This window comes from Marinisporobacter balticus, from assembly GCF_004345705.1.
Classification (GTDB): Bacteria; Bacillota; Clostridia; order Peptostreptococcales; family Thermotaleaceae; genus Marinisporobacter; species Marinisporobacter balticus.
On record NZ_SLWV01000006.1, the window covers coordinates 1 to 57,671 of the forward strand.

General features: G+C 34.8%; 58 protein-coding genes and 1 riboswitch (1 of these 59 running past the window's edge). Of the genes, 49 read left to right on the plus strand and 9 right to left on the minus strand.

Annotated elements, in window-relative coordinates; genetic code table 11:
- A partial coding sequence (locus tag EV214_RS06190; protein ID WP_330571270.1) for a hypothetical protein occupies nucleotides 1-241 on the minus strand: 241 nt, incomplete at its 3' end.
- Nucleotides 242-420: 179 nt separating this feature from the next.
- On the opposite strand from EV214_RS06190, the gene EV214_RS06195 reads away from it, so the two are divergent.
- The 21 genes from EV214_RS06195 (at nucleotide 421) to EV214_RS06295 (ending at nucleotide 17,378) form a co-directional block, all read left to right on the plus strand.
- Nucleotides 421-744 (plus strand): gas vesicle protein, encoded by a 324-nt coding sequence (locus EV214_RS06195; RefSeq protein WP_132243820.1) that lies wholly within the window; start codon nucleotides 421-423, stop codon nucleotides 742-744.
- 127 nt (nucleotides 745-871) lie between these two features.
- A complete protein-coding gene (locus EV214_RS06200; protein ID WP_132243822.1) occupies nucleotides 872-1,369 on the plus strand; it encodes a hypothetical protein in 498 nt (165 codons plus the stop codon).
- Between the two features lie 203 nt (nucleotides 1,370-1,572).
- On the plus strand, nucleotides 1,573-1,734 hold the full coding sequence (gene gvpJ / locus EV214_RS06205) for a gas vesicle protein GvpJ (protein ID WP_132243824.1): 162 nt from the start codon (nucleotides 1,573-1,575) through the stop codon (nucleotides 1,732-1,734).
- A gap of 269 nt (nucleotides 1,735-2,003) precedes the next feature.
- Nucleotides 2,004-2,822 (plus strand): GvpL/GvpF family gas vesicle protein, encoded by an 819-nt coding sequence (locus tag EV214_RS06210; protein ID WP_165916267.1) that lies wholly within the window; start codon nucleotides 2,004-2,006, stop codon nucleotides 2,820-2,822.
- A 92-nt stretch (nucleotides 2,823-2,914) separates the two neighbouring features.
- Nucleotides 2,915-3,316: a gas vesicle protein gene (locus tag EV214_RS06215; RefSeq protein ID WP_132243828.1), complete on the plus strand. Its 402-nt coding sequence runs from the start codon at nucleotides 2,915-2,917 to the stop codon at nucleotides 3,314-3,316.
- Between the two features lie 55 nt (nucleotides 3,317-3,371).
- Nucleotides 3,372-3,833: a hypothetical protein gene (locus tag EV214_RS06220; RefSeq protein WP_132243830.1), complete on the plus strand. Its 462-nt coding sequence runs from the start codon at nucleotides 3,372-3,374 to the stop codon at nucleotides 3,831-3,833.
- Nucleotides 3,834-3,946: 113 nt separating this feature from the next.
- Nucleotides 3,947-4,258, plus strand: a complete 312-nt coding sequence (locus EV214_RS06225; protein ID WP_132243832.1) for a gas vesicle protein K — start codon at nucleotides 3,947-3,949, stop codon at nucleotides 4,256-4,258.
- Nucleotides 4,259-4,288: 30 nt separating this feature from the next.
- Nucleotides 4,289-5,452, plus strand: coding sequence for a GvpL/GvpF family gas vesicle protein (locus EV214_RS06230; protein ID WP_165916268.1), 1,164 nt, complete (start codon nucleotides 4,289-4,291; stop codon nucleotides 5,450-5,452).
- Nucleotides 5,453-5,457: 5 nt separating this feature from the next.
- Complete coding sequence (locus tag EV214_RS06235) at nucleotides 5,458-5,841, plus strand: hypothetical protein (RefSeq protein ID WP_165916269.1); 384 nt, start codon at nucleotides 5,458-5,460, stop codon at nucleotides 5,839-5,841.
- Nucleotides 5,804-6,883, plus strand: coding sequence for a gas vesicle protein (locus EV214_RS06240; RefSeq protein ID WP_132243838.1), 1,080 nt, complete (start codon nucleotides 5,804-5,806; stop codon nucleotides 6,881-6,883). Before EV214_RS06235 ends, EV214_RS06240 begins: the two co-directional genes overlap by 38 nt.
- 54 nt (nucleotides 6,884-6,937) lie before the next feature.
- Entirely contained in the window at nucleotides 6,938-9,097 is a 2,160-nt protein-coding gene (locus EV214_RS06245; RefSeq protein WP_132243840.1) for a CDC48 family AAA ATPase, read from the plus strand.
- A gap of 196 nt (nucleotides 9,098-9,293) precedes the next feature.
- Complete coding sequence (gene gvpA / locus EV214_RS06250; protein ID WP_132243842.1) at nucleotides 9,294-9,512, plus strand: gas vesicle structural protein GvpA; 219 nt, start codon at nucleotides 9,294-9,296, stop codon at nucleotides 9,510-9,512.
- A gap of 185 nt (nucleotides 9,513-9,697) precedes the next feature.
- Nucleotides 9,698-9,913, plus strand: coding sequence for a gas vesicle structural protein GvpA (gvpA, locus tag EV214_RS06255; RefSeq protein ID WP_132243844.1), 216 nt, complete (start codon nucleotides 9,698-9,700; stop codon nucleotides 9,911-9,913).
- 148 nt (nucleotides 9,914-10,061) lie between these two features.
- Nucleotides 10,062-10,277, plus strand: coding sequence for a gas vesicle structural protein GvpA (gvpA, locus tag EV214_RS06260; protein ID WP_132243846.1), 216 nt, complete (start codon nucleotides 10,062-10,064; stop codon nucleotides 10,275-10,277).
- A 154-nt stretch (nucleotides 10,278-10,431) separates the two neighbouring features.
- Complete coding sequence (locus EV214_RS06265; RefSeq protein WP_165916270.1) at nucleotides 10,432-11,151, plus strand: C40 family peptidase; 720 nt, start codon at nucleotides 10,432-10,434, stop codon at nucleotides 11,149-11,151.
- A 204-nt stretch (nucleotides 11,152-11,355) separates the two neighbouring features.
- The gene (locus EV214_RS06270; protein WP_132243850.1) at nucleotides 11,356-13,296 is read left to right on the plus strand and encodes an ArsA family ATPase; all 1,941 of its coding nucleotides are present in this window, start codon (nucleotides 11,356-11,358) and stop codon (nucleotides 13,294-13,296) included.
- 195 nt (nucleotides 13,297-13,491) lie between these two features.
- Nucleotides 13,492-13,806 (plus strand): hypothetical protein, encoded by a 315-nt coding sequence (locus EV214_RS06275; RefSeq protein WP_132243852.1) that lies wholly within the window; start codon nucleotides 13,492-13,494, stop codon nucleotides 13,804-13,806.
- A gap of 70 nt (nucleotides 13,807-13,876) precedes the next feature.
- Nucleotides 13,877-14,818: a helix-turn-helix transcriptional regulator gene (locus tag EV214_RS06280; protein WP_132243854.1), complete on the plus strand. Its 942-nt coding sequence runs from the start codon at nucleotides 13,877-13,879 to the stop codon at nucleotides 14,816-14,818.
- 58 nt (nucleotides 14,819-14,876) lie between these two features.
- Entirely contained in the window at nucleotides 14,877-15,335 is a 459-nt protein-coding gene (locus EV214_RS06285; protein ID WP_132243856.1) for a GyrI-like domain-containing protein, read from the plus strand.
- A gap of 164 nt (nucleotides 15,336-15,499) precedes the next feature.
- Nucleotides 15,500-16,045, plus strand: a complete 546-nt coding sequence (locus tag EV214_RS06290; RefSeq protein ID WP_132243858.1) for a sigma-70 family RNA polymerase sigma factor — start codon at nucleotides 15,500-15,502, stop codon at nucleotides 16,043-16,045.
- The gene (locus EV214_RS06295) at nucleotides 16,038-17,378 is read left to right on the plus strand and encodes a hypothetical protein (RefSeq protein WP_132243860.1); all 1,341 of its coding nucleotides are present in this window, start codon (nucleotides 16,038-16,040) and stop codon (nucleotides 17,376-17,378) included. Before EV214_RS06290 ends, EV214_RS06295 begins: the two co-directional genes overlap by 8 nt.
- Before the next feature lie 102 nt (nucleotides 17,379-17,480).
- On the opposite strand, the gene EV214_RS06300 is transcribed toward EV214_RS06295, so the two are convergent.
- Nucleotides 17,481-19,124, minus strand: coding sequence for a sigma-54 interaction domain-containing protein (locus tag EV214_RS06300; protein ID WP_132243862.1), 1,644 nt, complete (start codon nucleotides 19,122-19,124; stop codon nucleotides 17,481-17,483).
- A 410-nt stretch (nucleotides 19,125-19,534) separates the two neighbouring features.
- Here EV214_RS06300 and EV214_RS06305 point away from each other — a divergent pair, with 410 nt between their 5' ends.
- The 14 genes from EV214_RS06305 to EV214_RS06365 all read left to right on the plus strand — a co-directional run bounded on the left by EV214_RS06305 (nucleotide 19,535) and on the right by EV214_RS06365 (nucleotide 37,558).
- Nucleotides 19,535-21,019, plus strand: coding sequence for an L-lactate permease (locus EV214_RS06305; RefSeq protein ID WP_132243864.1), 1,485 nt, complete (start codon nucleotides 19,535-19,537; stop codon nucleotides 21,017-21,019).
- 47 nt (nucleotides 21,020-21,066) lie between these two features.
- Entirely contained in the window at nucleotides 21,067-21,192 is a 126-nt protein-coding gene (locus EV214_RS19345; RefSeq protein WP_279233107.1) for a hypothetical protein, read from the plus strand.
- Nucleotides 21,193-21,218: 26 nt separating this feature from the next.
- Nucleotides 21,219-22,427 (plus strand): CaiB/BaiF CoA transferase family protein, encoded by a 1,209-nt coding sequence (locus EV214_RS06310; RefSeq protein WP_132243866.1) that lies wholly within the window; start codon nucleotides 21,219-21,221, stop codon nucleotides 22,425-22,427.
- A 75-nt stretch (nucleotides 22,428-22,502) separates the two neighbouring features.
- Nucleotides 22,503-23,279: an acyl-CoA dehydratase activase gene (locus EV214_RS06315; RefSeq protein ID WP_132243868.1), complete on the plus strand. Its 777-nt coding sequence runs from the start codon at nucleotides 22,503-22,505 to the stop codon at nucleotides 23,277-23,279.
- A 23-nt stretch (nucleotides 23,280-23,302) separates the two neighbouring features.
- Nucleotides 23,303-24,523, plus strand: coding sequence for a (R)-2-hydroxyisocaproyl-CoA dehydratase subunit alpha (hadB, locus tag EV214_RS06320; RefSeq protein WP_132243870.1), 1,221 nt, complete (start codon nucleotides 23,303-23,305; stop codon nucleotides 24,521-24,523).
- Entirely contained in the window at nucleotides 24,523-25,656 is a 1,134-nt protein-coding gene (gene hadC / locus EV214_RS06325) for a (R)-2-hydroxyisocaproyl-CoA dehydratase subunit beta (protein ID WP_132243872.1), read from the plus strand. The genes hadB and hadC overlap by 1 nt, the downstream gene beginning before the upstream one ends.
- Before the next feature lie 105 nt (nucleotides 25,657-25,761).
- Complete coding sequence (gene acdB, locus EV214_RS06330; RefSeq protein WP_132244071.1) at nucleotides 25,762-26,895, plus strand: putative isocaproyl-CoA dehydrogenase AcdB; 1,134 nt, start codon at nucleotides 25,762-25,764, stop codon at nucleotides 26,893-26,895.
- 88 nt (nucleotides 26,896-26,983) lie between these two features.
- On the plus strand, nucleotides 26,984-27,769 hold the full coding sequence (gene etfB, locus EV214_RS06335) for an electron transfer flavoprotein subunit beta (RefSeq protein WP_132243874.1): 786 nt from the start codon (nucleotides 26,984-26,986) through the stop codon (nucleotides 27,767-27,769).
- 13 nt (nucleotides 27,770-27,782) lie between these two features.
- Nucleotides 27,783-28,814, plus strand: coding sequence for an electron transfer flavoprotein subunit alpha/FixB family protein (locus EV214_RS06340; protein ID WP_132243876.1), 1,032 nt, complete (start codon nucleotides 27,783-27,785; stop codon nucleotides 28,812-28,814).
- Between the two features lie 129 nt (nucleotides 28,815-28,943).
- A complete protein-coding gene (locus EV214_RS06345) occupies nucleotides 28,944-29,372 on the plus strand; it encodes a VOC family protein (protein WP_132244073.1) in 429 nt (142 codons plus the stop codon).
- Between the two features lie 224 nt (nucleotides 29,373-29,596).
- Nucleotides 29,597-31,084, plus strand: a complete 1,488-nt coding sequence (locus tag EV214_RS06350) for a TIGR02677 family protein (protein ID WP_132243878.1) — start codon at nucleotides 29,597-29,599, stop codon at nucleotides 31,082-31,084.
- Between the two features lie 2 nt (nucleotides 31,085-31,086).
- Complete coding sequence (locus EV214_RS06355; RefSeq protein ID WP_132243880.1) at nucleotides 31,087-32,226, plus strand: TIGR02678 family protein; 1,140 nt, start codon at nucleotides 31,087-31,089, stop codon at nucleotides 32,224-32,226.
- Nucleotides 32,216-36,268 (plus strand): TIGR02680 family protein, encoded by a 4,053-nt coding sequence (locus EV214_RS06360; RefSeq protein WP_165916271.1) that lies wholly within the window; start codon nucleotides 32,216-32,218, stop codon nucleotides 36,266-36,268. The genes EV214_RS06355 and EV214_RS06360 overlap by 11 nt, the downstream gene beginning before the upstream one ends.
- A gap of 9 nt (nucleotides 36,269-36,277) precedes the next feature.
- The gene (locus EV214_RS06365) at nucleotides 36,278-37,558 is read left to right on the plus strand and encodes a TIGR02679 domain-containing protein (RefSeq protein WP_165916272.1); all 1,281 of its coding nucleotides are present in this window, start codon (nucleotides 36,278-36,280) and stop codon (nucleotides 37,556-37,558) included.
- Between the two features lie 222 nt (nucleotides 37,559-37,780).
- Here EV214_RS06365 and EV214_RS06370 read toward each other — a convergent pair whose 3' ends face one another.
- From EV214_RS06370 to EV214_RS06390, 5 genes are all read right to left on the minus strand, one after another.
- Nucleotides 37,781-38,467 (minus strand): HesA/MoeB/ThiF family protein, encoded by a 687-nt coding sequence (locus EV214_RS06370; RefSeq protein WP_334295678.1) that lies wholly within the window; start codon nucleotides 38,465-38,467, stop codon nucleotides 37,781-37,783.
- Nucleotides 38,460-38,684 (minus strand): MoaD/ThiS family protein, encoded by a 225-nt coding sequence (locus tag EV214_RS06375; protein ID WP_132243888.1) that lies wholly within the window; start codon nucleotides 38,682-38,684, stop codon nucleotides 38,460-38,462. The genes EV214_RS06370 and EV214_RS06375 overlap by 8 nt, the downstream gene beginning before the upstream one ends.
- Before the next feature lie 57 nt (nucleotides 38,685-38,741).
- Nucleotides 38,742-38,972, minus strand: coding sequence for a ubiquitin family protein (locus EV214_RS06380; protein ID WP_132243890.1), 231 nt, complete (start codon nucleotides 38,970-38,972; stop codon nucleotides 38,742-38,744).
- A gap of 167 nt (nucleotides 38,973-39,139) precedes the next feature.
- Nucleotides 39,140-40,879, minus strand: coding sequence for an aldehyde ferredoxin oxidoreductase family protein (locus tag EV214_RS06385; RefSeq protein ID WP_132243892.1), 1,740 nt, complete (start codon nucleotides 40,877-40,879; stop codon nucleotides 39,140-39,142).
- A gap of 68 nt (nucleotides 40,880-40,947) precedes the next feature.
- Nucleotides 40,948-41,067, minus strand: a riboswitch (molybdenum cofactor riboswitch).
- Between the two features lie 108 nt (nucleotides 41,068-41,175).
- Nucleotides 41,176-42,039 (minus strand): helix-turn-helix domain-containing protein, encoded by an 864-nt coding sequence (locus EV214_RS06390; protein WP_165916273.1) that lies wholly within the window; start codon nucleotides 42,037-42,039, stop codon nucleotides 41,176-41,178.
- A gap of 383 nt (nucleotides 42,040-42,422) precedes the next feature.
- On the opposite strand from EV214_RS06390, the gene EV214_RS06395 reads away from it, so the two are divergent.
- The 11 genes from EV214_RS06395 to EV214_RS06440 all read left to right on the plus strand — a co-directional run bounded on the left by EV214_RS06395 (nucleotide 42,423) and on the right by EV214_RS06440 (nucleotide 51,098).
- Complete coding sequence (locus EV214_RS06395) at nucleotides 42,423-43,253, plus strand: substrate-binding domain-containing protein (RefSeq protein WP_132243896.1); 831 nt, start codon at nucleotides 42,423-42,425, stop codon at nucleotides 43,251-43,253.
- A 9-nt stretch (nucleotides 43,254-43,262) separates the two neighbouring features.
- Nucleotides 43,263-43,958: an ABC transporter permease gene (locus EV214_RS06400; protein WP_132243898.1), complete on the plus strand. Its 696-nt coding sequence runs from the start codon at nucleotides 43,263-43,265 to the stop codon at nucleotides 43,956-43,958.
- Nucleotides 43,959-43,963: 5 nt separating this feature from the next.
- Nucleotides 43,964-44,590, plus strand: a complete 627-nt coding sequence (locus EV214_RS06405) for an ABC transporter ATP-binding protein (protein ID WP_165916274.1) — start codon at nucleotides 43,964-43,966, stop codon at nucleotides 44,588-44,590.
- A gap of 16 nt (nucleotides 44,591-44,606) precedes the next feature.
- Nucleotides 44,607-45,098: a MogA/MoaB family molybdenum cofactor biosynthesis protein gene (locus tag EV214_RS06410; protein ID WP_132243902.1), complete on the plus strand. Its 492-nt coding sequence runs from the start codon at nucleotides 44,607-44,609 to the stop codon at nucleotides 45,096-45,098.
- Between the two features lie 24 nt (nucleotides 45,099-45,122).
- The gene (locus EV214_RS06415) at nucleotides 45,123-46,379 is read left to right on the plus strand and encodes a molybdopterin molybdotransferase MoeA (RefSeq protein ID WP_132243904.1); all 1,257 of its coding nucleotides are present in this window, start codon (nucleotides 45,123-45,125) and stop codon (nucleotides 46,377-46,379) included.
- Nucleotides 46,379-48,289: a molybdopterin biosynthesis protein gene (locus EV214_RS06420; RefSeq protein WP_132243906.1), complete on the plus strand. Its 1,911-nt coding sequence runs from the start codon at nucleotides 46,379-46,381 to the stop codon at nucleotides 48,287-48,289. The genes EV214_RS06415 and EV214_RS06420 overlap by 1 nt, the downstream gene beginning before the upstream one ends.
- Complete coding sequence (moaA, locus tag EV214_RS06425; protein ID WP_330571271.1) at nucleotides 48,290-49,255, plus strand: GTP 3',8-cyclase MoaA; 966 nt, start codon at nucleotides 48,290-48,292, stop codon at nucleotides 49,253-49,255. It abuts the gene before it with no gap.
- An 18-nt stretch (nucleotides 49,256-49,273) separates the two neighbouring features.
- On the plus strand, nucleotides 49,274-49,756 hold the full coding sequence (moaC, locus tag EV214_RS06430) for a cyclic pyranopterin monophosphate synthase MoaC (protein WP_132243908.1): 483 nt from the start codon (nucleotides 49,274-49,276) through the stop codon (nucleotides 49,754-49,756).
- A gap of 21 nt (nucleotides 49,757-49,777) precedes the next feature.
- Entirely contained in the window at nucleotides 49,778-50,221 is a 444-nt protein-coding gene (locus tag EV214_RS06435) for an MOSC domain-containing protein (RefSeq protein ID WP_132244077.1), read from the plus strand.
- Between the two features lie 141 nt (nucleotides 50,222-50,362).
- On the plus strand, nucleotides 50,363-50,521 hold the full coding sequence (locus tag EV214_RS18695) for a hypothetical protein (protein ID WP_165916275.1): 159 nt from the start codon (nucleotides 50,363-50,365) through the stop codon (nucleotides 50,519-50,521).
- 7 nt (nucleotides 50,522-50,528) lie between these two features.
- Nucleotides 50,529-51,098: a hypothetical protein gene (locus tag EV214_RS06440; protein WP_132243910.1), complete on the plus strand. Its 570-nt coding sequence runs from the start codon at nucleotides 50,529-50,531 to the stop codon at nucleotides 51,096-51,098.
- A 57-nt stretch (nucleotides 51,099-51,155) separates the two neighbouring features.
- Here the strand turns inward: EV214_RS06440 and EV214_RS06445 are convergent, their stop codons facing one another.
- Both EV214_RS06445 and EV214_RS06450 read right to left on the minus strand, forming a co-directional pair.
- Nucleotides 51,156-52,748 carry a response regulator gene (locus tag EV214_RS06445; protein WP_132243912.1) on the minus strand — a complete coding sequence of 531 codons (1,593 nt, stop codon included), beginning with the start codon at nucleotides 52,746-52,748 and terminating at the stop codon, nucleotides 51,156-51,158.
- Nucleotides 52,749-54,578, minus strand: a complete 1,830-nt coding sequence (locus EV214_RS06450) for a cache domain-containing sensor histidine kinase (protein ID WP_132243914.1) — start codon at nucleotides 54,576-54,578, stop codon at nucleotides 52,749-52,751. It lies immediately after the preceding gene.
- 188 nt (nucleotides 54,579-54,766) lie between these two features.
- Between EV214_RS06450 and EV214_RS06455 the strand changes: the two genes are divergently transcribed.
- The 3 genes from EV214_RS06455 to EV214_RS06465 all read left to right on the plus strand — a co-directional run.
- On the plus strand, nucleotides 54,767-55,798 hold the full coding sequence (locus tag EV214_RS06455; RefSeq protein WP_132243916.1) for a tripartite tricarboxylate transporter substrate binding protein: 1,032 nt from the start codon (nucleotides 54,767-54,769) through the stop codon (nucleotides 55,796-55,798).
- A 306-nt stretch (nucleotides 55,799-56,104) separates the two neighbouring features.
- Nucleotides 56,105-57,133 (plus strand): TRAP transporter substrate-binding protein, encoded by a 1,029-nt coding sequence (gene dctP / locus EV214_RS06460; RefSeq protein ID WP_132243918.1) that lies wholly within the window; start codon nucleotides 56,105-56,107, stop codon nucleotides 57,131-57,133.
- Between the two features lie 72 nt (nucleotides 57,134-57,205).
- Nucleotides 57,206-57,671: the 5' portion of a TRAP transporter small permease gene (locus EV214_RS06465; protein ID WP_165916276.1), read on the plus strand. It continues 5 nt past the right edge of the window; only the first 466 of its 471 coding nucleotides appear in the window; its start codon is at nucleotides 57,206-57,208; the stop codon falls past the right edge of the window.

Consider the following 57,671-nt stretch of genomic DNA (forward strand, 5'->3'; position numbering starts at 1 on the left):
CTTTTTGAAAAAGCATTAAACAAAACGAGCGAAATATTTCAGGTTGAAGGGTAGCAGGTCTACCTGTATTAGAATAATGAGGTTTTAATATTTCTCCAAGGATATCTAAATCTAAACAATATAGTTTAGAAATAGAAGGTTCAAGTTCTTCAATTATTTTAGGAAAAGTTTTGTAGAAAGAAGAGAGATTTGAAATAATAAATTGTTGATATTCAGCATGAGAAGTCCAAGTTTTAAGCATAAAATATTCCTCCTAAAAAATGTATTTTCAGGAGCATGACCGCAAATTTTTATACGTGTGTCAAGTATTTTATGCAAAAAAAATGGGGGAATTAATAAAAATTTTGATTAATAAAAGAGAGTAATCACAGGGGATAAAGAGTTTCCGTGAGAGCTCTGTAATGAATAAGGGGGAAAACTATGGCTTCGAATAATGGTGTTGTTCATTCAACAAACTCATCGACTCTAGCAGATGTATTGGAGATGGTATTAGATAAAGGCATAGTAATTGCAGGTGATATAAGTATTTCTCTTGCAGATGTTGAACTACTTACTATAAAAATTCGTTTGGTTGTGGCATCTGTTGAAAAGGCTATGGAGATGGGAATCGATTGGTGGAAAAAAGATCCTGCTCTTTCATCAATGGCACAAAGACAAGAAAGATTAGGAGAAGGAGAAATATTAAAAAGACTCGAAGCAATAGAAAATAAGTTAGAAGGGGCTAAAATAGAGGCTAAAATTTGAAAATAGATATAAAAATTTATAGGATAATATTGAACAAAGAAGAATAACTATAAAATAGAAAAAATTGTTTTTATAATTATAGAAGGTCATATGTAAAGATTATATCCAATCGTAGGATGGTGATATCTTGTATAATAAATATTCTAGAAAAATAGAAACCAAAACAAGAGAAAAAAATAGTTTTAAAGATACACCAATCGAACTGCTGGCAAAAGTGGTAAAAGATAAAAAAATTATCACGGATGAAATACTGTATACATTTAAGTATTGGGGGAAATTTCAAGAAATAACTTTCAAGGAAATAACAATTTTGACCAATTTCCCTATTGTTTTAAAAGATGGTAATGGGATAGAAATCAAGTTTAGAGCAGGTTTTGATATTATAAATGAAAATGAACGGAGAATAGAAAAGCATAAATATTTTGTTTATAAAAAAGAATTGCCACCAAGTGATGTCATAAAGACCAATAATGATATGGTTGGTTTTGAACATATTATTCATAATATGTCTATTAAATGTATAGATTTAGAATATCAACAAAACGAAAAAAACATGGAGATTATTTGTAAATATAACATAGAATATAGGATTGATTATATAAGTAATGAAATAATAGAATTGTAAAATCTTATTTATGTACTAGATGAATGATATGCGGCTATGGGGAAATGATACTTTGCTCATAGTTTTTTATTTTTTGTATATTTACTATTGAATTTCTAATGAATAAGACAAATAGAAAGTGTGTCCAATCTATAGTATAAGACATAGTATGTATTAGAAAAGGATAATCATTTTTAAGTAAATTTTTAAAAGAAAGAAAAAACATGGCACTAAAAAAATCAACAAATGCTTCTAGCTTAGCAGAAGTACTAGATAGAATATTGGAAAAAGGTATTGTTATTGATGCATGGGCAAGAGTATCCTTAGTAGGGATTGAACTATTATCAATTGAAGCGAGAGTAGTTATTGCAAGTGTAGAAACATGATTAACATATGAAGAGGCTGTTGGATTACTTGTATGTGACCCACTTTGTCAAGGATAAATAATATATCTGCAATATAAATAGACCTGTTAAAAGCAGGTCTATTTATATTGCAGAATTGTATATGATGAAGTGATAACTTATTTATGGTGAGTAGATGAATATACAGCTATGTTTTTGAATATATTGATTATAGGTTTGAGAAAAGCTGTTTTTGTAGTGTTAATAAGAATTTGAAAAAGATTTCCGTTCATATGAAAGGGTGAGGGATGATGACATATTTTAAGAATAACACACCCGATGTAAATGAGAAGGGACTTTATGTGTACTGTATTATGCCTAAGGATGTTGTAACGATACACGATCAAAAGGGGATAGACGGTGAAGGCAGTCTTTTTTTAGTACAGTATCGTGAACTTGTTGCTGTTGTTAGCGAAGTAAAACTTAAGGATTTTAAATTATCTATGGTAGCTAAAGAAATGGTTATGGAGTGGGCTGAAGAGAAGGTGAGGATTCATGAGAAAATAGTGGAACGTTTAATGAAAGAAAATGACCTTCTACCAACAAGTTTTGGTTCAATTGTGAGTAATAAAGAAGCGTTAATAGATCTTATGACGGATAAATACTATGAATATATAAGCGTGCTGGAAAAATTGAAGGGTAAAGAGGAGTGGACTATTAAGGCATACTTAAGCTTTGAAAAATTCAAACAGGCTCTTGAGGATAATACTCCAGAAATAAGAAAAAGAAAAGAAATACTTTCTGCCCTGTCAAAATCAGATGCATTTCTTATGAAGCGTAAAATAGATAACCTAGTTAAAGAGCAAATGGACATACGTCTTGAGAATGTTCTTCTACATATAGTAGAGGTGCTTAGAAAGGTGAGTGAGTGCGAAGCATTTTCGAATGTGGAGTTTCCAAAACATCAGAAAGATAATTCAATTATTTTGAAGGCTTCTTACCTTGTTAAAAAATCTATATTTCAAGATTTTCTTCAACAGATTAATAAGTTGACAGATGAGCTTGAATCAGAGGGGATTACCTTTGAAGTGATTGGACCATGGCCTCCTTACTCATTTGTAGAAGATTAGGAAGAAATTAATTAGACTTTAGGCAAGCTGCTTTTAACTATTTGATGAGCCAGACGTTTTAGGTTAGGGCCAAAAAAGGGGGAGATAAAAAGATGCTAGAACCAGTTCGAGATAAAAATGAAAAGTCAACCTTAGTAGATGTCATTGATAGGCTTTTAGATAAAGGGCTAGTAATTAATGCAGATATCACTGTATCTGTAGCAGGCGTAGAGCTGTTAGGGGTGAAGGTAAGGGCTGCCCTAGCCTCCTTTGCAACGGCAGCAAAGTATGGCCTTGAATTTCCTTCAGGGACCAATGTAGAAACTGCAGCATGGAAAGAAGCACAAGCTGGGATGGAAACATGTCCTCAGTGTGGTAAAGAAGTATGTAAAGAGGAGTTGCTAAATGAATGCTGTCCATGGTGTGGATGGATCAGTGCGAAAGCTGAAATGAAATTAGCAGAGAAGGCAATGGAGGAGAAACCAAGAATAGTTGCTCCTATTCCTCAGAAATAATAAAAGATTCTTTATAATCATCAACGCTAAAGTTGCAAACTAGGGAGGGTGCAGGATGGATGATCAGTCAAAACAAAATGTAAGTCTATTCCTCGATGCATTAGACGAGAAAAGTAGAAAAATATTTTGGTATTTTCGATGGCATGGACACGCTAGACTTGCTGAACTGGTTGATATTATTGGTGCTGCTAATGATATGGAGGTTTTATACAGGTTAAGGGAAGTAATCAATCCTACAGCCATAAGAATCTTTGGAAAACCTGTATTGGAATTTTGTGAATCTAAGGTGAACCCTATTAATGGAAAAAAGGTGATTTTTAATTGGTGGCTATTGGACTTTGAAGAAGGCAAACAACCCCTAACAGGAGAGGATAAAAGAATCTTGATGGATGTTTTTGATGAGGAGGATCAGATTATGATTGTCGCTGAAGTTTCTCCATCAGTCAGAGTGAAAGATATGGCAAAAGTAGAGGAAAAACACGGGATTTTAAGTATTAAACTAGAAAAACTTCCGTAAACATATTTGCAGCTCAAAAGAAATGAACATGGAAAGATAGTCATTCACTTTGGCGAATTGGCATTATAAGAAAGGTGCAACTGCTAAAATTTAGAGAAGAAGGGAGCGTGTTTATGCCACTTGATATAAATGAAGATAATTTGAAACATGGCTTATTAGGTTTGATCATGGCTTTGGTGGAAATAATTAGGGATTCTTTGAAACATCAGGCACGCAAAAGAATGAAAAGTGGGATTTTAACTAGTGCAGAGATAGAGAGATTAGGGGATGCATTAATGGAACTGGATATAGCCATTGAAGATATAAAGGAAGAGCAGGGGATTACTGAATCCGTTAAGGGTGTAAGAGATGGACTAGACGAGGTTATAGATAGCGTTGTAGATAGGCTCATTAACCCTGAGCGATGGGAAGAAGAAGTTGAATAATAAAATGTTTAGAAAAAGGTAGGGATGACTATGGAATACCTTTATTTAGCTATGTTTATACAGGAGATTGGAAGGTCGGTTAATGAAGAAAATATACGAAAGATATTTAACGCATTGGACATAGAAGTTAATGATGATAAAGTGAGACTGTTGATTCCTGCACTGTCAATCCTAGCATCTGGAAATATAAAAAATGTAAAGAGAGAAACGAAGTCATCTTCTTTACAAAAATTAACTCATTTACAGAAGCAATTTGAGGTTTTAGAAAATACTATAAAAAAGGTAGATGAGAGGGCAGAAAGGTTTGAACAGGAACAACAAACAGTCAGCTTAGATATAGAAAAGGTTAAAGAAGCGGTGGAAGTTGAAAGTAAAGAGATAGATACCATGAATAGAGTTACTTATTCGGGTGAGTCTAAACGGGCCAGATATATATATGGTGTAGCGGATAATGGGGTAAGAGATCATCTAGGGGCAATAGGTCTTGAGGGGGAAGAGGTTTACACCATTCCGTATAAAGAAATGTGTGTCATTGTACATAACTGCTCAGCTGAGCCTTATAAATCAGATAATGATGACGTGGTAAAAGAGTGGCTGTTCACACAGCAGGAAGTACTCGATGTTGTAGCTGAGAACTTTGGAGTAGTGCTTCCTATGGGCTTTGATATGATCATTGAGGAAAAAATTGGAATGGATGTTGAACAAGTAGTAAAAGATTGGCTTAAAGAGAACTATGATAATTTTAAGGAAAAGATGGCTAAGATTAGGAACAAGCAAGAATTTGGAGTTCAGGTCATTTTGGATACAGAATTATTAAGCCAAAGACTTATTGAAACAGATGAAAAGCTGATAGCAAAGAAGAAAGAGATAGATTCTAAACCACAAGGAATAGCTTACCTAGAAAGAGAGATGATGAAGGAATTGATAAAGGAAAAAATTGAAGAAAAAGCAGATGAATACTTTAGAGAATTTTATAATATGATTAAAAAATGCACAGATGACATTGTAATAGGAAAGACTAAGAAAGTTGGAGGAAATCAGCAAATGCTGATGAATCTATCTTGTTTAGTGTACAAAGATAGGGTTACTGAATTAGGCAAAGAGCTTGAGAAAATTGAAAACAAAGACGGCATATTAGTACGGTTTAGCGGTCCATGGGCACCTTTTAGTTTTGTTACTCCTGAAAGAGGGTAATAAAAATGAAGACGCCTTGCTTGAATAAAGGAGAAAAAATTATATTACAGGCTCAAGGTACCTTGGAGTATAGAGGCTCAAGGCAGTTAGGATATTTGTTTCTTACTAACAAACGGCTACTCTTTATGCAGGTCACAAAAAAAATATTTGAAACTGATCTTGATGGAATAATAGATTTAAGTATTGTGAAAAGAATTTTTTTGTTGGGGGTTAGAGTGAAGCAGTTATGTATTACATTAAATTATAGAAGAGGACAAGGACGAGTTTATATAGCTGTGAAAAATCCAGGAAAATGGAGTGAGATGATTAAAGAAAGAATGACACTTATGCTGGCGGAAAGGTGGGGTTATAATGGAGCCAAACCGGAGGCCCCAAGCAACACTGAATGACCTACTAGATAGAATTCTAGATAAAGGTATCCTGTTAAATACAGATCTGATTATATCTGTATCGGGCATTCCACTAATTGGAATAAATCTAAAACTGGCTCTAGCAGGAATGGAAACAATGTTAGAATATGGTATCATGAAGGATTGGGATGAAGCACAACGTGCTGTAGCTGCTAGAGAAATCGAAATAAAAGAACCTCAACTATGTGAAGATGAATATATCGTTTTTTCTGTGTTGGGTACTCATTGGTATAGCAAAGGGATATATGAAAGTTGGAGAGTAGGGATGATATATATTACAAATAAAAGAGTCATTATGTTTAGGAGAATGCCGGCTGAAGTTCTATTTGAAACATCCTATGAAGAAATAAAGGCTATGGCCCTCAAGGAAATGCCACATTATACTGGCGTTACGAGAAAGGAACTTAACATATTGTTAAAAGAAGACGAGGTAGCTAAGCTGCATACTAAGGATACCGTTGCGCTCAAAGAAGCGATAGAAAACATCATAGGCACAAAGGGGATTTGTCTTGAAGATAATTCGATTTTCCCAGACAAAAAAGAATTGTTGGGAGATTTTCTACAGCCGGAAGAAGAGATCACGCATGAAGGAAAGATGTGGTATCTAATGCCCCTTGTGACTAATCAGAGTACGAATTACCAATGGAAACCAGGACATTTATATCTGACGAATAAGAGACTCTGTTGGTGGTATGATTTTGAGAAAAGGATGGTTTGCGATATCCCTCCTGATAAGCTTGTACATGTTACGGTGCAAGGAGGAGGGTTTGGCAGTGTACTGGTAGGAGAAAAATCTCTGATGGTATTGTATAGAGAGGAAAGAGAAAATAAAGCAGTCTGTTTTTCTGGTGAAGAAACGTCTCTACGTGAATGGGAGAAAATTATTAGGGAATTAACAATAGAACAGAGTGTTGGAAAAAACATAGAAACATGTCCTAAATGTGGGAGAAAGGCATCTAGAGAAAGTTTAATTGAAAAAGGGTGTTCGCGGTGTGGTTGGGTGAGCTATCGGATAAAATAAATAGATGAAAGCTTGGAAGTTAGTGGTTAGAAGAGAAAAAGGGAGGAAACCTACATGGTAGATGTATATATTGACCAAGAAAACAAGATATCCCTAAGTGTATTAGAGGCTGAGTCTAAGGATGTTGGACGTGGTATAGCAAGAATGGATTCTGAAGATATGATTAGGTTGGGTGCAGATGTAGGGGATATCATTTTAATATCTGGTCAGAAGGATACGGCTGCGAAGCTTTTGCCAGTTCACAAAGAGTATCGAGGAAAATCTATAATACAGATGGATGGAATCATCAGAGAAAATGCTGGTGTCGGCATTGATGACAAAGTGATTGTTAAAAAGAGTTCATACTCTCAGGCACGTTCTGTAACACTATGTCCAATCACAGATGGTAGTGATGTCAGTGAGGAATGGGATACTGAGTATATAAGAAAGTTATTAGAAGAGTTACCCACGATGGAAGGCAATCTAGTGCGTGTCACATTATTTGGATCAAGATACATGGATTTTAGCATAACTAAGACATCTCCTGAGGGGATCGTACTTATATATCCTGGTACAATACTTGAGATTGTGAGCAGTACAGGGGGGAGAGATGGTAGATATAGGATATCATATGAGGATATTGGGGGACTCCATACTAAAATACAGCGAGTAAGAGAAATGATAGAGCTTCCCCTAAGATACCCGGAGATATTTGAAAGGCTTGGGATATTACCACCTAACGGGGTATTGCTTTATGGTCCTCCTGGGACAGGTAAAACGCTGATTGCACGGGCAGTAGCTACAGAAACGGATGCTCATTTTATAGCGGTCAATGGACCTGAAATCATTCATAAGTTCTATGGAGAGAGCGAGGCTAAATTAAGAAGTGTATTTGAAGAAGCTGCTAGTAGGGCTCCTACTATAATATTTATCGATGAAATAGACGCCATTGCTCCGAAACGTAATGAAGTATCAGGAGAGGTAGAGAAGAGAGTGGTAGGGCAACTTTTGGCACTTATGGATGGGCTGGAAAAACGTAAGCATGTGGTCGTTATAGGGGCGACTAATATTCCTAATGCATTAGACCCGGCGCTTCGAAGGCCGGGTAGGTTCGACAGAGAAATATCTATAAGCGTTCCCGATAAAGATGGAAGAGCTGAAATTTTAGAGATTCATACGAGAGGTATGCCTCTAGCAGAGGATGTTGATTTAGTAAGACTTGCTGAGAGAACACACGGATTTGTTGGAGCTGATCTAGAGGCATTATGTCGGGAAGCAGGCATGTGTGCTATTAGAGAGGTCCTGCCGGAAATAGATTATGATAAGGACTTTATACCATATGACATCTTACTTGTGTTGAAGGTTAGGATGGATCATTTTACTTGCGCCATGGGAGAGGTAGAGCCTTCAGCCATAAGAGAAGTATTTGTGGAAATTCCAAATGTAAGGTGGGACGATATAGGAGGCTTAAGTGAGATAAAAGTAGCACTGCAGAGAGCAATAGAGTGGCCGCTCAAATATAGCGCGCTTTTTAATCACGTAAAGGCTCACAATCCAAAAGGTATTCTATTAACAGGATTACCCGGTACAGGTAAGACTCTCATCGCAAAGGCAGTGGCATCTGAGAGCAACGCAAATTTCATATCAATTAAAGGCCCGGCTCTTTTTTCAAAATGGGTAGGTGAATCAGAGAAGCGAATAAGGGAAGTATTCAAGAAAGCAAAACAGGCGGCTCCTTGCATTATATTTTTCGATGAGATCGATGCTCTATCATATGAACGAGCCTCTGATGGATCTGATTCCAGTGTTGGTCAAAGGGTAGTATGTCAGCTATTGACAGAACTAGATGGTGTAGAGGAATTAAAAGGGGTTGTTGTTCTTGCCGCAACAAATAGGATAGATCTAGTAGATTCAGCCTTCTTAAGACAAGGGAGGTTTGATCAGATATTTCAAATTTTAGAACCAAACGAGCAAGAAAGATACCAAATATTCAAAATTCATCTGAAAGGAAGGCCCCTTGCTGATGGAGTGAATCTTGAGGAACTTGCTCACCACACTGATGGGCTGGTTGGTTCAGATATTTACGGAATATGCGAACAGGCTGCGATGAGAGCCATAGAGCGATTTTTAACCAGTGATGAGGATTGTCTTGAACGTTTAAAGATTGATGCAGAGGATATACATTGGGCAACAAATGAGGTGATCCGTATGAAGAAAATATCAGGGAAACAGTGATGAGGATAGAAAAGGAACTGTCTCAGAATGATTTTAAAAATCATTTTGAGGCAGTTCTTTTTTTTGAGAACTTTTCTATGGCTTCGTAAATATTTATTAGACAAAATAAAAAAGGGACCCAATTTTTAACATAAGCATAGTATATATTAAGGAAAAATAAGAGCTTCCCAATAAATATAGAAATGGAGGAATCGGCATGGCATTGAAAAAATCAACAGATGCTTCTAGTTTAGCAGAAGTACTGGATAGAATATTAGAAAAAGGTATTGTTATTGATGCATGGGCAAGAGTATCCTTGGTAGGCATTGAACTATTATCAATTGAAGCAAGGGTAGTTATTGCAAGTGTAGAAACATGGTTAACATATGCAGAAGCTGTTGGGTTACTTGTATGTGAACCAATATGTAAAAAATAGATTATATAGGCATAGAACTGTTAGATCTTAAAATATCTATTTTTATGTACCTTGCCAATATGTAATAACTATAGGATGAAAAGAAATATTTTTATTTAAAAAGCGTGTCAATTTCATTATAAAAACATAGTATATATAAGGGGTCTATCAATGATTCTATGTGAAACTAAAAAGGAGGAGTATATATGGCATTAAAAAAATCAACAGATGCTTCCAGTTTGGCAGAAGTACTAGATAGGGTATTGGAAAAAGGTATTGTTATTGATGTATGGGCAAGAGTATCCTTAGTAGGTATTGAACTATTATCAATTGAAGCAAGGGTAGTTATTGCAAGTGTAGAGACATGGTTAACATATGCAGAGGCTGTTGGATTACTTGCATGTGAACCAATATGCAAATAATAAATAGTATTTGGTAAAATAGGCCTGCTTAAGCAGGTCTATTTTCATGATTTTTTCAAAAATTGTGTCCTATTTATTAGTAAAGGCATAGTATGTATTAAGAAAATACAAATATTTTCTAATACAAATATGAAATGGAGGAGAGAATATGGCATTAAAGAAATCAACAGATGCTTCTAGTTTGGCAGAAGTACTAGATAGAGTATTGGAAAAAGGTATTGTTATTGATGCATGGGCAAGAGTGTCCTTAGTAGGGATTGAACTATTATCAATTGAAGCAAGGGTCGTTATTGCAAGTGTAGAAACATGGCTAACATATGCAGAAGCTGTTGGATTACTTGTATGTGAGCCAATATGCAGATAATAAATAGTATTTTGTAAAATAGGCCTGTTTAAGCAGGTCTATTTTTATCAGTAAATTTATTTAAAGAAATAGCTTTAAATGGACTACTTTTTGCTAAGGAATGAATCAAATGGGAAGACGTTACAAATTTTAATTCAAAATGAGGTGCTTGTTAGTGCTTAAAGTTATTATATGTGTTTTTATTACTTTAGGGATATTGTCATTAGCTTGTGGCGAAGAAACAATAAAAGGTGCAATAATACGCAAAGAAAAAGATAGTATAAGGAAAGCCAGTATTAATGCAAACACCTTGAATGTACGAGAACAGCCCAGTACAACTGCAAATGTTATTCAAAATTTAGAGAATGGTACGGAAGTAACAATAGTTGAGGAAAATTCAGAATGGTATTGTATAATGTTAAATTATAACAATAAAGGTTGGGTGCATAGAAATTATGTTGTGAATACATTGGAGAATAATACAGATGTAAATCAATCTGACGATGAAATTACACACATTACAGAGATAGTTGATTTTGCAAAGAAATATTTAGGGGTTCCGTATAAGTTGTCTGCTAATGGCCCAGACAGTTTTGACTGTTCAGGTTTCACATCATATGTATATGAAAATTTTGGGATTAAGTTGCCTAGAAGATCATCAGATCAAGGGAAAGTAGGTAAAAAAATTTCAAAAAATAACTTGAGAAAGGGAGATTTAGTGTTTTTTGATACGAAAGGAAAAAATAATGGGAAAATAAGTCATGCAGGTATATATATAGAAGATGGGGAGTTCATACACGCATCTTCAGGAAAAAAAACAAGAAAGGTAATTATATCTAATTTAAATAAAGGATATTTTAATGATAAATATGTTACAGCAAGAAGGATATTTTAAATTTTGAATGTTTGTGGGGTAATTTATACACAGTATTTGCCACAATACGAACTTTGATTTGCATTTTTCACTATGTAATCATATCTATTCATTTTTGTACAAAAATCGGTTATGTTATTGATTTTTGTGAATAAGATTTAGGAAAAAGGTATTAAGGGTTACGTATATGAACAAAGATAAGTTACAGAATAAGGAGGAACGACAATGACCAACAACTGCCTTACGCTTAGAAAAAACCTAACTTTTATTATATTTAGTGGTAAAGGGGGAGTAGGCAAGACTACTTGTGCCTGTGCTACTGCATTGCATTGTGCCAAGCGGGGGCAAAAAACTCTTTTAGCTTCCACTGACCCTGCTCATTCATTGGCAGACAGTCTGGATTTGCCGGTAGGACGAGCGATTGGGCCTGTCGATGGTGTGGATAATCTTTATGCTATAGAGGTGGATGCCCCGCGATCTTTGGAACAATTCAAACAGGACTATGGGAACATCTTGAAAGAAATTGCTAATAGAGGCACTTACTTCGATCGGGATGATATCAACGACTTTTTTTCTCTTTCTCTACCTGGTCTGGATGAACTGATGGGTATCATGACGCTGATGGATTTACTTGAGAGTAGGGAATACGACGTAATTGTATTAGATACTGCTCCTACTGGTCACACTATTCGTTTGCTAAGTCTGCCGGATCATATGAGAGAATGGCTACGGGTGTTGGATCTGATGCTAGAGAAGCGGCGTTACATGGCTTCCGTTTTTGCTGGGCGGTATGTGCCCGATTACACGGATGATTTTATTAAGCACATGGCTAGTAAAGTGTCAGCGCTTAAAAACTTGCTGACTGACCATACTCGTACCCAATTTATCCCTGTGATAATACCAGAAGCCATGAGCCTTAACGAAACTGAGAAACTCGTAAAGACGATAAAAAATCAAGGGATTCCACTGACTCAAATGATTGTTAACCGGGTTGCATCGGATCGAAAGTGCGCCTTTTGCCAGGGGAGAAGAGCAGATCAGATTAACACACTGAGAGAGATTGACTACAAGTTTAAAATGCTTAGTCGAGTACACTTGCCGTTATTGCCACATGAGGTTAGAGGTATTTCCGTTCTCACAGTCTTTGCCGAAAGGATGGTTAATCCTGACTATCGGGGAATGCTAGATGCTGCTGCAACGGTCCAAACGAGCACCGTTATGCCAATACAGGCCCGGTTGCCAGGTAAGGAGTTGATAGAAAAGAAATATGTTATTATCGGTGGAAAAGGTGGAGTAGGTAAAACATCTGTGGCTGCAGCTACAGGACTGTACCTAGCTAGTCAGGGTAAAAAAACGCTGATTTTTTCTACTGATCCAGCCCACTCCCTATCTGATAGTTTTGGTTGTTCCATCGGAAATCAGATTACCTCCTTATCGGGAAGTATTCAACTTTATGGTCTGGAAATAGATGCTCAAAGAATGTTGGACGAATTTAAACAGCAGTATGTTGAGGAGATCAACGAAGTCTTTAACGGTTTTTTGGGAGAATCGGGGGTAGATGTAGCGTTTGATCGGGAAGTAATGACAGAAATTATTTCTCTTATACCTCCCGGCCTTGATGAGGTAATGGCGCTAATAAAACTAATGGAATTGTCAGATGAGAAGGATTATGATGTTATAATACTGGATACTGCTCCCACAGGACACTTGATTCGGATGCTAGAACTACCAGAATTAGCGATGAAGTGGCTTCATACCTTCTTTAAGCTGGTGTTAAAGTACCAGAATGGGGATAGTTTGCAGAAAACAGCGGATTTAATGTTTGAGATGATTAGAGGGGTACGGAAAGTACAGTCAACCCTGGTTGATCCTGATCATACGGGTTTTATAGGAGTAACCGTCCCAGAAGCTATGATTGTTGAGGAGACAGAAAAACTATTGGAGAGCATACAGCGTTTAGGGGTCAACAGCCGTTGTCTAGTGGTTAATATGGTAACTCCACCCAACCAATGTTATTTCTGTAATAAGGTGCAGGCTCAACAGCAAAGTTACATGGCTGATTTGCGTGCTAGATTTACGAATTATCAAATGTCGGAAATCCCTTTATTCCCCCATCAGGTGAGAGGTATCGATAATCTGACGGAGTTAGCTCGCTTGTTCGGATGAAAAAACTTAAATATAAGTTAACCTTATGTGCTAGTAAATCTATGCTAAGATAAATTTACTGATTCATTTTTAGAAAAAAACATACCTCTTAAGAATTATTTTAGGTATATTATCCAAATATAAGTTCTTTGATGTGTCCTAAATTTATATCTTTATCTAGTACCCTATTGATACAATAACAGAAATTATGGGCTGGTGTTAGTATATAAGGGTGGACACAAAAAGGTTAACACTTTATTAAAGGATGGACCTATCGAGCATCCGTATTGGGTTTTCATAGCAAGAAAATCATCAGGTATGCGTATGCTCCATCTAGCACAGCCAAATCTTGGTACATCCATAGTAGCGGATGCTTATTTTATAGGGAAAGTGCTTTATCCTGATAAATTTGAAGATATAGACCCTGAGACAAAAGCAGATGAAATCTATAAATTTCTACGTGGAAAAGAAGTGCACGCGCAAATGGCCAAGGATTTTGGAGGATTTAGTAAAGTTTCAATAGAAGAGTAAAAGGAATATAATTCCACATAAGATTGTGCTATACTAGTGATAAAGTTCATTTAATGAGAGGGTGTATGGATTGAAGCTTGACAGACTGATTTCTATTCTAGTGATATTGCTTAGAAAGGAACGTGTACAGTCTAAAGTGTTGGCTGAAATGTTCGGAGTTTCAGTGAGAACAATACTTCGAGATGTAGATGCAATAAACCTTGCAGGAATACCTATTGTAACATATCAGGGGATGAACGGCGGAATTGGAATTGTCGAAGGGTATCGTTTAGATCGGAGCGTACTTACTGGCGATGAGATGGCTACAATTATCACAACATTAAAAGGGATGGCTGAAACCATGCCTGATAACAGACATGAGGTTTTAGTGGAAAAGTTTAAAAACATATTACCTCCTGCACAGCTTGAGATACTAAATTCAAAACTAAATCAACTTATAATTGATCCGTCTCCATGGGGAGAAAATAAGCATTTCAAACAAAAAATAGCAATGATACGTAAAGGCATAGAAAGCTTCAAGGAACTTGAATTTGCATATACAGATTCTATAGGACAAAAGACAACTCGGAGGGTTGAACCCTATTCCCGGGTTTTAAAGGGACAACAATGGTACCTGTATGCTTGGTGCCTTTTTAGAAAAGATTTCAGGCTTTTTAAGCTTTCGAGAATGGAAAAATTGATCGTTTCGGATACAACCTATAAACCTAGAGAAATATCTGTAGAAGAGCTTCCGTGGAAAAGCAAATGGAAAGAATCAGAAAATAGAATTTCTCTTGAGTTAGTTTTTGAAAAGGAGCTAGAAAGCATTGTTGAGGAATGGTTCAGAGAGGATGTAGTAAAGGATGAAGATGGAAGGATTCTGGTGAAGGCATCATTTCCAGAAAATAACTGGCTGTACGGCTTCCTTTTAAGCTTTGGAACGGGAGTGGAGGTTGTAAACCCATCCCATATCCGAAAAATTTTAGCGGAAAAATCTATGCAAATCTATAGAAAATATTCTATAGAAACATGACATACAGGTGTCTTGTTTGGAATGATATAATCAAGAAAAAACTAAAGGAGGAAAAATTATGGATTATAAATTTGAATTGACAGATCAATCTGTGCAACCTGTTCTTTCTATCCGTACAAGAACTGCAGTGGGGAATTTGCCAAATGAGTGTGGTAAAGCGTATGGTGCGATTATGCAGTATCTGAATGAAATGGGTGAAAAACCAGCAGATGTACCTTTTATAGCATATTATAACATGGATATGGAGGATCTTGATATAGAGCTTGGATTTCCTATATCAAAACCGCTTGCTGGAAAAGGTGAAATCAAATTAAGTGAAATCCCTGCAGGGAAACAAGTAGCGTGTATGTATAAGGGACCCTATAAGGAGATGGAACCAGTGTATAATGCCATGATGCAGTGGATCAGTGAAAATGGCTATTCACCAACGGGAGTAGCTTACGAATTTTATTACAATTCCCCTATGGATGTACCAGAAACCGAACTGTTAACAAAGGTTGTATTTCCCATAAAATAATAGAAAAATGTTAAACCCACCAGTTAAACTTAAAACTGGTGGGTTTGTTATTGGCTTTTTTATTTTAATAATCAATCTTATTGTGTATAGATTCATATTTCGAAAAATTTTTGAGAGAAAAATAAGATGGAATGCGTAGTAATATATGAAAGGGGGTGAATGTTTTGGAATATTCACAAAGTGCACTTGTGGAAGGAATAAAAAATAAAGACGTACTTGCTTATGAACATATGATTGGCCAATATACAAAAATAATTTATTGTCTAGCTTATAATATTTTATCTGGGTATCTTAATAAGGAAGATATGGAGGAATGTGTATCGGATGTTTTTCTAGATGCATGGATGAAAATTAATGAGTTTGACCAAGAAAAAGGAAATTTTAGGACATGGCTTTTGATTTTAACAAAATATAAAGCACTTACATATAAACGCAAAAAAAAGGGAAGCAATGTGGTTGATATTGAAAAGTTTGAAATAAAAGATAACTATAATCTAGAGAAACAATTTTTTTTAAGACAAGATCAAGAAAAGGTGATAAAAATAATCAACGCATTCAACAAAATAGATAAAGAAATATTTTTTAGAAGATATTTCTTTGATGAAAAAATAAATGATTTAGCACAGGCGTTCAATTTATCGAGATCCGCTATAGATAATAGGCTTTTAAGAGGAAGAATGATTATAAAGGAGGGATTAGATTATGAATGAAGATAAATTAATTGAACTGCTAAGTAATTTTGATGATGATTTGGTTGAAAAAGAAATTGATAAATTATTAGAAGGGGTTGAAATAGACATGGATTCTATAAACAAAAAAGCGAATAAAAAGTTAAACGATCATAATGAAAAAGGTAAGGGGAGAAAAAGATTTCCATATGTGGCGGCCGCTTGTGTATGCTTGCTGTGTATCACTACGGCATATGCGGATGATATTTCAGGTGTTATAAAGTCATTCTTTAACAAAACCCCTGTATATTCCACTATTGTGGATGGGGATGCCTATTATTTAAAAGAAAGCTATCCTTTAAATAAAGATATTCAAATCAAAAATGCAATGGTCTCAGAAGGAAAGTTAGAAATGGAAGTCACTACAAGTTTAAATTTAAAGCTAGAGGATATAAAGATTACACCTAAAAATGACCCAAATAAAGTGTATTGTGTAGGGGGTTACTCGGGGGAGGAAAATGAGTATTTTTTAAGCTTTATGAATAAAACAGAAAAGAATTATAATATTAAACCTTTTAAAGACTTTAACATATATATTGCAGGAGATACTTATGATGTTTCATTAGAAGAAGCTAAAAGCTTAGATGTAGAAGATAAAATTTATACGGGTGATGCTACAGAAAACAATATAGAGGGTGTAAATATGGGCGCCCAAAAGCTCTATAAAAATGGGAAAGTAAACATTCAATTGATTGCGGCATTTGACGATAAAGATTTAAAATTAACTAGTCTTGGAAAACCAACTGAAACAAAAGTAGTATCTACAACAGAAAACCGAGGGAAAGAGGGGATCATGGGGTCTTCTACAAGCAGCAAAGCAGAGGATCTTTATGTATTTGACGAGTCAAATGATGAATATAAGCTTGAAATTCCAAAAGATGCAAAGGGTCGTCCTGTAACAACATTTGAAACAAATGCACCGAAAGACAAAAACTTAACTTTAAAATTGCCTGCAATCATTGCTGGCTATGAAAAAACAATGGATTCATTTGAACTAAATATTCCTAAGGAGGGGGAAGTAACTTTAAATAAAGAGATTGATTTTAATATCCAAAAGGCTGTTGTTAAAAATATTAAAAGAGTATCCCCGACATCTGCTCAGGTAGAATTGGAATTAAATACGGATGGGGATGAAAATATAAATATAAGATCTTTTGATTTTTATAGCGCTGATATGGGAAAAATAGTTGCTGAATTTGATGGTGACAAAGGAATCGTGAATTTAGAATTCGATAAAAATATTGATACGACCAATATTGAAATATCTTATCCTGATTTTGTAATGAATGGCAATTGGATTATTGATATGAAATAGAAATATAACAAAAACGTGAGTTTCGTAGGAAACTTGATAAAAAATTTAGCCTCATTTTCCTTATGTTTCAAGGAAGATGAGGCTTTTGTCTTGTTATAGGTTTTACAGCTGGATATGACCGCTTTTTATTTTTCTATGAATTGTGGACTGGTTTATTCCTAGTGCTTCTGATGCTCTGTTGATAGAACCATATTTACGGATCGCTTTTGGGATCATCATTTGGTCTACCACACGGTATACTGTATTTAGATTTGTGTAACCGCTAATTATTACGGATGGTTGAGTATCTGCTGGAGATGTATTAATCGTATCGAGATTAATAAGAATATTAAATTCATCCTCTCTAACGACATCTTTTGTAGAAAGAACTACAAATCGTTCTATCATATTTTTTAGTTCTCGGATATTCCCTGGCCAATTATAATCATGAAGGAGATTCATGGCAGTGGAAGAAATTTTTAATTTCCGATTATACTTTTTGTTATAAAATTCAAGGAAATATTCAATTAATGGTAAAATATCTTCTGTTCTGCTTCTAAGCGGAGGTATTTTTATAGGGATGACGCTGAGTCGGTAATATAAATCTTGTCTGAATTTTTTTCGAGTATGTAATTCGGCATCTGGAACGTTTGTAGCACTGATATACCTAATATCTACATGAATTGGCGTATTTCCACCGATTCTTGTAATAGTATTTTCTTGTATTACACGCAGAAGTTTTGTTTGCATGTGCATAGGTAACTCACCAATTTCATCTAAAAATACGGTGCCTCCGTTTGCTTCCTCTAGCAGACCTTTTCTGCCACCTTTTTTTGCACCAGTAAATGCACCTTCCTCATAGCCAAAGAATTCAGATTCCAGAAGTTCGGTAGGAATTGCACCACAGTTAATGGAAACAAAAGGCTTATCTCTTCTTTGGCTGTAGCGATAAATTGTTTTTGCAATAATTTCTTTTCCTACACCCGATTCACCGTTAATAAAAATATAAGAATCAGAAGACGCAGCGCGGATAACCATTTGTTTAATATTTTCCATAATTATACTTTTACTGATGTATTCTATAGCTTCCGGTTGTTGCGTATCAAATTTCATTTGGCTTGCTAGCTTTATGAGGCGAGTAATATCTCTGCCTGTTAAAACACCGCCCTTTAAATTTCCGTTAGAATGGAAAGAGGGTGAAGCAGTATAGGCAATACCCTTACCGTTTGGATAGATTACATTTCTATGCAGCTTTTTCTTAGACTTCAACATATCGATTAATATTGGATTATGCACAAGTCCTTTTTTTGAAATTTCATAGATACTGTTTCCGATTGCTTCGGAACGCTTAAAGGGAAGGATATCATCACAAATTGGATTCATTTTCTCAATTACGCCATATTCATTAAAGATAACAACAACATCATCGATATGCTCAATTACATTATCAATAGTTTTGCTATCTAAAATAGATTTATCAAAGAGATAAAGTATGTTTGTTTCATTACTATTATTTTTGATGCAATAAATATTTACACGAGAGTTTAAATCCTTGAATTTAATGGTACGGATTAAAGGTTCATTTTTTATTATTTCCTGAAAATTAAAATCAGCATCAAGGTCTTGAATATTTTGGGGTTTTTTGACATTGATATATTCGAAGACATTATCCATTATAACGTTTGTGTGTAATATTTTTCCTGAATTATTGCAGACAATTACAGGATTGTATAGCTTATCTAAGAAATCATTATGAATACGATTCATTTAACAACCAGCCTTTCTTAAATAGTTATAGATAACATATAAAAAATGTTACTTTTATAACAAATAATAACATAATTCTCCATAAATAGATATAGCTTTCAAAATATGAATGATAATAATCAACAAAAAACCTATTTATTGTAAGAAAATGCTTGCAGAATGCACGTATATTATGCATTTTGCAAGCGTTTTTTGCTAGCTTAATACAGATTTCTTTAAAAAAGGTTGATTTTAAAGGGATTGTACATTGATAAAAATTTGGCATAATATTTGCTTTGAATAATAGGGTAGCCGGGTAGCTAAGACCTGTGTGAATTTCCAGTGAGTTTATATCTCATGTAGTCAGTTTATTTACTGGAAATTAGTTCAAAATTGACTACAAATCTTATTATACGAGGAGATGGAATGTGATGTTTTTAGCAATATTACCAATTATAGTAGTTTTAGTAGGAATGATTGTGTTAAAAAAATCAGCAGTAATCGTATCCCCTGTTACACTTATATTTACTATTATTTTAGGCATTATCAGCTTTCATGCACCGATGGGTGAAATGACAACTCAAACATGGAAAGGTGTTGTAGAAGGGGGGAAAATAATATTCCTTGTCTGGTCTGCTTTTGCTATGTTGGTAATGCTTCAGAAGACAAAGGCGATGGATGGAATCAAGATTGCACTTGCAGGTATTACAGATGACAAAAGAATTCTTTTAATTATGATTGGTTTCTGTTTCAGTATTTTCCTTGAGGGTGCGGCAGGAGCAGGTACACCAACCGCAATTTGCGCACCATTTTTAGTGGGTATTGGTTTTACGCCACTATCAGCAGCAATTGCGGGTATGCTTGGAGCAGGTATTGCACCTTCTTGGGGTGGTGCAGGAGCAACCACTATTGTTGGGCATCAGGCAGTGGCAGAGCATATCGCATTGCAGGATGTTACAGCTATCTCCGGCAGACTTGCCATGCTTGGGGCATTTGTAGTTCCGATTATTATGATTTATGTGTTAATCGGGAAAAAAGGATTCAAAGGCTTATGGGGTTATATATTATATATAGGAGCAGTGTTAGCGGGTTCTTTCTTCTTTATTTCAAATTTTATAGGAACAGAGGTTGTAAGTTTAGGCTGTGGGGCCATAGGGATTATCGCAAGTCTTATTTATGTAAAGGTATCAAAGCATCAAGCGCCTGAGGAATATAGGTATATTCCTGCAACGTTATCGAAAGAGGAGAAATCATTAATTCCAAATACTTGGAAAGCGTTTGCGCCGTACTTGATTTTAATCATCGCGTTACCTGCCATCAGATTTTCTTTCCCGCTTGCAGTATTAGCAAAATATGGATATGTTGTTTGGATTGCAGCTGTGATTTTTGCGATCGTTTTTATTGGGTCACTCATATTAAATAGTCCAAAAGATTATTTCTCTTATTTAAAAGAAAGTTTAGTAAAGGTAATCCCGGCATTTATTTCGATGGGAGCGTTATTATCTGTAGCGAATATTATGAAATCCACAGGAATGCTTGCTATTATTGCACAGGGATTAGCAGATGTAGCTGGAAATGGATATCCTGTAGTTGCAGTATTCATTGGTTCTCTGGGTACATTTATTGCGGGAACGGGACTTGGATCAAATGTAATGTTCGGACCGATGCATATGCAGGCTGCAGAATTATTAAGCTTAAACAAGGTTGCATTATTCTCTTGTCAGAACGTAGGGGGAGCAATTGGTAATATGATTTGTCCTAACAACATTGTTGCAGTAGCGGCAACTGTTGACACTTTAGGTCAAGAGGGCGAAATTATGAAAAAATGTATTCCGAGCTGGTTGGTGCTTTTAATTATTTACGGTGCTGCAGGTTTGCTTTATACCCATATATTATTTCCAACCGTTGGAATGTAGTTCGACTGAAAAAAGAAAACATAGCTTTTGCAAAATGCAAGTAGTGTGTGCAAGATGCAAGTGATTTGGCAGAAAAAAACAATCGTGGGCAATGGAAAAGATTGATTTTAAAAGATTGTTTACGAATAAAAAGCGTTGGCATGGTTATTGCTTTAAATAGTTGTAAAGCATAAAAATACTTTTAAAAAGGAGAATAGATATGAGTGATAAATGGTTATTAAAAGGTGTTAAGGTAGTAGAATTTGCGACATTTGTAGCGGCACCGAGCTGTGCAAAGATGTTAGCTGACTGGGGTGCCGATGTTATTAAAGTGGAACCTATTTCAGGAGAAGGACAGAGAACAGTCGGTTTAGCTTATTCTTCACCGGCAACAGAGGACGAAAATCCTTGGTTTGAAAATGAAAACTTCAATAAAAAAAGTATTTGTATTAATGTAAAAAGTGCTGAGGGTAAGGAAGCTTTTCATAAATTAATTTCCCAAGCGGACGTTTTTGTAACCAACGTAAGAGTAGGCGCTCTAAAGAAAATAGGATTATCTTATGAGCAGTTAAAGGAACAACATCCTGGACTTGTGTTTGCACAGATTTTGGGCTATGGAGAAAAGGGTCCATTGAAAGATAAACCAGGTTTTGATTACACATCTTATTTTGCAAGAGGCGGTGTAATGGCATCGCTTATGGAAAAGGATACGTCACCTTTAAATGGTGCAGCAGGATTTGGTGACCATTATTCAGGCATTGCATTGGCAGCAGGAACCTGTGCCGCTCTTGTGAACAAGGCAAGAACAGGCAAAGGGGAAAAAGTTACAGTAAGTCTTTACCATATGGGTATCTACGGCTTAGGCTGTATGATTTTTTCAGACCAGTATGGAAACAAAATGCCTATGACAAGATTAAGCCCTAACTCACCAGTATGTAACTCATACCAATGTAAAGACGGCAGATGGATTCAGTTAGCGTTAATTCAGTATGACCAGTGGATTGGCAGATTCTTTAAGGCTATTAAAAGAGAAGAATTAATAAATGATGATAGATATAATACCCGTACAGGAATGGTTCAGCATGTAGAAGAAATGGTTAGCATGGTAGCAGAGGCTATGCTTGAGAAAACTCTGGATGAATGGGAAGAAACCCTTCTTGAATATGATGTTCCTTTTGAAAGAGTTCAGCGTTGTGAAGATATTGTTAAGGACGAACAGGCATGGGCCAACGATTATTTAGTGAAGAAAACCTATGATTCAGGAAATGAGGGTATTTTAATAAACACACCTGTGAAATTTGGAGAAATGGGAATCAGAGAAATGACTCCAGCACCTAGAATTACAGAAAATACAGACGAAATTTTAACCGCTATCGGTTATTCAAATGAAAAAATTGAAGAGATGAAAGAAATCAAAGCAGTAAGATAGTGTGAATGGTGGCTAATGCTACAATCTTTCTGGGAAATTTGATTTTTCAAAAAGATTTAAGAGAGGATAATGAATATGTATACAATGGGATTAGATATAGGTTCTACAGCATCTAAGGGCGTGATTGTAGAGAACGGCAAGAAGATTGTTGCTGTTGCAACGATTCCTTCTGGTACCGGTACGGCAGGACCAACGAAGACAGTAAAGGAATTGTTCAGCCAGCTGTCAATTGAACGCAAGGATATTGAAAAACTAGTTGTGACAGGTTATGGAAGAATGAAATATACAGATGCTGATAAACAAATCAGTGAGCTTAGCTGTCACACGAAGGGGGTACATTTTCTTGTACCTACGGTGAGGACTATCATCGACATCGGTGGGCAAGATGCTAAGGCTTTAAAGCTAGATGCACAAGGAAAGCTACTTAACTTTGTTATGAATGATAAATGTGCTGCCGGAACAGGACGTTTTCTGGATGTTATGGCTAAGATACTTGAGGTTCAAGTTTCGGAACTTGGGGAGTTATCTGCAAAATCTACACAAGAAATTTCAATCAGCAGTACCTGTACTGTGTTTGCAGAGTCTGAGGTAATCTCACATCTGTCAAATGATATTCCTGTAGAGGATATTATTTCAGGAATTCATGCTTCTGTTGCCAAACGAGTTTCTTCTCTTGCTAAACGGGTAGGGATTCAAGAAGATGTGGTAATGGTTGGTGGTGTAGCCCAAAATAGTGGTGTTGTAAGCGCTATGGAAAAATCAATTGGAATGAGCATCATCATTCCTGAATTAGCTCAGGTAACAGGAGCCTTAGGAGCAGCCTTATATGCTTTTGAGGAAATGAAAAAATAAGGAGATTTTAGAGGGGGATAAAAATGAGCGATAAATTAGTATCAAAAGACGTGATTGCAAATCTATTGGCTGATCAATATTCAAATGCATTTAAAGCAAAGGAAAAAGGAGAGCCGGTTGGCTGGTCTACTTCTGTATTTCCGCAGGAACTTCCTGAAAGCTTCGGACTCAGCATTTGTTACCCTGAAAATCAAGCGGCAGGAATCGCAGCAAAAAGAGAATCATTAAAGCTATGTAATATTGCAGAAGACAAGGGATATTCTATTGATCTATGTGCGTATGCAAGAACTAATTTTGGTTTTATTGAAAACGGCGGATGCGAAAGCTTAAATATGCCAAGACCTGATTTTCTTTTATGCTGTAACAATATCTGTAATCAAGTGATCAAATGGTATGAAAATATTTCAAAGGAGTTAAATATCCCATTGATTATGATTGATACTACCTTTAACAATGAGTATGAGGTGGGTCAAGAGAGAATTGATTATTTAAAAGGTCAGTTTGAAGAGGCTATCAAACAGCTTGAGAAGATTTCTGGCAAAAAGTTTGACCCCAAAAAGTTTGAAGAGGTTATGAAGATATCAGCAGAGAACGGAAGGCTTTGGAAATACTCAATGAGTTTGCCGAGTGCAGATCCTTCCCCTATGAATGGGTTTGATTTATTCAACTATATGGCTGTAATTGTCTGTGCAAGAGGAAAACAGGAAACAACAGATGCGTTTAAATTATTAATTGCTGAGCTAGAAGAGAGAATTAAAAATAAAGAAACAACTTTTAGAGGTGAAGAAAAATATAGAATCATGATGGAAGGAATTCCTTGCTGGCCTTACATAGGATATAAAATGAAAACCTTAGCAAAATATGGCGTAAATATGACAGGAAGTGTTTACCCAGATGCATGGGCTTTGCAGTATGAAGCTAATGATTTAGATGGTATGGCAAGAGCCTATAGCAGTATGTTTAATAATGTAAATTTAGATAGAATGTCAAAATACAGAATTGATTCCTTGAATTTAGGGAAATGTGATGGTGCATTCTACCACATGAACAGAAGCTGTAAATTAATGAGCTTAATTCAGTATGAAATGGCAAGAAAAGTGGGAGAGGCAACAGACTTACCATTTGCAGGATTTGATGGTGACCAGGCTGACCCAAGATGCTTCACAGAGGCACAGTTTGAAACCAGAATTCAAGGGTTAATTGAGATTATGGAGGAAAGAAAAAAATCAGGGGGTGCAAAATAATGAATACAATAGAAGCTATTTTTGAACAAATGAATGAAGTTATTTGTGATCCCGGATTGATTGTGAAAAAATATAAAGAAGAAACGCGCAAAAAGGTAATCGGCTGTTTTCCTGTATACTGCCCTGAAGAAATTATTCATGCTGCCGGTATGCTCCCAGTAGGTATTTGGGGGGGACAGACTGACCTTGAACTGGCAAAACAATACTTTCCTGCATTTGCATGTTCTATTATGCAGTCTTGCCTAGAATATGGCTTAAAAGGAACTTACAATGATTTATCAGCAGTTATTATTCCAGGAATGTGTGATACTTTAATCTGTATGGGGCAGAACTGGAAGGTTGGAGTGCCACAGGTTGAGTACATTGCATTAGTGCATCCTCAAAATAGAAAAATTCAGGCGGGTATTAATTATTTGAAGAGTGAATATGCCCATGTGAAAAAGAAATTAGAAGAAATCGGGGGATCTGAGATTTCTAACGAAGCAATAAACAACAGTATTGAGGTTTATAATGCGCATAGAAAAACAATGAGAGAGTTTGTTGAAGTCGCTGCAAATTATCCGAATGTGATTACTCCTTTAAAGCGAAATACTGTAATCAGAAGTGGTTATTTTATGGAAAAAGGAAAACACACAGCTTTAGTAAAGGAACTAATGGCTGAAATCGTAAAAAAACCTGTTGAAAAATGGAATGGAAAAAAGGTTTTGCTATCAGGAATTTTAGCTGATTCCAAAGAATTATTAAGTATTTTCGAGGAAAACAACATGGCTGTTATTGCGGATGATTTAGCACAAGAAACAAGACAATTCCGTTATGATGTTCCGCAAGGCAAGGATGCATTAGACAGATTAGCAAGACACTGGTCGATTTTTGAGGGATGCTCTTTATCATATGACCCTGAGAAAAAACGTGGCGGTATTATGGTAGATGAGATCAAGAAAAAAGGAATTGACGGTGTGGTATTCTGTATGATGAAATTCTGTGACCCTGAGGAGTATGATTATCCTTTAGTAAAAAAAGAAATTGAAGATGCTGGTGTGCCAACCTTATATCTAGAAATTGACCAACAGATGGAGAATAACGAACAGGCAAGAACAAGAATTCAGACATTTGCCGAAATGCTGAGTTTATAAAATAGGAGGGTGTGGTGTGCTACCCCATTGCTCCAATCAAGACTAAAAATTAAAGATAACCATACTTATACAAGTAAAATAAATAAGTTTGAAATGGAGGATATTATGTTATTTAAAAAAGAACATGAACTTTTACAAAAAGCAATCAGAGATTTTGTAAACATAGAATTAGACACATTACCAGCAGAAATGGACAAAACAGGTGAGATGCCTAGAGATCTATTAGACAAATTAGCAAAATACAAATACTCTAGTACTATTGTTCCCAAGGAATACGGCGGAGCAGGTGCAGACTATCTTTCTTATGCGATTGTTATGGAGGAGATATGCAAAAAATGCTGTTCAACTGGTACGTATGTAACCGCAGGATCTTCTTTGGTTGCATTACCAATTTTAAATTTTGGGTCTGATGAACAAAAACAAAGATACTTAAAACCATTAGCTTTAGGAGAAATGATTGGGTGTTTTGGTTTAACTGAACCTGGGGCAGGCTCTGATGCAAGTGCACAGCAGACGGAAGCTGTTTTAGATGGTGACCACTATATATTAAACGGAAGAAAATGCTTTATTACCAATGCACCAATTTGTGATTTTGCCATTGTAATTGCAATGACAGACAAACCAAAGGGGTTAAAGGGCACTTCAGCATTTATTGTGGAGAGCAAATGGGATGGATTCTCTCACGGGGCACATGAGGACAAAATGGGCATCAGAGGTACACAGACCTCAGATTTAGTATTTGAAAATGTTAGAGTACCAAAGGAAAACTTAATAGGCAAAGAGGGTATAGGCTTCAAGATTGCCATGAATACGCTGGAGGCAGGAAGAATTGGTGTTGCTGCTCAGGCTGTAGGAGTTGCCCAAAGTGCGTTGGACGAAGCTGTGAAATACTCAAAGGAGAGAGTTCAGTTCGGTAAAACTTTATCAAAATTCCAGAATACACAGTTTACACTTGCAGATATGGAAACAAAGGTGAGTGCGGCAAGATTATTAGTATATGATGCAGCTATCAAAAAAGATGCAGGCAAGAAAATTGATCATGAAGGATCTATGGCAAAATACTATGCAGCAGAAATTGCCAATGAGGTTGCTTACAAAGCATTACAAATTCATGGCGGGTATGGTTATATAAAGGATTATCCAATCGAAAGAATTTACAGAGATGCTAGAATTTTATCTATCTATGAGGGTACATCACAAGTTCAGCAAATGGTAATCTCCGGAGGACTTTTAAAGTAATAATGAGGGTCACAGCAAAACAGAAACAGAAAATAGCATAAAAACTATAAGAAAACAAAAATTTTTTAAGAATTTGGAGGTATAAATTTTGAAAATATTAGTTTGTGTAAAACAAGTACCGGATACAACAGAAGTTAAAATTGATAAAGAAAAAGGAACGCTTATCAGAGAGGGTGTTCCAAGTATTTTAAATCCTGATGATGCAAATGCGTTAGAGGAAGCCTTAGTATTAAAGGAACAATATGATGATGTTACTGTGACTGTAGTAACGATGGGACCGCCTCAGGCAGATGTTATGCTAAGACAATGTTTAGCTATGGGTGCTGATGATGCTATTCTTTTAAGCGATAGAGCATTTGGAGGTGCAGATACTTGGGCTACATCAAATACGATTGCAGCAGGTTTAAGAAAAATCGGAAATTATGATATTATTTTTGCCGGAAGACAGGCGATTGATGGAGATACCGCTCAAGTTGGACCTCAGATTGCTGAAAAATTAGGAATTCCTCAGGTTACCTACGTACAGAATTTTGAGTTAAATGGAAATGAAGTAACGGTTCAAAGACAATTAGAGGACGGTTATGAAATAATTCAAGTAAATACACCTGTATTATTAACTGCAGTAAAAGAATTAAATCAACCAAGATACATGGGAGTGGACAAAATATTTGCTGCTTATAAAAAAGAAATCCCAACATGGACTATGGCAGATTTGGATATCGATGCAGATCAGGTGGGATTAAAGGCTTCTCCTACCAAGGTATTCAAATCCTTCACTCCTGCTCCAAAGGGTAAGGGTGTCATGTTAGAAGGAACAACAAAGGAAATTGTTACAAAAGTAATTGTACAGCTAAAGCAAAAACACATTATATAAGTTGGAGGTAACCATGGATAAAAATTTAAGTTTATACAAAAATGTTTGGGTATTTGCAGAACAAAGACAGGGAAAAATCACTCCTGTAGTTATAGAACTTTTAGGAGAGGGAAGAAAGCTTGCTGATGAAATCGGGGTAGAATTATGTGCGATTTTATTGGGAAAAGATGTAAAAGGGATGGCGGAGGAAGTGATTTCATATGGTGCAGAAAAGGTTTATGTTGCTGACAGTGAGCTTTTGGAAAACTTCACAACAGATGCATACACAAAGGTGATTACAGATGCAATTAATGAAATTAAACCTGAAATTATGCTACTTGGTGCAACACATATAGGGAGAGATTTAGCACCCAGAATTTCCTCCAGAGTTAATACAGGCTTAACAGCAGACTGTACAAAACTTGAAATTGACCCTGAAGATAAAAAAATCAAACAAACACGTCCAGCTTTTGGCGGAAACATTATGGCAACAATTATTTGTCCGAACAACAGGCCTCAGATGTCTACAGTAAGGCCAGGGGTTATGGACAAGGCTGTGAAGGATGTTACCAGAAAAGGAGAAATTATATCTTTAAACGTTAGACTGACAGTGGCAGACATCAGAACGAAAGTAATGGAAGTTGTAAAATCAAAAAAAGAAATGATTTCATTAACAGATGCCAACATAATTATATCCGGGGGATTAGGTCTTGGAAAAGCAGAAGGTTTTGAAATGCTCAGCAAACTTGCTGATAAATTAGGCGGTGTAGTGGGTGCTTCTCGTGCGGCTGTAGATGCAGGTTGGATTGATCATTCTCATCAGGTAGGTCAGACGGGAACAACAGTAAAACCTAACCTTTACATAGCTTGTGGTATTTCTGGTGCAATTCAGCATTTAGCTGGTATGCAGTCTTCCGATTTAATTATTGCAATTAACAAAAATTCAACTGCTCCAATCTTTGATGTTGCCGACTGCGGAATTGTTGGAGATATTTATGATGTAATTCCTATGTTAACAGAGGAATTGAATAATGTAGAAGATTTAATGAAAATGATAAACAAATAATTTAGAATAACATTTATCTACTTGACCGGTATTTACAAAAGGAATGTTACTTTAGTGACAAAAGATACTGTTCTAAAGAATATGTTCGGAGTGTATAAAAATATAACTATTAGAAGGGGTTGTTATTTTATGATACATAAAAGATTACATCACATTGGTGTTATTATGCCTTCATTAGAAGAGGCTGAAGCTTTCATGAAACAGTTTGGTCTTGAAGTAGACCACAAGGGTTATGTAGCGCCTTATCATGCACATTATATATTTACAAAAATGAATGAAAATGAAAGTGAAAGTCCACTTGAATTACTGATACCTACAGAAGGCGTTCTAGCTCAATACAACAAGGGCAGGGGTGGAATTCATCATATTTGCTACGAAGTAGATGATGTTCAGGCGGCGTGTGACGAGTTTGTTTCAAAAGGATACGAGATGCTGGAGAAAGAGGTTTCACAGGCTAGTCCTACCATGAAAATCAATTTTGTAAGACCAAAATATACGCATGGAATTTTGGTTGAATTCATGGAAATAACAGAACCCACAGAAGATTATTTAAAATAGTATTTTAGACGGTATTTCATCATTTAATGGTGAGGTACCGTCTTTATTATCTTTTTAGAAAGGGTTTCTTTATTGAAAAGATAAATAATTTGACAAATAGTTATTAACCCTTTTTGGAAGATATGATATGATAAATTAAAATATTTCTTTTGAAGTGAGTGAAATAGGCTTAAAGAGTAAAATACTTAAAGAGTTGAATAACGAAAACAAGAGAGGTACCCTTTATGAAATTAGATATACGTGTAAAAGCACAGATTGACGAAGCTAAATACCTAGCAACAGAAAATACATGGAGATATAGGGCGATTATAAGATGTATGTATAAGTGTTATGAAAAGATGAAGTATTGGCTTTATAAAGAGGAAATTTATGAAATTTTGAAGGAATATGAGGAGTTTGATGATTATTCAGAGGATTATTTAAAGAATGATTTGGATAGCCTAGTAAACTGGAAAAACTTGATTGCTGTTGCAGATACCACAAAGGTTCGAACAGTAGATGAATTTAAAAATAGAGCTTTTAGATATCAGCTTTCTCCTTATACGATTGAAATTGAAAGAATGTTACTCAATCTTGAAAATATGACCGTAGAAAATAATGCATCTCTTGAACGTACTTTAGTAGAGAGATTTAGAGAACTTGTTGAAATGTATGACAAGATGACATTCAAAGAGAATAGAGAAGTATATGAATGGTGGAAGACTTTAAATAAAAGCTTCAAAGAGTTAAATCAAAATTATCAAGATTATATTAGTCGGTTTTATTCACCTAAAACGGAAGAATTGATGAAAACTACAGAGTTCTTAATGTTTAAAGAAGGATTTATTCTCTATCTTAGAGATTTTATTAGAGGACTACAGATAAATAGCATCATGATTAAGAATTTATTAAAGGATATAAATGACGAAGATATCAAAAAAGTCATTGATCAAGTATTAGCACATGAAAAAACGATTCCAAATATGGATACAAATATACACGAAGATGAATTTATAGAAATCAATCGGGGAAGATTTCAAAGTATTAAGGATTGGTTTGTTACGCATAAGGGCCAGGAACCCCTCATTGAGCAGCTGATTGACAACACAAACCATATTATCAGAAAAATCACTCGGTTTGCTTCTCAGATTGCAGATAAGAGAAATAATAGTGCCAATAGAAAAGAGGAATATAGAAAAATTTCAAAGCTTTTCAGCGAGTGTAAAGATATCGATGAAGCCAATAAACTATCTTCTTTGATATTTGGTGTATTGCATACGCATCATATAAAAGGAAATGAAAATAGAACCACGGAGAGCATCAATAGTAGTATTTATGATGAAAACCCTACAAAGGTTACAACAAAACCAAGAATTCGGACTTATAGAGAAAAGATTATTAAAAATCCTATTATAGATAAAAGGGCCAGAAAAGAGGAAAAACTCAAAAGGATTTTAGAAAAAAGAAAGATGGAAAAGGAATTAATGGAGAAATTTATTATCCATGACCAAATTGACTTTGCAAAACTACCTGAGATTACCCAAAAGGACAGAGGGATTTTACTAAGATGGCTTTCAAAGGGGAAAAGCGTTAAAACGTCTTTTGGGAAAACAGAATTTGGCAGAGCGTATCAGGTGATTAAGCCTAAGTGTAAAGAGCCTATAAGGATTAAATGCAAAGATGGGTTTTTCACCATGCCCCATTATACGATTGAGTTTAAGAAAGAGGAGTAGAAATGGAAGAACTGAAAAAATTATTAGAAAACTATTTTATTTTAAAAGAAAAGGACAAGGATCTTTACTACGCAATAAAAGATAATTATAAAAATTTTAAGACTTTTATAAGAGACAAGCTGGGGTATGAACTGCTCATGAGGGGAGATTTTATAAAGCTTGAAAAATTGCCAGGAAGATCTGAGAGCTGGATGGGTATTGATGATTTTGATGATTTAAGAGAGTATATCTTTCTGATGTTTCTTTTGATATTTTTAGAGGATAAAAATAAAGAAGAACAGTTTTTATTGTCTCATGTGACAGAATTCATTGCGGCTAATGCAGTGGCGGAGAAGGTAGATTGGACAGACTATCGAACACGTCGATCGCTTATCAAGGTAATGAAGTTTTCACTGAATCAAAATATAATCCTTATTAATGATGGAGAAGAAGATGAATTCACAAGAGATACTGCTACAGAGGTTTTATATGAGAGTACAGGATTATCTAAATATATGGTGAGGAATTTTGGGGTAGACATTATGAAGTGCAGAACATATAGAGATTTAGAAGAAGATCATGGAGAATTTGTAGATCGAGAAAGGGGTTTTTCGAGAAAAAATAGGGTTTATAGAAGATTACTCCTATCCCCTGTTGTATACAATGAAGGCGCTGATGATGAGGATTATGGCTATATTAAGAACTATAGAAACATTATAGAAGAAGATTTTAGAAAATATTTGAATTGGCCTTTGCATGTGCATCGGAACGGGGCTTTGGCAGTACTAGGTGAAGGGGATCGATTCAAAAGGGTATTTCCTTCATCGTTAGGGATTAGTGATGTCGTACTTCATTTGAATAATAAAATCTTTGAAGGTGTAAAGGATGGGATTATCCCTAAAAAAATAAATGATGTAATTGCTATGACACAGGATGAATTTAAGGAAATGACAAAAGATTTGAAAGAAGAAATGGGTCAGGGGTGGAGTAAGGAATACAGAGAGTGTAGCTTAGATAGGCTGAACCATGATATTTTAGCTTATATGAAAAAATTTTGTATGGTAACGACTATAGATGATTTTATTCATATTTATCCTCTAGTGGGAAAGGTCATAGGGGATTATCCCTCAGATTATGCAGGAGGTAGTCATAATGAAAAATAGATGGATGATTCATAAACTAGGATTAGTAAACTTTTGGTATTATGATTTTGAAGAGTTTGATTTATCCGATGGAAAGCTTTTATTAAGAGGTAGCAATGGAAGTGGTAAATCTGTAACGATGCAGAGTTTCATTCCTCTTCTATTAGATGGAAACAAATCGCCTGAAAGATTAGATCCTTTTGGAACAAAATCTAGAAAAATGGAGAATTATTTACTAGATGAGGAAACGGATGAAAAGACAGCGTATCTTTATATTGAATTTAAAAGAAAAGATACAGAAAATTATATGACGATTGGTATGGGCATGAAAGCTATAAAAAATAGACCGTTAGACTCTTGGTATTTTATTGTAACAGATGGACGAAGGGTTAATAGAGATCTATATTTATATAAAGATGCAGGGAGCTTTATTCCACTTACGAAAAAACAGCTTGAAAATGTTGTTGATAAAGGAGGGTTCTTCACAACAGGGCAGAGAAAATACATGGAAAAGGTGAATGAATACCTCTTTGGATTTGAGGATCGTGAAAGATATGAAGAACTTATTAATCTATTAATTCAACTGAGAAGTCCAAAGCTATCTAAAGATTTTAAACCGACAGAAATTTATAAAATACTTACAGAAAGTTTACGTGTATTATCTGAGGATGATTTGCGTCCTATGTCTGAATCGATGGAGAGTATGGACAATCTTCAAAACGCGTTAGATGAATCACAAAGGGCTCTAAGAGCTGCGAAAAATATAAAATATCATTATGATAGATATAATAAATTTTGTTTATATGAAAAGGCTACGACGTTCCAACAAAAAAATAATGACGTGATAAAGTTAAAGGATGATATTGAAGGATCAAGAAATCACTATAAACATAAAGAAGAAAAACTTTGTGAGATTGAAGATGCCATACAAAAGTATGAAGCATCCCTTAAGGATGCACAAATAAAATATGAAAATTTAAGAGAACACGATGCTTTAAGGGTGAAGGAAGACTTAATCAAACTTGAAAAAGAGGTCTTAGAGTTTAAAGATATAATAGAAAGAAAGGATAGCGAGCTAGAAAAAAAGAAATATCTAGAAAAAGAAAGAGAAAACAATCTTAAAAGTATCAAAGATGAACAGAACTTTATGATTTATCACGTAAAAGAGATGATAGATGAAATCCATGCGTTAAGTGAAACGTTTGGATTTGAAGAGGGAAAAATACTAAAAGAGGAAATATCTAAAGATATAGAAGACTATGATCTTCAGTTTGTAAAGATTTCTATTGACAAATATATGAACAAAATAAAAGAAGCTGTAAAAGCTTTAACATTATTTGAAAATATGCAGAAAGAATACAGCAAGGTTCTTGAAGAAAAGGAAAAACTTCAAAGGGAGTTTGAACATTCTAAGGAAGATCTCCTAAAAAGAGAGGAAATTTTACTGAGTACAAAAGAAGAGTTAAAGGTTGGGTATGTAAAATGGAATGATGATAACCATATATTAAGGCTTAGCGATGATGAAAAAAAGGATCTCTTTTTATCTATTGATAATATTTCCGATACCTTTGTACTTGGAGAATTAAACGGGGCAGTAAAAGAAGCCTATAATACAAATAAAAATAGATTTACTTTAAATATAGAGAGAAAAAAAGAGAAGATTCGAGAAGTAGAGAAAAACATAGAAGTGCTCAATGAAGAAGTTAAAGCATTAAAGGATGCAAAGGAAGTGGAGCCTCAAAGAAGTAAAGGCGTTATAAAAAACAGACAGAAATTGTCGGATATGGGCATACCCTATACCCCTCTATACAAAGCAATTGATTTTAAAAATGGTGTTTCAGAGGAGATACAAAGATCTATAGAGAGTGCTTTTGTGGATATGGGGATGATTGATGCTTTAATCATTGATGAAAAATATAAAGATAAAGCCTTATCTTTTGTTGAAGGAGACTGGGATAAGTATATTTTTACTACAGCAAATATGATGAAGCACAATCTTACCACTTATTTTCATGTAGACAAAGATGGACTTTCAGGTGTAGGCTATGAAACAGCAGACAATGTTTTGCAGGGAATATTTTTAGCAGATGATTCTGTGTCATTTGTAGATGAGGGCGGAAATTATAGGATCGGATCTTTGGTAGGAAAAGCATCAGAAGATTATACCCTAAAATATATTGGGGGAAGCAGTAGAAAAAAACACAGAGAAAATTTAATAGAGGAAAAATTAAACGCGATAGAGATTTTGAAGGACGATATAAAAGAAAGAGAATTGGAAATTCTTGACCTAGAGAATACTTTAAAGAAGCTTGAAAATGAAATAAAAAAACAACCGAAAAGTGAAGACTTAAGGGAAGCATTAAAGCTGATTGATGAATGTGAAAAAGAAGTAAATAGACTGCATAATAGACTTTTAAAGGAAGAGGAAAGTTTTTTAAAATTATCAGAAGCGCTAAAGGGACAAAAAAGAATTGTATGGGAAAAAACAGATGGAATGAACATAAATAAGACGCTACAAGATTTTCAAGATGCAAAGGAAGCAGGGAATGAGTACCAAGAGCAGTTATCAGAGCTGAGGGTACAACAAAACAACTTAAGGAGTTTTACCTCTCAGATAAGAATCATAGAGGAAAGTTTAGAGGATGTAAGAGATGCGATTGACAAACTATACTATGAAATCACCTATTCAAAGAAAAAGTGTGATGAGAAAAATGAAGAAATTTGTTCTCTTCAAGATGTTTTAAAAACATCAGATATTAAAGAGATTGAAGAGGAAATGGATGCATGCATTAAAATCAAAAAAGAATATCCAAATCGGATTAAAGAATGCACAACTCAAAAAGGAAAACTAGAAGAGGTTTTAAGGGCGCTAGCAATAAATATTGAAGAAAAGAAGGACAAGCTAGAGAAAGAACAAAAGATACTTTGTATATTAGAAGAAATATTTTTAGAGGAATATGATTTAGGATATGCTGTAGAAAAGGAAGAAGGAGAACCTCTCATGATCCTTAGAAAAATTCTTCCACTTATCAATTTAAGAGAAGAAAAGGGAAGAGAAGCTTATTCCAATGCACTTATAGAAAGTTTAAGTAAAAATGGTGCAGAACTTAGAGAGTTTTCACTAAAGCAGATGGTTATTTTTGAAAAATATCATATGGACGAATCGCTAAAAGAAGTTTATAAGGGATGTGAAAGAGGAGATATTAGATGTAGAGTTCAAGGAAAAGAGATTTCGTTTAATGAACTGCCTGCGAAAATTGAAAAGGATATTGAAGATGCAAAGCTATTAATTAGCAATGAAGAGAGAAGAATTTTTGAAGAAATTCTTTTGAATACAATCAGTACAAAAATAAGGAGCAAGATCTATTTATCCAAAACATGGGTAGATAAAATCAATACCCTTATGGAATCTATGAACACATCTAGCAGTCTTGCTTTAAGCTTAAGATGGGTTCCTAAAAAAGCAGAAAGTGAAGGCCAGTTGGATATCGCACAGCTTTTAGAAATACTTAATCGAGGAAATATTGCGAGTGAAGGAGATATGAAAAAATTAGCCAATCACTTTGGAGATAAGGTGAAAGAAGCCATCAGAAGCTGTGAAGGAACGGGAGAAGCTAGGAATTATCATACGATCATTAAAGAAGTACTCGATTATCGAAAATGGTATGAATTTAAGCTGTATTTTACCAAAAAAGGGGAAAGAAAAAAAGAATTGACCAACAATGCATTTTTCCAATTCTCAGGTGGAGAAAAGGCCATGTCTATGTATATACCTCTTTTTTCAGCAGTATACGCAAGATATGATAATGCAAGGGAAGATTGTCCCCATATCATCTCTATGGATGAAGCTTTTGCAGGGGTGGATGAGAATAATATAAGAGATATGTTTAGACTCCTAAAAGATCTTGATTTAGATTATGTAATCAATTCACAGATTCTTTGGGGAGATTATGATACGGTAGATAATCTTTCAATCTGTGAATTGGTGAGAGAAGAAAATGATGATGTTGTGACGGTTATTCGGTATCACTGGAACGGTGTAGAGAAAAAATGCTTGATATAGGGGATGGCTATGGACAATAAAGTAAAAGAAGCGATCTGTTTTTTAACAGAGCAGAAAGGATACAAAAGAATATTGAAAGGAATTCTTGATAAATATAAGCAACTAGGAAAATTATCGGGGATGATTGTACTAGAGGACTTATCACATGAAGAAGGTATTATTTTAGGTGCAATCGATTATAAATTTTATGCAGAAAAAAGAGGGAAAATTTCAGTCAAGAAATTTGTAGATAGTTTTTGTAAAGGCAGATTTGAAGGGATTGACTTTACAGAAGTATTAAAAATATATTTTAAGGATGATTTATTAACCAACAAAGCATTAAAAGAGATGAGGAAAAATAAGAGAGAAACATATTTTTTCAACATATTAAATCAATTCGAAAATACAAAAGCGTACCAGTGGTTAAAAGCTGTTTTAGATGAAAAAAACCATGGATATCACACCCTCATCAAAAAATATGAAGAGAGCCAGCAGGATTTAAAATATATACTTATAAACATAAGGAATGCTTTAAATATTTTAAGCTTTTCTAAAAAAAGTCTTATGCCTTTGCCACTCTTTTCGTCAAAAGTTACAAAGGATTCTCACTACTTTGATATCAATAGAATCGAAGGGAAATTACTCATTCATGCCATATGTCATTTTTTGAATGAAAAATATCCATTGAATGCAGAAGAAATGAATGAAGTTTTATATCAATCAGGAATCGTTCGGGATGAGATTTCAAATAGCACCATTACCTTTGGGCTTATGGCTTATAGGAAAAATGAAGCGCATCTAGGATTCAAAAGTTTTTTAGATAACGGAGAGCCACTACAGCTTTCTATAAAAAATTTAAGAAGTATAGAAAAAATTAAGGCGAAAGGGTATAAAGTTTTTGTTTTCGAAAATCCAACAGCTTTTGCCGGAGTAATGGAAAAAACATTGGATTTATATCCATCACTCATATGTACAAGTGGCCAATTAAATATATCCGCCCTCATGCTATTAGACAAGCTTGTAGAAGGTGGAGCAATGCTTTATTACGCAGGAGATTTTGACCCAGAGGGGCTACAGATTGCGGATAAATTGAAGATAAGATATAAAGAAAATCTGATTCTTTGGAGATTTTCTGTTGAAGATTATAGATGTATAAAAGGAGAAGTATCGATAAAGGAAAGAGAAAATAAGCTTTTGAATATTCAAAGTGAGGAGTTGTTACCGCTTAGAGATTTTATATTAAAAGAAGGGGTGGCAGGTTATCAGGAGCTTTTGATTGATGCGTATGTAGAGGATATTAGAAATATATAAAACCCATTAGGAAAATCAGATAGTATTTTTATACTCTGAGGAGCGTACAGGGGACAGGTACATTGTCCTTTTCAGTTTTGTCCCTTGTATTATTATGATGATAGATTCATATTTAGAAGGGACAATGAACCTGTCCCTCAGCTTCCTACAGATAGCCTAATTAAACCTGCATAGTGGTGTAATTATAACATGTAATTATAACATATCTAGTTACATATCTAGTTATAAATCTATCACATCATATTCATGATCAAGCATATTAATAAACAGTAATTTATTTCTCAATAAATCTCCTCTATTTATTAATATTTTAACTACTTCACTAACCTGAATCGAACTAATAAGTGCAGGTGTAAAAGCAGGATTTCCAAGTTCCTTTTCTTTACCATTTGATGTGTTTATTCTGTAAATCTTATTTAATGTCTTATCATTTGGAAAAATAGTGGATGCTTGTCCGTACCAACCGGCGATAGCACCATAAACGAGTGGTAATTGGAGACTGTGACAAGCTTCTTGCAAGATAAATCTTGTTGGGATGTTATCAAGTGCATCTACGATTACTTGATGACCACTTATAATGCTTTGTGCATTGGATTCATTTAAAAATTCAACAATAGGTATTACTTTTACATCAGAATTTACAACAGCCATTCTTTTTTGCGCTGCAATGGCTTTACTTTGTCCTATCTTATGTTCATCTGATAGAATCTGCCGATTTAAATTGGTTTCATCAAAAACATCTCCGTCAACAGCAGTAATTGTGCGAATCCCTAATCTCCCAAGCATTTCAATGGTATAACCGCCTAAACCACCACACCCTATTACACACACCTTTGACTGTAGTAATACCTGATTTTCTTCTTGAGAAAGCGTACTGATATTACGAGAATATCGATTCAAATCAACCACCTCCCACGGGTGGAAAAATTGATACGGTATCATTTTCAGCAATAATTGTATCAATTTTTCTACCTCTTCCGTTGATAAATAGGATTGCTACATCTTCTTCGGGGATACTTAATTGCCCAATAATATCTTTTGGGGTAGCACCTTCTGGTAAATCCATCAGCATCTCTTTCTCCCGATTTATCCTCAAAGTTGCAAATAGTTTAACTTTTATCTTCACTATATTCACCTCTTAAAACTATATTTTATTAATATCTAATACCATTTTTACACAGAACTACAACCTCTTCTTGATCTTAAAGTTAGCTTCATTATTCTGATTTTTACCATAAAACCCTAGGGCTATTCGATAAGGACCGGGACAGCCAGGTGGCAAAAATGCGATTCGGTCACCAGGGGGGATTGTAAAATTTAAAGGTTGAACAAATCCATTCACAAAGATAACTTCAATTTCATCTAAAGGAAGAAAGCCCCTTACTTCAATTGTTCTTTTGCTTTGTTCATCCATACAATCTATCCTCCTTATCAATATTCTTGTATGATATAAAAAATAGTATTATCCGTCCTTCAGTTAATATTGAGATATACTTCAAAGATAAATAAAAATATCAAATAAGCCGGACATAAGTCCGGCTATTTATAGTTATGACTCCAAAAGCCAAGTAAAGATTAATGTTAGAAGTTATAAACTTCATCGATTTCTTTAGGCGTAAAATCCCAAACCTCGTTGTGTGGAGGCAATGGTTCATATTCGAAAAATTCAGGTAAACGGTCATGCACGTTTGTAAAACCAGCTCTTTTATTAAAAGCACGTTCAACCTTAAGGACAGATTCACCCAATTTGTCAACATCAGTAGCAGTTAAAGATATACCGTATTGAGCATTAATCATGTCAATGAGTGCTTGATATCCGCCAGGATTATCTGCAATACCAAAGTAAACAAATAGACACATACCAGTACTATCAACTGCAGCAGTTCCGATTTGCATAGCACGAGCATACTCAATTTGTCCATCTTTCTTAAGTGGATCTAAATCTGCTCCTACTTTTAAGATGTTACCAGATATACAATATCCTGCAGTGTGGTCAGCGCCCATTGTGGTAGTAGCATAAGTTAAACCAATACCCTTAACTGAACGTGGATCGTAAGCAGGGATCGCTTGATCTTTTACTACTGGAACTCTATATAGACCACAAATTTTACCAACAATTGCACAACCTCCACCAAGGATTCGTCCCAAAGGAGTAGGAACAGCAATTTGTTTAACAGCTTCAAGAACAGCTTCACCGTCGCCCCAAGGTAATAAACCACCTTCCATGGCTGTTGCTACTGCAACGGCAGTTTCTATACTGTCAATACCTATGTCGTCCATGGCACGATCGATATAAGCAATAGTATCTAAATCTTGAATGCCTGCATCAGCACCAAGTCCCCAGATGGTTTCATATTCAAAACCACTTGTAATATATTTACCTTGTTTATCAGGATACCATTGAGAACATCTAATAATACAACCACGATGACATCCATGAGATACTTTACCTTCACCACCGCGTTCTGTAATGGTCGCGTTTAATGTTTCACCAGAGATAATATCATTATGATCTATACGGCCTGTTGTAAAATTGTAAGAAGGTAAGCCACCAGCTTCATTTAAGATGTTGACCAATACATCCGTTCCATATGCAGCCAAGCCTTGACCGGCAACAGGATGATCAAGAAGAGCTTTAGAAAACACCTTTGAAGCGGCTCTGAATTTCTCGGGATCTGCTATAGGAACTGCTGTAGCACCTGTATCATCGATAACAAGCGCTTTTACTTTCTTTGACCCTAATACAGCCCCTAGTCCCCCACGACCTGCACTACGGATATTTCCTTCAGGATCTTTAAAAGAGATATTAGCGGAAGGTAAACGGTATTCTCCTGCTGGACCTGCTAAGCCGATACCAACATTTTTACCGTATTTTTCACTTAATACTTCAATAGCTTTGTAGTTACCGCATCCACTAAGAATTTCGGTAGGAGATTCCTCAATGGTAACATTGTTCATATCAATTTTAATAATATAAAACTTGTCATCTTTAGGCATTCCTTCAATAACCAATGCTTTTATACCTAATTTTGCCATCTTTTGAGAAAATGAACCGCCGGTATTAGATTCTTTGATTGTTCCAGTTAAGGGGCTTTTCCCTCCTACTGAAAGACGTCCCGAGTTCGGAGCAGATGTGCCACTGAGTAAACCAGGAGCAAAGATTAGCTTGTTGTTCTTGCCTAGAGCATGGCAGGTAGGTTTCACCTCATCATTAACAAAGTTTGAAGTAAGTGCGCGTCCGCCCAGACCTACATATTTTTCGGGCACGGCTTCAGTAGTGACTTGCATTGTTGTCATGTTTACGCGGATAAACTTATTCATAAAATTACCTCCTTCTGATTTGGTGGTCAATAAACTTTTGGTTTATTGCCTTTGGTACAACATTAAAAAAACTGCTATATCCAAATCCTTTCCAAATAACGGGAGGCAGCACAGTTTCCTATTCTACCCATTGGTTAATGTTCATAGTAAATAACTTTAGAATCATTAACTCGGATTGGCTAATTAATAATTATTATAACATATTTCTACAAAAAGACATGAATTTTATTGCCAACATTCTGAAAATTTTTCAAATTGAAATAATATACATGGGTTATCAGCATGGCATATTGTTTTTATCGAAGAGGTCGATTTGTGTTGTAGCGGGACATCCGCATTGCATATTTTTTTGGTGTTTCGCCATAATGCTTTTTAAAAAGGTTAATAAAGTAAGAAATATTCTCAAACCCGAGTGAATAGCAAACCTCTGTCACGCTTTTGGATAACAATTCATCTTTGGATTTTTTTATTTTAATCATGTTGAAATATTCTTTTGGTGTAAAGCCAGTAGCTGTTTTGAATTTAGATGAAAGACTTGATTGAGAAATATTAAGTTCATTAGCCAAATCAGATAGATAAATAGCCTCGTGAATATGTGTGTGCATATATTTTAGTGTATATTCTATCGGATCGTTAAGATTGTAGTTCATCTCATCTGGCAAGAAATTATTTTTTATAAGATGATAGACGAGTTCCTGTGTAATCAGGTCAATGAGAAATCCTTTGTCAGGATCATTTATCATTAGGGTATTGTTAATTCTAGATATTTGAGATCGTATCGTCTTGATACTGTGCAACTTTATATCGTTAGCATCTTCGTGAATCAATGCAGTATCAAATTTGTTTTGAATATTGTCTTTAATCTTATCAACAATCTGATCGCTGATTTCAAAAACGATAGCATTTGTATCTTCTGGAATATCCATTTCGACACTTGAGTGAGGCGGCAGTAAAATGAATTCTGAAGGAGAGTAAACAAACTGGCTCCCCTCATTAATCGTAACGTGTTTGGAACCGCTGTGAATCGTACAGATACGATTGTATTCATAAGAACGGTAAGTGCCTTTGTATCCTTTCTTGAGGTCATAATATAAGATCTTCAAATAATCCGTTTCATATTCAGAATTTTTTTCAAGACAACGAGTAAAGTTATACAACATGCACAACGCCTCCATATAGAGTCTTAGTAGTAAGCATTTGTGAAACGCCCAAAGCCGTATATTTAAGAGATATTTTTAATATAAAAAAATATAACTTCTCACAAATTTATAGTAAAATTGAATTGACGAGAGACAAATCTACCAAAATCTAAAAGAAGTTATATATATGATACCATATAAGCAGATGATTCGACAAACTTTTTGGAAAATACTTTCTTTTATTTCTTCACAACAATTCTAACCTTGTTATTTTTTAAATATTTTGGGGATGATAAATCTGAAGTGTTTTTTAAAAATACGAGTTAGTTTTTTGTTGCTAATTTTGTTAATCTAAGAGTATACCTCCTAATAAGGTAAATACAATGATTAGAAAGGAATAGGATATGAAAAAAATTAAATTATTAGTTGTGTTGATGTTTGTTGTTATGATGAGCATTGGATGTACGAGTGAGATAGAATCAAAGGAAAAGGCACCTATTATTCTTGCAACAACAACCTCTACAGAAAACAGTGGGTTACTGGATCATATTTTACCGACATTTGTTGAGAAGTATGGCCGAGAGGTGAAAGTAGTTGCAGTAGGAACAGGAAAGGCGCTAGAAATGGGGAGAAATGGGGAAGCAGATGTGCTGTTGGTTCATGCGCTAGCAAGTGAACTGGAATTTGTTGAAGCAGGTCATGGATTGGAAAGATATGATGTTATGTACAATGATTTTGTCATTATTGGTCCAAAAGGACAGACAATTATTACTGCTGATGAAATGTCAGATGCTTCATTGGCATTTGCAAAATTGGCGCAAGAGAAGGCAACGTTCATTTCTAGAGGAGATGATTCTGGAACACATAAGAAAGAAATAGCTCTTTGGGAAAAAGCAGGGGTAAAAGGTGAGGGTGATGGGTATATATCTACAGGTAAAGGTATGGGTGATACAATAACTATGGCTGATGAAATGCAGGGATTCACACTTAGTGACCGGGCGACATACCTGTCTATGAAAAATGACCTTGATTTAGAAATTGCTGTTGAAGGAGATCCTCTGATGTTTAATCAATATGGTGTTATTCCTGTCAATCCTAATAAAAATGATAAAATCAATGAAGAAGGTGCTAATGAGTTTACTGAATGGATACGCGATGAAAATTGTCAACAAATGATTGCTAAATTTGGTGTTGATACGTATGGGCAAGCGCTGTTTACACCAAATGCTCAATAATAATTAAAGATGGATTATATACTGGAAGGTTTTCAAGAAGCACTTAAACTCATTATTGGTTTTGATAGAGAAGTATATCGTATTATTGGATTTTCCATATTGATTTCGATGTTCTCTACATTGGTGTCAATAATTTTGGGGATACCAATAGGATTGATTAGTGGACTAAAAGACTTTCATTTTAAAAAAGCATATTCGAGAATAATCTATACGATGATGGGATTGCCGCCTGTTGTGGTGGGCTTATTGGTTGCGCTATTACTATCAAGAAGAGGACCATTAGGTCATTTAGAGATGATGTATACACCTACAGCGATGATTATTGCACAGACTGTTTTGGTGACACCGATTATCATAGGCAATATCTTCAATCATACAAAAGAACATGGAAAAATGATCTATGAAGTAAGCAAAACGATGGGAGCTAATCCATGGCAGCGATTATTTTTTTTGATCAATGAGTTACGTGTAGCCCTTTTTATTGCGATGGCTTCTGGATTTGGACGAGCTGTGTCGGAAGTAGGGGCAATCATGATTGTAGGTGGAAATATTAAGGGGCATACCCGTGTCATGACGACATATATCGCTATGAACAACAGTATGGGAAATTATGGATCATCTATAGCGATGGGGATTGTTCTACTTATTATTTCATTTGTACTCAACGCGTTGATGTATAAGTATATAGAAGGTGACGCTATATGAATGTGATGATTGGTCAACTCACAAAAAAATATAAGGATCACTTGATTCTTGATAATATCACGATACAGCTGAAAGCTGGAGGTTTTTACGGGTTTAAAGGAAGCAATGGTGCGGGGAAAAGTACTTTATTTAGAATCATTGCCGGTTTGGAAAGACCTACCTGTGGTACAGTCACTTATGACGGTGAAAAGTTGAATAGTACTATTTTAAAGAGAATAACTTATATGCATCAAAAGCCATATATGATGAAAACAAGTGTAGAGGAGAACATTCTCTATCCATTGAAAATCAGAGGATTAGGTTATGAGATCTATAGGCAAAAGGTGAAAGATATTATGTTTGAACTTGATCTGTACAAACTGCGAACACAATTGGCAACCCAGCTTTCTGGTGGTGAAATGCAAAAAGTAGCTTTAGCAAGGGCTTTGATTTTTGAACCAGAAATCTTATTAATGGATGAGCCAACTGCGCATGTTGACAAACAGACAGTACAAGCTATTGAAACGATGCTGTTAAAGCGCAAATGCCAAGATCATATGATGACGGCTGTCATAACGCATGACGAAGATCAATTAGTGAATTTGTTTGAGCAAGTGATACAGGTTGAGAATCATTGTGTCTTTTATGTATAGAATAGGAGCGAATAAGATGTATAAGATGGGTATTATTACAGTGAGCGATAAAGGTGCAGCTGGTGAGCGGGAAGACATAAGCGGTAAGCAGATTCAGACAATTATGATGGAATACGAATACATGATTTGTGGCTATACCATTGTACCAGATGATAAAGATGTTATAAAAAAAGAACTTATTCATATGGCAGACAATTTAAACGTGCAGCTCATACTCACAACAGGAGGCACTGGTTTTAGTCAAAGAGATGTAACGCCTGAAGCTACATTAGAAGTTGTAGACAGAATTGCACCTGGTATTGTAGAAGCAATTCGGGGCAATAGTATGACCATTACAAAAAGGGCAATGCTGTCAAGAGCAGTATCTGGAATAAGAAACAAAACGCTTATTGTTAATTTACCGGGTAGCCCAAAAGCAGTCAAAGAGTCCTTATTATTCATCATTGACGAATTAGAACATGGTATTGACATTCTGACGGGACAATCAGCAGAATGTGCAAGGCGATGAATAAATAACGAAAAGAGTGGTGAGATGAAAATCGATTTCTTAAAGACCATCGATCTAGATGAAGCAATAGCAATGGTTCAGTATGAAACAGATAACCAGAAGGATCAAAAGACTATTTTTCATGAAGTGGCATTAGAGGATGCACTAGGCATGACAGTATATGAAGAGGTGATTGCGCCTTCGAATCTGCCAGCGTTTAATCGTTCGACAGTAGATGGATATGCACTTAGATCCAAAGATACCAATGGCGCATCAGAATCCATACCTGCCATATTGTCTATAATGGGTGAAGTGACCATGGGAAATCCAGTGACAATGAAGATAAATGAATGTACTGCTATATACGTACCTACAGGTGGCATGCTACCAGATGGTGCAGATGGGATGGTCATGATTGAAGATACAGAAAAAATCGATGAAGCCACAGTTTTGATATACCGTCCAGCACGTATTGGAGATTATATTTCATATATTGGCGATGATGTAAAAGAAGGAGACTGTCTCATTGAAGCAGGAAAGAAAATAACAGCATATGACATAGCTTTGTTGGCTGGTATGGGGTTTGCCAACATAAAGGTGGTAAAAAAACCGGTTTTTACCGTTCTTTCAACAGGGGATGAAATCGTTGACCTTCATGAATCCTGTGACGTTGGGCAGGTAAGAGATATCAATGGCTATGGTGTGTCGGCTTGGATTAGAGAAAAAGGTGGATCTATTTACCGGCAAGAGATTATTAAAGATGAGGTTCAGGCACTAAAAGAAGCTTTAAAAGAGGCATTAGAATTATCAGATGCTGTCATTTTATCAGGTGGAAGCTCAATGGGATATCGAGATTATACGAAAGAGATCATTGAATCTTTTGATGACGGTAAAGTTCTGATCCATGGATTGGCTATCAAACCAGGAAAACCATCCATTGTAGGTAAGATTAAAGGAAAGATGGTTTTTGGACTACCGGGGCATCCTGTTTCAGCACTCATGGTGTGTCAGCATATAGTGGGTGCATTTATGGATCATTGGTTTGGAAGAAAACGTAAAAAACTAATGGTACAAGCTATCAGCCACGAGAATATTCATGGAGCAGCTGGCAGAGATATGTATCAAATGGTCAAGCTCAAAGAGCAAGACGGTGAAATGCTTGCTATACCTATTTATGGAAAATCAGGATTAATCACTACATTGGCACATGCTTCAGGATGGTTTAAGATAGGCAAAACAGTGGAAGGTGTTGTAGCTGGAGATCGAGTAGACGTTGAATTACTGCAGGAGGTGCGCTTTTAATGGAGCATTTAAGAGATGATCATTCAAAAAGAAACATTTATATTGACAATCAACCTCGATTAAAGGCGATTGAAGCATATGAAGAGAAGTTAAAGCAATCTAAAAAGCAAGAAGAGGTATCCGTTTATCAATCATTAGGGAGGATAACCGCACAGGCTGTATTTGCAAATATTTCATCACCGCATTATCATAGTGCTGCTATGGATGGGATTGCAGTGTTGGCTGAGAAGACATATGGTGCGAATGAAAGAAGTCCTGTGATCCTAAAAGAATCTGTTGATTTTTGTTATATCAATACAGGGAACCCTGTAGCAGATGGATACGATGCTGTCATTATGATTGAAGATGTAATTCCAGAAGGAGAAGGGCTTATTAAACTACTTGTACCCGCTCATCCGTGGCAACATGTTCGAACGGTGGGTGAAGATATTGTAAAAGGTGAAATGATTATTCCCTCAGGACATAAAATAAGAGCTATCGATATAGGTGCGCTATTATCAGGCGGGGTTGTTGTGATAAATGTTTTATGTCCTGTAAAAGTGGGCATTATCCCAACTGGAAATGAGCTTACAAGAGATATTGAAACGCTAGAAAAAGGACAGATCATTGATTCCAATGCATGGATGTTTCAAGGGCTTGTCACTGAAGCTGGTGGGCTACCTACTGTTTATGAACCTGTAGAGGATAATATGAAACAGTTAGAGGAAGTCATTTGCAAAGCGATTAATGAAAATGATTTTGTTATCGTTAATGCTGGCTCATCAGCAGGCTCAAAGGACTATACCGTTGACATTATACGTTCATTAGGAGAAGTGATTGTACATGGTATTGCGATGAAACCTGGAAAACCAACAATACTTGGTATTATTGACAACAAAGGGATAATAGGAATACCCGGCTATCCAGTTTCTGCCTATTTTTCATTCAGAAACTTTGTGGAACCTTTTATAAGAAAGTTATCTGGTTCTCCAAACGATGATGAAAAAACAAAAGCCGTATTATCAAAACGCATTGTCTCTTCCCTTAAACATGAAGAACTCGTAAGGGTGACGCTTGGGAAAGTCAATGGCCAGTTAATAGCAACTGCTTTAAATCGTGGTGCAGGCAATACTACAAGTCTTGTTCGGGCTGATGGTGTACTTACGGTTCCTATTCATGTAGAAGGTATTGAAGCAGAAGAAAATGTTGAGGTTCAATTACTTAAACCTTTGGAAATTATAGAAAAAAGAGCTGTTTTTATTGGAAGCCATGACATAATCATAGATATTCTTAGTGATATGATGCCGATTTCATCTAGCCATGTAGGCAGTTTTGGTGGCTTAATGGCCAAAAGAAAAGGCGAATGTCATATTGCACCTATTCACCTCATGGATGAAGCGACAGGGGATTATAATGATGCCTTTGTGAAGAAGTATTTTGAAGACGGAACCATGTCAATCATTAGTGGCGTGAAAAGACTGCAGGGAATTATGGTTAAAAAAGGTAACCCGAAACAAATTAAGGGATTTGCAGATTTGAGCAGGGATGATGTAATATTTGTCAATCGTCAGCGGGGCTCAGGAACAAGGCAGTTACTGGACTATGAATTGAAAAAACAGAAGATTGATCCAAAAGAAGTCAATGGTTATGATTGGGAAGTCAACACACATATGGGTGTGGCAGTTGCCGTTGATTCAAATGCGGTTGATGTTGGACTGGGCATATATGCTGCTGCAGATAATATGGGACTTGATTTCATACCGGTTGGTTATGAAGCATATGAATTTTTAGTATCTAATGACGACCTGAATGATGACAGAATTAAAAAATTCTTGGAAATCATCACTTCAGACATATTTAAGTCAAGTGTTTTAAGCCTAGGGGGTTATCAACTTGATGATATTGGGACAATTAGAAAAATAGAAAAGTAGGTGTTGCTGTTGAAGGATGGTTTTGGTAGAAATATAAATTATTTAAGGCTGTCTATCACAGACCTTTGTAATCTGAGATGCCGCTATTGCATGCCTGAGAGGGGCATAGATAAATGTGATTGTGAGTCAATATTGCGATTTGAAGAAGTTGATAAAATTGTAAGTGATCTTATTGAAATGGGGATTGATAAAGTACGAATAACCGGTGGAGAACCCTTGGTTCGAAGAGGTATCGTTCAGTTAATTGAAAAGATTGGAAACCACGAGCGTATTAAGGAACTGGCTATTACAACGAACGGTATTTTGCTGGAAGAAATGGCTGAAGGTCTAAAGAGGGCAGGTTTGAACCGTGTGAATGTTAGTTTAGATACACTGGATCCTCATAAATATAAATATATGACTAGAGGTGGTGACCTTAAAAAGGTTCAACAAGGCATTCAAAAGGCTATGGATGTTGGACTAACGCCTATAAAGCTCAACTGTGTACTCATTGGGGGTTTCAACGATGATGAAATTAGGAATTTTGTGGAATTGACGAGAAATCAAGCAATAGATGTAAGATTTATTGAACTCATGCCTATTGGGGAAGTAGCCAAATGGAATGAAGACCAGTTTATTAGTAATGATGAAGTACTCAAACAAGTGCCTGAACTCATCAGTGTAGAAAAGGATGATCCGTCATCACCGGCTACTTATTATAGGCTACCTGATAGCCTAGGTCGAGTAGGTTTAATCCGGCCTATCTCGTGCAAATTTTGTGAAGACTGTAATCGAATTCGACTGACATCAGATGGGAAACTGAAATATTGTCTCCATTCAGATGATGAGCTTGACTTAAAAGAAGTGCTTCGAAATCAACAGGATATTCATTTAGCGGTACAAACATATATCAATAAGAAACCACACGAACATCAGCTAGATAAGAAAAAATATGTCAAGAAATCAATGTTTCGTATAGGTGGTTAATAAGAGGGTGAGAAAAACATGGAATTTACACATTTTAATGAAGATGGTAGAGCAAAAATGGTAGAAGTGACAGATAAAAAGGATACAATGCGAGAGGCAATCGCCTGTGGAAAAGTGCGGATGAAAAAAGAAACAATTGAACGTATAAAGTCTTTAGGCATCAAAAAAGGAGATGTTTTGTCTGTAGCTCAAATTGCAGGAGTCATGGGTGCAAAAAGAACAAGTGATCTAATCCCAATGTGTCACCCACTGATGCTGACCGGAGTAGATTTGAAGCTGAAACTGATAGATGATGGCGTATATATTGAAAGCAAAGTAAAAACCTACGGAAAGACAGGTGTAGAAATGGAAGCTTTAACAGCTGTCAGTATAGCGGCACTTACAATTTATGATATGTGCAAAGCTGTAGATAAGGAAATGGAACTAACAGATATCTACTTGAAGAAAAAAATAGGTGGTAAGTCTGGGGAATATATCAGATCCTTAGAGAAAAACATTTAGGAGGAAGCTATGGATAAAGTGTTGGGAAAAGTGAAAGGTATTAATATCAGTGAAAAAAAGGGCGTTGTCAAACAGCCTATTGCAGAAGGTCAGTTTATCAAGGAGTTTGGATTGAAAGACGATGCACATGCAGGGAAATGGCACCGTCAGGTAAGTCTTTTAGCGCAGGAAAGTATCGATAAGATGACTGAAATGGGTGTTGAAGGTCTTTGTTCTGGTAAATTTGCAGAGAATATTACAACATCCGGTATAACGCTTCATGAGTTACCTGTTGGAACTCTCTTAAAAATAGGAGAAACAATCCAGGAGGTTACACAAATCGGAAAAGAATGTCATTCTGGTTGTGCTATTAAACAGGCAGTCGGTCAATGTATCATGCCAAAGGAAGGTATTTTCACGAAAGTGCTAGAAGGTGGCATCATTAGAGTTGGGGATGCAATTTCCCTTGTTGCAAGTGAAAAATAATATTATATAAAAAATGTGAGTCACTAATTCTAAGGTGTTTTAAGTAATGCTATGATAGCTGATGTATCGCCTCCCGCGTTTGGAAAGGATTGTTGATAGCGTAACTATTAATAATGGTGCAACCAAACGAGGAGGTTTTTTATGTACGGTTCCAGAGCTTTCTTGGCGATGTATGAAAATATCATGGCTAGTTTGATTACAAATTTCAGTTGTTGTGGTATAATTTTAGTGCTATTTGTAACGAGAAATGTTAAGCTACCAGATTTTATTGTGCATAATAAAACAGATCGTGGAGGATAGATAAAAGATGAAAAAATTTGAAGATATCCTAGGCATGGTTACTTGTATATTATTTTTTGTTGTGTATATATTTTACAGACATAATATTACAGCTGTCTGTATAGTAGCAGTATTATTATGGATAAATGTAATTATTATAACATTAAGAAAAAAGACACTACCAAAACATGATTATTATATACATAAACCTGTTATAGCTAAATACATAAGGTGGGTTCTGGCGAGTATTGCTGTTATGTTATTAATGGAATATATATTTCTAATTGCTACTAAAGGATATAAATATCATAAAGAGTTTGATGGTTTTATTATTATATTTACTCCAATGATACTATTAAATCTTCTAAATGACGATAGAAGAATATATTTTTATGATAAAGGATTAGTGTGGTACGGTAAAGTATTAGAATTTAGTAATATAGATTCCTTTCAATGGAAAGAAGATGTAGATTATGAGCTTAATATTTATCATGAAAATACAGAATATAATATAAAAGTATCTAAGACCAAATTTGAGTATATAGATAAAATATTGAAAGCTAATATTAAACTTGTAAAAAAGGTAATGTTAGTATAAAAGCATGGACATGAAAAGGAAGATATTAAGCAATTCGACCAAACATGCTTGCGATATTTACATATTATTTTTATACTCTGAGGGGCATACACCCGTATGCTTTTTAAATATTTGAGAGAAATAGGCTGGATCTTCAATGCCTACCATTATGGCAACTTCATATGTTTTAAGATCATTGGAGCTTAGTAAATCTTGGGCTTTTTTTATTCGCATTTTTGTAATCATTTGCGTCAACGTTTCACCAGTTTCTTGTTTAAACAGGCGACTCAAATAACTGCCATTTATATGAAGATGCTTTGCTAATACTTTAAGTTTAATAGGATGATGGTAATTTTTTTTGATATAATCGATTGCTTTTTTTATAAGATAATGGTCATAGACATCTATCGTATTTAATGATGAAGCCGTAGATTGAATGACTGTTTCAAGAATTGAAGATAATTTACTAATAGATTCACATTGAAGGATCTGTTGGTAGAGATTATCTGAGTTTTGTAAAACATCTGAAAAAGTAATGTTATAAGTATCTAGTAGTGTTGAACAAAGAGAAGATATGCGTATACTCGTTGTTTTAATATGGTCAATAGATTGTTTAGACAATTGTAGTTCTTCTAAAAGCTGATGGAGGGTATCCATACTTTCGTTAGTTTTCCCTAGTTTTACAAAGTGCATGATTTGATGAATATATTTGTTTATAGGTGTTTCTTTACAAGTAGATCGGGTTTCACAATAGTGCGAATACATAAAGATATTATTTTTATCATAAAACTTCTCACGCAGACATTGAAAGGCCTCATTATAGCCTGTGGGTATTTGTAAAAAATTAGCATGAGGATTGCTTATCCCTATAGAAATAGACATATTCATAAAATCATTGACAAAGCTTAGTATTTCTTGACTTTTAGACCAAATAGGATGGATATATTCTGAATGATTAGAATGATTAGAATGATCAAAAGATAGAATGATACATAAGGATTGACCATCTAAAATAATGGGGTAATGTTTATAATTTTTAAAGATCATAGATATAAACTTTTTTATTTCTATAATCATATTTTGTCCGTTTGATATGTACTTCATTTTATCTATTTTAAATACGAGTACATAAAAATGATGAAGATCTATTTTAAGATCATTCATTTTATTAAGTATTGTAGAATTATCAATAAATACACCATTAATATAATCTAAAATAAATTTTTCTTGCATTTGAGCCAGTGTTTCTTTCACGTTATTTTCAAGTTGTATCAATTTTTCTTCCTTTGCTTTTTCTTTTATGATGAGGGTTTTTGCTTTATTGACAGCTTCAATGATTTTTTCTGTTGAGGATGGTTTGAGTACAAAATCCACCACATTATATTGGATCGCTGCTTGTGCATAGTTAAAGTCAGAGTAGCCTGTTAAGAGAATAACCTTAATATTAGGATGATTTTCGTAGATATATTGCGACAACTGTATTCCGTCTAATCCTGGCATTTTTATATCACTTATGATAATATCTGGCTTTTCTGAATGAATTAATTTTTTAGCAGTAACGCCATCACTTGCTTCATAGATTACCTTACAGTTAAGCTCCTGCCATTTAATAAAATTAATTAATCCTTTTCTTATAATATGCTCATCATCGACAATCATAACGCTATACATTTAGACTTCACCTCGATCTAATGGAATATGAATGATTACTTTGGTACCTTCATTGATCTGACTTTGGATAGATATACCATATGGTTCACCATAAATTAATTTGATTCGTTTATTAACATTTACTAGACCTATGTGTTTACGTTTGGTCTTAACATATTCAGGATTCTTTATATTATCTATATCAACGTGAGAAGTGTCAAACCCTACCCCATCATCTATAATTTCAAAGTATAAACCATCATGTTCATTTTTTATGGTTAAGGATAAATGTCCCTTACCTATTTTATTTTCTATACCATGAATGATGGCATTTTCTACAATTGGTTGTATACAAAGTTTTGGTAAATAAAAATCTAAAATAGATAGGTCGGATTGAGAAATATTGATCATGAGCTTATCATCAAATCGTATTTTTTGTAAATAAAGATAAAACTCAATATATTCAATTTCTTGTCTGATTTTTATTTTTTCACGGCTATGAAAAGAAAAATTGGCTCTTAATAATTCACCTAGAGAATTAACCATTCGATAAATATTTTCATTATTTGATAAGCGTGCCTCCCAACTAATAGTTTCTAGCACATTAAAAAGAAAATGGGGATTAATTTGAGCTTGTAAGGCTTTCAATTCTGATTCAGTTAAGAGCATTTGTTTTTCATAAACTTCGTTGATAAGATACTGAATTTTATCAACCATATGGTTAAAAGTAGTGCTGACTTCATCAAACTCAGAATATTGATAAGAGGGCATTTTTGTAGTAAATACACCGTCATTAATTTCTTCGATGTTTTCAATTAAATCTTTAATGGGTTTTGTAATATTTGTAACAACAAACATACTTATTATAATTGTAAGGAGTGCTATGAAAATGATCGTATACAAATATTTTGATATAAGATCATCTAATTTAGCGGTTATTTCATTTTTAGGAATCATAATCAAAGAAGTCATGCCAATATCATCTATTCTTTTTGCTTTAACAAAATATACTTCTCCGTCAATTAATAATTCCCTTATTGGGTTTGATTCTTCTGTTGGAATGAATTTTCTATCTATTTTTTTTCCGATCTTATTTCTAGCGGGATGGAAATAAATTGTACCTTCGTCATCAAAAATATAAGCTTGCCAATTAGGACTATCGGCAATATTATTATAAATATCCGTAAAAGTAGTTTCATCAATACTAAAAATGATTTTACCTATAGAATCTTTTGTAATCCATGTCTTAATGTCTTTCATAAAATAGATGGCTTCATAAGAAGAAGAGGGTGTAATGATCACCTTTTTATCAAATTGATCTTTTGAAGCATGAATAAATTGTAAATGGTCTTTTACAATATCATCATTTGGAAGATAATTCTCCAGTAAATAGTAAAAATCTTCGTTGTTCTGAAAGATAAAAACAGATTTTAATAAGTGACTATTCCACGCGTAATCATTTAGAACAGAATATTTTAATTGGGTTTCTATTTCTAAACGGGTGCGTGCTTTTGCATAATAAGTATTTTTTTCTGGTAAAGCATTTTCTAAATTAGATTGAATCACTTGATTTGATAAAAAAAGGGTGAAGGTATTCTCAATAATTCTAAACTTTGATAAAAGACTACTATTGACTTGTTCAATAGATTGATTCAGTTGTTTATTTATATTTTGGGTTACGATACTATCGGATATAAAAGTGTATAAATAAGCGCCAAATAAGGATATGGGCAATAATACTGTTAGTGTTACTAAAATAATAATTTTATATCGGATAGAGTGATGGTAAAGATGATAAAAATTAACTATAAAATTGTATATGGAAGAGGCTATTTGTTTTATTTTTTTCATAAATGAAAAACTCCATTTCAATAAAAGAATAAAAAATAGTACTAACACTATTCTAACATAGGAGAATAGAAAAATTTAAAAAAAATGTAAAAGATAAGTCAATAGATTCTATTCATTACGATAAAAATGTGATTTATAATAAATATATTAAGTTTGAGTATTTCTAAGGTGAAATTAGGGAGGAAAAAATGAAAAAAATAATGACAAGTCTTTTATTAGTGATCCTGAGCATGACATTATTTGCATGTAATGGTACTGGTACAGAAACAAATAGAACTAAAAATGAGAATAAAGAAGTACATCAAAAAAATCAAGAAGAAAGTTTAACATTTCCAAATAAAAATATTCAAATTATTGTGCCATTTTCACCGGGTGGGGGTACAGATTTAGTAGCTAGAGCCATCGCAGATACGTCAAAAAAGTATTTTAACAAACCTGTTGTTGTTGTAAATAAAACAGGTGCTGGTGGTGCGGTAGGAATTGCGGAGGGAATACAAGCAAAACCTGATGGGTATACGGTTACGATGATTACAACTGAGGTAATAACCCTTGAAAATTTAGGATTATCACCTTTTAAATATAAAGACTATCAGCCAGTCTTACAAATTAATGAAGATCCAGCAGCACTTACGGTAAAAGCAGATGCGCCTTATGATACAGTAAAAGAATTCATAGAATATGCTAAGAAAAATCCAGGAAAAGTTAAAGTGGGAAATTCAGGTACAGGCGCGATTTGGCATTTCGCAGCAGAAGCGATTGAAAATGAGACAGGCATAAAATTTAAACACATACCATTTGATGGGGCAGCTCCTGCAACAGTTGCGTTACTAGGAGCACAAATCGATGCAGTAACAGTGAGTCCGGGAGAAGTGTTACCCCATGTTAAAAATGGAAAATTAAAGGTATTAGGCGTATTATCGCCAGAAAGAATAGAAAGTTTGCCAAACGTACCAACTTTTGAAGAACAAGGCTATGATATAAGTATGAGCACATGGAGAGGATTAGGCGTATCTAAAGAAACACCACCTGAAATTTTAGAAATTTTGGAAGATAAATTTACAAAAACTGCGTTAGATCCAGACTTTAAAGAGGTGATGAACCAATTAGGATTAGGCTATAAAGTATCGGATGCCAATGCATTTGAAAAATTAATACAAGAAAGCGATGTTTTATTTAAAAACTTGATTCAAGAATTAAATTTTGAAAAGCGAACGCGTTAAGCAAAAGAAATGACCGTCTTCATAAAAAAATAAAAGAATGTAAAAATAATGATAGAAAAGTAAAAAAAATAATAATATACACTTAAATAAAGAGCAGTTAAGAAAACTTTAACATGTAGATATAGAAATATGTCAAAATAAGAAGAAAATATGTAAACAGGTTCTATTAATTATCCTATAGATGTGTCCTATAATATTATTGAGCGTCCAAGTTATCCTCAATCGTATCATAGGGCATTTATTATGTAGTATGTGTATTGAGGAAAACAAGAAAACGTTAACAACAAAAAAGGGGAGGAACATTTTATGAAAAAAGTTTTATCTTTAGGTTTAATTCTAATTTTAGCCATGTCACTTACTTTGACAGGTTGTGGTTCAAAGGAAGTTGCTACTGAAGAAGCAGCAAGCAAACCTATTAAAATAGTAGCTGCGCATAATCAAACATCACCTGAAAATCCTTATCAGATAGGTATGTTAAAATTCAAAGAAGTTGCCGAAAGTAAATCTAATGGCGCTTTTGAGGTAGAAGTGTTTGCAGGGTCACTTGGAACAAGTGAATCTGAATTGGTAGAAAAGTTAAAATTAGGAGCAGCTGATGTGGTAGTAGTTTCTCCAGGTTTTATGAGCCAGACAGGTATTGAAGAAATTGATTTATTTGCATTACCATATTTATTCAATAATTATGAACACTGGGGAAAAGTTGTTGATGGTGAAGTTGGTAAAAAAATGGCGAAACTTATTCAAGAAAAATCTAATAATGAATTCAAGGTTATTGGTTACTGGACAGCGGGAGTTAGACATTATTATGGAAACAAACCACTTACTTCTATGAAAGATTTAGAAGGTATGAAAATTAGAACACAAACATCAGGAGTTGTTGCAAAATACTGGACACAAATGGGATCTATACCTACTTCAGTTGCTTGGGGTGAACTTTATCAATCATTGCAACAAAATATAGTAGATGGCGCGGAAAATGCTTATCCATATTTTGTGCAACAAAATCATCACAAAACAGATAATGGGAAATATATAACAGAAACAGGTCATGATTATACAACTAGATTCTTATTAGCAAATGCTAAAAAGTTTGATGCCATGACACCAGAGCAACAAAAAACCTTCTTAGAAGCTGCTGATGCTGCTGTTAAAGCAGAGAGAGATGCCCTTTATGCACAAGAAGAAGAATATAAAAATATAGCAATCAAAGATGGTGCAGAGGTGAATGAAATAGATAGAGCACCATTTATAGAATTAGCACAACCGCTACAAGATGAAGCTGCTAAAGAAATTGGTATAGAAGATCTACTAAAACAAGTTAGAGATTTAAAATAAAAGAAAGATTAACACATGAATGTAAGGACGCGAAATGTGTCCTTACATTCTATTAGGAGGTAATTTAAAAAAATGATTATTAAAACTATTGAAAAGATCCAATTGCGTATGGGCGTAGTGGCATTATCTATTTTTTTTCTTGCAATATTGATTCAAGTATTTTCAAGATATGCAGGTATATCTGTTATTTGGACGGAAGAAATAGCAAACTATTCATTTATATGGGCAATATTTATGGGCGCAGCTGTTATGGTAAATCGTAAAAGCCACTTTAGATTTAATTTACTTTCTCAAAAGATAAAAGGGAAAAAGAAAATATTTTTAGATATTACTGTTGATAGCATACTATTAATTTTTAATGTGTTTGTTTCTTACTATGGTATTATCGCTACAAAAAGTTTTTGGAATTATAGATGGGTAGCTATACAAAACTTCAAAATGGGATATGTATGGCTTTGTATACCGATTATGGGAATAACCATGGCTATATACATGATGGGACATATTATTGAAGGTGTAAAAGAAATGAAAGGGGTTG

Bases quoted from the DNA above. Each gene is read 5' to 3' on its own strand.
- EV214_RS06195 (WP_132243820.1), top strand. From the start codon at position 421: ATGGCTTCGAATAATGGTGTTGTTCATTCAACAAACTCATCGACTCTA.
- gvpJ (WP_132243824.1), top strand. From the start codon at position 1,573: ATGGCACTAAAAAAATCAACAAATGCTTCTAGCTTAGCAGAAGTACTA.
- EV214_RS06210 (WP_165916267.1), top strand. From the start codon at position 2,004: ATGACATATTTTAAGAATAACACACCCGATGTAAATGAGAAGGGACTT.
- EV214_RS06215 (WP_132243828.1), top strand. From the start codon at position 2,915: ATGCTAGAACCAGTTCGAGATAAAAATGAAAAGTCAACCTTAGTAGAT.
- EV214_RS06220 (WP_132243830.1), top strand. From the start codon at position 3,372: ATGGATGATCAGTCAAAACAAAATGTAAGTCTATTCCTCGATGCATTA.
- EV214_RS06225 (WP_132243832.1), top strand. From the start codon at position 3,947: ATGCCACTTGATATAAATGAAGATAATTTGAAACATGGCTTATTAGGT.
- EV214_RS06230 (WP_165916268.1), top strand. From the start codon at position 4,289: ATGGAATACCTTTATTTAGCTATGTTTATACAGGAGATTGGAAGGTCG.
- EV214_RS06235 (WP_165916269.1), top strand. From the start codon at position 5,458: ATGAAGACGCCTTGCTTGAATAAAGGAGAAAAAATTATATTACAGGCT.
- EV214_RS06240 (WP_132243838.1), top strand. From the start codon at position 5,804: ATGGAGCCAAACCGGAGGCCCCAAGCAACACTGAATGACCTACTAGAT.
- EV214_RS06245 (WP_132243840.1), top strand. From the start codon at position 6,938: ATGGTAGATGTATATATTGACCAAGAAAACAAGATATCCCTAAGTGTA.
- gvpA (WP_132243842.1), top strand. From the start codon at position 9,294: ATGGCATTGAAAAAATCAACAGATGCTTCTAGTTTAGCAGAAGTACTG.
- gvpA (WP_132243844.1), top strand. From the start codon at position 9,698: ATGGCATTAAAAAAATCAACAGATGCTTCCAGTTTGGCAGAAGTACTA.
- gvpA (WP_132243846.1), top strand. From the start codon at position 10,062: ATGGCATTAAAGAAATCAACAGATGCTTCTAGTTTGGCAGAAGTACTA.
- EV214_RS06270 (WP_132243850.1), top strand. From the start codon at position 11,356: ATGACCAACAACTGCCTTACGCTTAGAAAAAACCTAACTTTTATTATA.
- EV214_RS06285 (WP_132243856.1), top strand. From the start codon at position 14,877: ATGGATTATAAATTTGAATTGACAGATCAATCTGTGCAACCTGTTCTT.
- EV214_RS06295 (WP_132243860.1), top strand. From the start codon at position 16,038: ATGAATGAAGATAAATTAATTGAACTGCTAAGTAATTTTGATGATGAT.
- EV214_RS06300 (WP_132243862.1), bottom strand. From the start codon at position 19,124: ATGAATCGTATTCATAATGATTTCTTAGATAAGCTATACAATCCTGTA.
- EV214_RS06305 (WP_132243864.1), top strand. From the start codon at position 19,535: ATGTTTTTAGCAATATTACCAATTATAGTAGTTTTAGTAGGAATGATT.
- EV214_RS06310 (WP_132243866.1), top strand. From the start codon at position 21,219: ATGAGTGATAAATGGTTATTAAAAGGTGTTAAGGTAGTAGAATTTGCG.
- EV214_RS06315 (WP_132243868.1), top strand. From the start codon at position 22,503: ATGTATACAATGGGATTAGATATAGGTTCTACAGCATCTAAGGGCGTG.
- hadB (WP_132243870.1), top strand. From the start codon at position 23,303: ATGAGCGATAAATTAGTATCAAAAGACGTGATTGCAAATCTATTGGCT.
- hadC (WP_132243872.1), top strand. From the start codon at position 24,523: ATGAATACAATAGAAGCTATTTTTGAACAAATGAATGAAGTTATTTGT.
- acdB (WP_132244071.1), top strand. From the start codon at position 25,762: ATGTTATTTAAAAAAGAACATGAACTTTTACAAAAAGCAATCAGAGAT.
- EV214_RS06340 (WP_132243876.1), top strand. From the start codon at position 27,783: ATGGATAAAAATTTAAGTTTATACAAAAATGTTTGGGTATTTGCAGAA.
- EV214_RS06345 (WP_132244073.1), top strand. From the start codon at position 28,944: ATGATACATAAAAGATTACATCACATTGGTGTTATTATGCCTTCATTA.
- EV214_RS06350 (WP_132243878.1), top strand. From the start codon at position 29,597: ATGAAATTAGATATACGTGTAAAAGCACAGATTGACGAAGCTAAATAC.
- EV214_RS06355 (WP_132243880.1), top strand. From the start codon at position 31,087: ATGGAAGAACTGAAAAAATTATTAGAAAACTATTTTATTTTAAAAGAA.
- EV214_RS06360 (WP_165916271.1), top strand. From the start codon at position 32,216: ATGAAAAATAGATGGATGATTCATAAACTAGGATTAGTAAACTTTTGG.
- EV214_RS06365 (WP_165916272.1), top strand. From the start codon at position 36,278: ATGGACAATAAAGTAAAAGAAGCGATCTGTTTTTTAACAGAGCAGAAA.
- EV214_RS06380 (WP_132243890.1), bottom strand. From the start codon at position 38,972: ATGGATGAACAAAGCAAAAGAACAATTGAAGTAAGGGGCTTTCTTCCT.
- EV214_RS06385 (WP_132243892.1), bottom strand. From the start codon at position 40,879: ATGAATAAGTTTATCCGCGTAAACATGACAACAATGCAAGTCACTACT.
- EV214_RS06390 (WP_165916273.1), bottom strand. From the start codon at position 42,039: ATGTTGTATAACTTTACTCGTTGTCTTGAAAAAAATTCTGAATATGAA.
- EV214_RS06395 (WP_132243896.1), top strand. From the start codon at position 42,423: ATGAAAAAAATTAAATTATTAGTTGTGTTGATGTTTGTTGTTATGATG.
- EV214_RS06400 (WP_132243898.1), top strand. From the start codon at position 43,263: ATGGATTATATACTGGAAGGTTTTCAAGAAGCACTTAAACTCATTATT.
- EV214_RS06405 (WP_165916274.1), top strand. From the start codon at position 43,964: ATGATTGGTCAACTCACAAAAAAATATAAGGATCACTTGATTCTTGAT.
- EV214_RS06410 (WP_132243902.1), top strand. From the start codon at position 44,607: ATGTATAAGATGGGTATTATTACAGTGAGCGATAAAGGTGCAGCTGGT.
- EV214_RS06415 (WP_132243904.1), top strand. From the start codon at position 45,123: ATGAAAATCGATTTCTTAAAGACCATCGATCTAGATGAAGCAATAGCA.
- EV214_RS06420 (WP_132243906.1), top strand. From the start codon at position 46,379: ATGGAGCATTTAAGAGATGATCATTCAAAAAGAAACATTTATATTGAC.
- moaC (WP_132243908.1), top strand. From the start codon at position 49,274: ATGGAATTTACACATTTTAATGAAGATGGTAGAGCAAAAATGGTAGAA.
- EV214_RS18695 (WP_165916275.1), top strand. From the start codon at position 50,363: ATGTACGGTTCCAGAGCTTTCTTGGCGATGTATGAAAATATCATGGCT.
- EV214_RS06440 (WP_132243910.1), top strand. From the start codon at position 50,529: ATGAAAAAATTTGAAGATATCCTAGGCATGGTTACTTGTATATTATTT.
- EV214_RS06445 (WP_132243912.1), bottom strand. From the start codon at position 52,748: ATGTATAGCGTTATGATTGTCGATGATGAGCATATTATAAGAAAAGGA.
- EV214_RS06450 (WP_132243914.1), bottom strand. From the start codon at position 54,578: ATGAAAAAAATAAAACAAATAGCCTCTTCCATATACAATTTTATAGTT.
- EV214_RS06455 (WP_132243916.1), top strand. From the start codon at position 54,767: ATGAAAAAAATAATGACAAGTCTTTTATTAGTGATCCTGAGCATGACA.
- dctP (WP_132243918.1), top strand. From the start codon at position 56,105: ATGAAAAAAGTTTTATCTTTAGGTTTAATTCTAATTTTAGCCATGTCA.